General features: G+C 62.5%; 54 protein-coding genes and 2 pseudogenes (2 of these 56 only partly in view). 39 read left to right on the top strand and 17 right to left on the bottom strand.

The features are described from left to right. From AC5ZGW_RS13290 to AC5ZGW_RS13340, 11 genes are all read left to right on the top strand, one after another. On the top strand, window positions 1-689 hold the 3' portion of the coding sequence (locus AC5ZGW_RS13290) for an enoyl-CoA hydratase/isomerase family protein (RefSeq protein WP_130222435.1). It extends 103 nt beyond the left edge of the window; 689 of the gene's 792 nt are visible here — the last part of the coding sequence; its start codon lies off the left edge, out of view; its stop codon occupies window positions 687-689. Between the two features lie 10 nt (window positions 690-699). Then, complete coding sequence (locus AC5ZGW_RS13295) at window positions 700-1944, top strand: CaiB/BaiF CoA transferase family protein (RefSeq protein WP_130222437.1); 1245 nt, start codon at window positions 700-702, stop codon at window positions 1942-1944. A gap of 72 nt (window positions 1945-2016) precedes the next feature. Further along, window positions 2017-3009, top strand: coding sequence for a Bug family tripartite tricarboxylate transporter substrate binding protein (locus tag AC5ZGW_RS13300; RefSeq protein ID WP_130222439.1), 993 nt, complete (start codon window positions 2017-2019; stop codon window positions 3007-3009). Between the two features lie 58 nt (window positions 3010-3067). Then, entirely contained in the window at window positions 3068-3550 is a 483-nt protein-coding gene (locus tag AC5ZGW_RS13305; protein ID WP_130222441.1) for a tripartite tricarboxylate transporter TctB family protein, read from the top strand. 12 nt (window positions 3551-3562) lie between these two features. Next, entirely contained in the window at window positions 3563-5137 is a 1575-nt protein-coding gene (locus tag AC5ZGW_RS13310) for a tripartite tricarboxylate transporter permease (RefSeq protein ID WP_130222443.1), read from the top strand. Window positions 5138-5142: 5 nt separating this feature from the next. Further along, window positions 5143-5424: a hypothetical protein gene (locus tag AC5ZGW_RS13315; protein WP_130222445.1), complete on the top strand. Its 282-nt coding sequence runs from the start codon at window positions 5143-5145 to the stop codon at window positions 5422-5424. 174 nt (window positions 5425-5598) lie between these two features. Continuing rightward, window positions 5599-5790 (top strand): hypothetical protein, encoded by a 192-nt coding sequence (locus AC5ZGW_RS13320; protein ID WP_130222447.1) that lies wholly within the window; start codon window positions 5599-5601, stop codon window positions 5788-5790. Between the two features lie 78 nt (window positions 5791-5868). Next, window positions 5869-7125, top strand: coding sequence for an aromatic ring-hydroxylating oxygenase subunit alpha (locus AC5ZGW_RS13325; RefSeq protein WP_130222449.1), 1257 nt, complete (start codon window positions 5869-5871; stop codon window positions 7123-7125). 7 nt (window positions 7126-7132) lie between these two features. After that, window positions 7133-7651 carry an aromatic-ring-hydroxylating dioxygenase subunit beta gene (locus AC5ZGW_RS13330; RefSeq protein ID WP_245474473.1) on the top strand — a complete coding sequence of 173 codons (519 nt, stop codon included), beginning with the start codon at window positions 7133-7135 and terminating at the stop codon, window positions 7649-7651. Window positions 7652-7678: 27 nt separating this feature from the next. Then, entirely contained in the window at window positions 7679-8512 is an 834-nt protein-coding gene (locus AC5ZGW_RS13335; protein WP_035689795.1) for an enoyl-CoA hydratase/isomerase family protein, read from the top strand. A 21-nt stretch (window positions 8513-8533) separates the two neighbouring features. After that, window positions 8534-9256: an SDR family NAD(P)-dependent oxidoreductase gene (locus AC5ZGW_RS13340; protein WP_245474474.1), complete on the top strand. Its 723-nt coding sequence runs from the start codon at window positions 8534-8536 to the stop codon at window positions 9254-9256. 23 nt (window positions 9257-9279) lie between these two features. Here AC5ZGW_RS13340 and AC5ZGW_RS13345 read toward each other — a convergent pair whose 3' ends face one another. Next, window positions 9280-10176, bottom strand: a complete 897-nt coding sequence (locus tag AC5ZGW_RS13345; protein ID WP_130222453.1) for an alpha/beta hydrolase — start codon at window positions 10174-10176, stop codon at window positions 9280-9282. 123 nt (window positions 10177-10299) lie between these two features. Between AC5ZGW_RS13345 and AC5ZGW_RS13350 the strand changes: the two are divergent. Further along, window positions 10300-11142, top strand: a pseudogene (locus AC5ZGW_RS13350) (NAD(P)/FAD-dependent oxidoreductase); the annotation flags it as partial. Between the two features lie 30 nt (window positions 11143-11172). Further along, entirely contained in the window at window positions 11173-11463 is a 291-nt protein-coding gene (locus AC5ZGW_RS13355; RefSeq protein ID WP_283813223.1) for an oxidoreductase C-terminal domain-containing protein, read from the top strand. Window positions 11464-11484: 21 nt separating this feature from the next. Here AC5ZGW_RS13355 and AC5ZGW_RS13360 read toward each other — a convergent pair whose 3' ends face one another. The 3 genes from AC5ZGW_RS13360 to AC5ZGW_RS13370 are packed head-to-tail and all read right to left on the bottom strand — an operon-like array spanning window position 11485 to window position 13783. Next, window positions 11485-12087, bottom strand: a complete 603-nt coding sequence (locus tag AC5ZGW_RS13360) for a TetR/AcrR family transcriptional regulator (RefSeq protein WP_130222457.1) — start codon at window positions 12085-12087, stop codon at window positions 11485-11487. Next, window positions 12084-12428 (bottom strand): alpha-hydroxy-acid oxidizing protein, encoded by a 345-nt coding sequence (locus AC5ZGW_RS13365; protein WP_283813224.1) that lies wholly within the window; start codon window positions 12426-12428, stop codon window positions 12084-12086. The genes AC5ZGW_RS13360 and AC5ZGW_RS13365 overlap by 4 nt, the downstream gene beginning before the upstream one ends. A 32-nt stretch (window positions 12429-12460) precedes the next feature. Then, the gene (locus AC5ZGW_RS13370) at window positions 12461-13783 is read right to left on the bottom strand and encodes a phenylacetate--CoA ligase family protein (protein WP_130222461.1); all 1323 of its coding nucleotides are present in this window, start codon (window positions 13781-13783) and stop codon (window positions 12461-12463) included. Between the two features lie 189 nt (window positions 13784-13972). Here AC5ZGW_RS13370 and AC5ZGW_RS13375 point away from each other — a divergent pair, with 189 nt between their 5' ends. The 8 genes and pseudogenes from AC5ZGW_RS13375 to AC5ZGW_RS13410 form a co-directional block, all read left to right on the top strand. Beyond that, window positions 13973-15115 carry an ABC transporter substrate-binding protein gene (locus AC5ZGW_RS13375; RefSeq protein ID WP_130222463.1) on the top strand — a complete coding sequence of 381 codons (1143 nt, stop codon included), beginning with the start codon at window positions 13973-13975 and terminating at the stop codon, window positions 15113-15115. Between the two features lie 61 nt (window positions 15116-15176). After that, the gene (locus tag AC5ZGW_RS13380; RefSeq protein WP_496113919.1) at window positions 15177-16208 is read left to right on the top strand and encodes a branched-chain amino acid ABC transporter permease; all 1032 of its coding nucleotides are present in this window, start codon (window positions 15177-15179) and stop codon (window positions 16206-16208) included. Further along, window positions 16205-17977: a branched-chain amino acid ABC transporter ATP-binding protein/permease gene (locus AC5ZGW_RS13385; protein WP_130222465.1), complete on the top strand. Its 1773-nt coding sequence runs from the start codon at window positions 16205-16207 to the stop codon at window positions 17975-17977. The genes AC5ZGW_RS13380 and AC5ZGW_RS13385 overlap by 4 nt, the downstream gene beginning before the upstream one ends. Beyond that, entirely contained in the window at window positions 17943-18740 is a 798-nt protein-coding gene (locus AC5ZGW_RS13390; protein ID WP_349645040.1) for an ABC transporter ATP-binding protein, read from the top strand. The genes AC5ZGW_RS13385 and AC5ZGW_RS13390 overlap by 35 nt, the downstream gene beginning before the upstream one ends. Further along, window positions 18737-20134: an FAD-binding oxidoreductase gene (locus AC5ZGW_RS13395; protein ID WP_130222467.1), complete on the top strand. Its 1398-nt coding sequence runs from the start codon at window positions 18737-18739 to the stop codon at window positions 20132-20134. Before AC5ZGW_RS13390 ends, AC5ZGW_RS13395 begins: the two co-directional genes overlap by 4 nt. Window positions 20135-20189: 55 nt before the next feature. Continuing rightward, complete coding sequence (locus AC5ZGW_RS13400; protein WP_130222469.1) at window positions 20190-23684, top strand: indolepyruvate ferredoxin oxidoreductase family protein; 3495 nt, start codon at window positions 20190-20192, stop codon at window positions 23682-23684. Window positions 23685-23691: 7 nt separating this feature from the next. After that, window positions 23692-24039 (top strand): YciI family protein, encoded by a 348-nt coding sequence (locus AC5ZGW_RS13405; RefSeq protein ID WP_165435014.1) that lies wholly within the window; start codon window positions 23692-23694, stop codon window positions 24037-24039. A 130-nt stretch (window positions 24040-24169) separates the two neighbouring features. Next, window positions 24170-24513: pseudogene (locus AC5ZGW_RS13410) on the top strand (tripartite tricarboxylate transporter permease); the annotation flags it as partial. Between the two features lie 255 nt (window positions 24514-24768). Here the strand turns inward: AC5ZGW_RS13410 and AC5ZGW_RS13415 are convergent. Then, on the bottom strand, window positions 24769-24900 hold the full coding sequence (locus AC5ZGW_RS13415) for a hypothetical protein (RefSeq protein WP_496113920.1): 132 nt from the start codon (window positions 24898-24900) through the stop codon (window positions 24769-24771). A 155-nt stretch (window positions 24901-25055) separates the two neighbouring features. Beyond that, on the bottom strand, window positions 25056-25424 hold the full coding sequence (locus AC5ZGW_RS13420; RefSeq protein ID WP_028163167.1) for a transposase: 369 nt from the start codon (window positions 25422-25424) through the stop codon (window positions 25056-25058). Window positions 25425-25733: 309 nt separating this feature from the next. Between AC5ZGW_RS13420 and AC5ZGW_RS13425 the strand changes: the two genes are divergently transcribed. The 6 genes from AC5ZGW_RS13425 to AC5ZGW_RS13450 are packed head-to-tail and all read left to right on the top strand — an operon-like array spanning window position 25734 to window position 32122. After that, window positions 25734-26990 carry a transporter substrate-binding protein gene (locus tag AC5ZGW_RS13425; protein ID WP_130222473.1) on the top strand — a complete coding sequence of 419 codons (1257 nt, stop codon included), beginning with the start codon at window positions 25734-25736 and terminating at the stop codon, window positions 26988-26990. A gap of 51 nt (window positions 26991-27041) precedes the next feature. Further along, a complete protein-coding gene (urtB, locus tag AC5ZGW_RS13430) occupies window positions 27042-28649 on the top strand; it encodes an urea ABC transporter permease subunit UrtB (RefSeq protein WP_130222475.1) in 1608 nt (535 codons plus the stop codon). Continuing rightward, window positions 28646-29740: an urea ABC transporter permease subunit UrtC gene (gene urtC, locus AC5ZGW_RS13435; protein WP_130222477.1), complete on the top strand. Its 1095-nt coding sequence runs from the start codon at window positions 28646-28648 to the stop codon at window positions 29738-29740. Before urtB ends, urtC begins: the two co-directional genes overlap by 4 nt. After that, window positions 29737-30465 (top strand): ABC transporter ATP-binding protein, encoded by a 729-nt coding sequence (locus tag AC5ZGW_RS13440; RefSeq protein WP_028163170.1) that lies wholly within the window; start codon window positions 29737-29739, stop codon window positions 30463-30465. Before urtC ends, AC5ZGW_RS13440 begins: the two co-directional genes overlap by 4 nt. Before the next feature lie 2 nt (window positions 30466-30467). Further along, the gene (gene urtE, locus AC5ZGW_RS13445; RefSeq protein ID WP_130222479.1) at window positions 30468-31160 is read left to right on the top strand and encodes an urea ABC transporter ATP-binding subunit UrtE; all 693 of its coding nucleotides are present in this window, start codon (window positions 30468-30470) and stop codon (window positions 31158-31160) included. Between the two features lie 23 nt (window positions 31161-31183). After that, entirely contained in the window at window positions 31184-32122 is a 939-nt protein-coding gene (locus AC5ZGW_RS13450) for an acetamidase/formamidase family protein (protein ID WP_130222481.1), read from the top strand. A gap of 270 nt (window positions 32123-32392) precedes the next feature. On the opposite strand, the gene AC5ZGW_RS13455 is transcribed toward AC5ZGW_RS13450, so the two are convergent. The 8 genes from AC5ZGW_RS13455 to AC5ZGW_RS13490 all read right to left on the bottom strand — a co-directional run bounded on the left by AC5ZGW_RS13455 (window position 32393) and on the right by AC5ZGW_RS13490 (window position 41810). Next, complete coding sequence (locus tag AC5ZGW_RS13455; protein WP_130222483.1) at window positions 32393-33544, bottom strand: xanthine dehydrogenase family Fe-S subunit; 1152 nt, start codon at window positions 33542-33544, stop codon at window positions 32393-32395. Between the two features lies 1 nt (window position 33545). Then, window positions 33546-34385, bottom strand: coding sequence for an FAD binding domain-containing protein (locus tag AC5ZGW_RS13460; protein ID WP_130222485.1), 840 nt, complete (start codon window positions 34383-34385; stop codon window positions 33546-33548). Then, entirely contained in the window at window positions 34382-36742 is a 2361-nt protein-coding gene (locus AC5ZGW_RS13465) for a xanthine dehydrogenase family protein molybdopterin-binding subunit (RefSeq protein WP_165435015.1), read from the bottom strand. Before AC5ZGW_RS13465 ends, AC5ZGW_RS13460 begins: the two co-directional genes overlap by 4 nt. Window positions 36743-36783: 41 nt before the next feature. Beyond that, window positions 36784-38163: an amidase gene (locus AC5ZGW_RS13470; RefSeq protein ID WP_130222489.1), complete on the bottom strand. Its 1380-nt coding sequence runs from the start codon at window positions 38161-38163 to the stop codon at window positions 36784-36786. Window positions 38164-38258: 95 nt separating this feature from the next. Further along, the gene (locus AC5ZGW_RS13475) at window positions 38259-39674 is read right to left on the bottom strand and encodes a TRAP transporter large permease (protein WP_130222491.1); all 1416 of its coding nucleotides are present in this window, start codon (window positions 39672-39674) and stop codon (window positions 38259-38261) included. Window positions 39675-39717: 43 nt separating this feature from the next. Continuing rightward, a complete protein-coding gene (locus tag AC5ZGW_RS13480; RefSeq protein ID WP_130222493.1) occupies window positions 39718-40266 on the bottom strand; it encodes a TRAP transporter small permease subunit in 549 nt (182 codons plus the stop codon). 95 nt (window positions 40267-40361) lie between these two features. After that, complete coding sequence (locus AC5ZGW_RS13485) at window positions 40362-41459, bottom strand: TRAP transporter substrate-binding protein (RefSeq protein ID WP_130222496.1); 1098 nt, start codon at window positions 41457-41459, stop codon at window positions 40362-40364. A gap of 153 nt (window positions 41460-41612) precedes the next feature. Next, window positions 41613-41810, bottom strand: a complete 198-nt coding sequence (locus tag AC5ZGW_RS13490; RefSeq protein ID WP_130222498.1) for a hypothetical protein — start codon at window positions 41808-41810, stop codon at window positions 41613-41615. Between the two features lie 269 nt (window positions 41811-42079). Here AC5ZGW_RS13490 and AC5ZGW_RS13495 point away from each other — a divergent pair, with 269 nt between their 5' ends. Beyond that, entirely contained in the window at window positions 42080-42529 is a 450-nt protein-coding gene (locus AC5ZGW_RS13495; protein WP_035689809.1) for a MarR family winged helix-turn-helix transcriptional regulator, read from the top strand. A gap of 57 nt (window positions 42530-42586) precedes the next feature. On the opposite strand, the gene AC5ZGW_RS13500 is transcribed toward AC5ZGW_RS13495, so the two are convergent. Together AC5ZGW_RS13500 and AC5ZGW_RS13505 are read right to left on the bottom strand one after the other, a co-directional pair. After that, on the bottom strand, window positions 42587-43120 hold the full coding sequence (locus AC5ZGW_RS13500; RefSeq protein WP_130222500.1) for an aromatic-ring-hydroxylating dioxygenase subunit beta: 534 nt from the start codon (window positions 43118-43120) through the stop codon (window positions 42587-42589). Window positions 43121-43123: 3 nt separating this feature from the next. After that, complete coding sequence (locus AC5ZGW_RS13505; protein WP_130222502.1) at window positions 43124-45991, bottom strand: FAD-dependent oxidoreductase; 2868 nt, start codon at window positions 45989-45991, stop codon at window positions 43124-43126. Window positions 45992-46181: 190 nt separating this feature from the next. Here AC5ZGW_RS13505 and AC5ZGW_RS13510 point away from each other — a divergent pair, with 190 nt between their 5' ends. The 5 genes from AC5ZGW_RS13510 to AC5ZGW_RS13530 all read left to right on the top strand — a co-directional run bounded on the left by AC5ZGW_RS13510 (window position 46182) and on the right by AC5ZGW_RS13530 (window position 49932). Further along, the gene (locus AC5ZGW_RS13510; protein ID WP_130222504.1) at window positions 46182-46553 is read left to right on the top strand and encodes an NIPSNAP family protein; all 372 of its coding nucleotides are present in this window, start codon (window positions 46182-46184) and stop codon (window positions 46551-46553) included. Window positions 46554-46559: 6 nt separating this feature from the next. Further along, window positions 46560-47204 carry a maleylacetoacetate isomerase gene (gene maiA / locus AC5ZGW_RS13515; RefSeq protein ID WP_130222506.1) on the top strand — a complete coding sequence of 215 codons (645 nt, stop codon included), beginning with the start codon at window positions 46560-46562 and terminating at the stop codon, window positions 47202-47204. A 149-nt stretch (window positions 47205-47353) separates the two neighbouring features. Beyond that, complete coding sequence (locus tag AC5ZGW_RS13520; protein ID WP_207230900.1) at window positions 47354-48373, top strand: ABC transporter substrate-binding protein; 1020 nt, start codon at window positions 47354-47356, stop codon at window positions 48371-48373. Between the two features lie 22 nt (window positions 48374-48395). Next, complete coding sequence (locus tag AC5ZGW_RS13525) at window positions 48396-49157, top strand: ABC transporter ATP-binding protein (RefSeq protein WP_130222508.1); 762 nt, start codon at window positions 48396-48398, stop codon at window positions 49155-49157. A 7-nt stretch (window positions 49158-49164) separates the two neighbouring features. Next, the gene (locus AC5ZGW_RS13530) at window positions 49165-49932 is read left to right on the top strand and encodes an ABC transporter permease (RefSeq protein WP_207230902.1); all 768 of its coding nucleotides are present in this window, start codon (window positions 49165-49167) and stop codon (window positions 49930-49932) included. A 284-nt stretch (window positions 49933-50216) separates the two neighbouring features. Here the strand turns inward: AC5ZGW_RS13530 and AC5ZGW_RS13535 are convergent, their stop codons facing one another. Next, window positions 50217-50594, bottom strand: coding sequence for an FCD domain-containing protein (locus AC5ZGW_RS13535; RefSeq protein WP_130222512.1), 378 nt, complete (start codon window positions 50592-50594; stop codon window positions 50217-50219). A gap of 450 nt (window positions 50595-51044) precedes the next feature. On the opposite strand from AC5ZGW_RS13535, the gene AC5ZGW_RS13540 reads away from it, so the two are divergent. The 6 genes from AC5ZGW_RS13540 to AC5ZGW_RS13565 all read left to right on the top strand — a co-directional run. Continuing rightward, window positions 51045-52403: an ABC transporter substrate-binding protein gene (locus tag AC5ZGW_RS13540; protein WP_130222514.1), complete on the top strand. Its 1359-nt coding sequence runs from the start codon at window positions 51045-51047 to the stop codon at window positions 52401-52403. A 71-nt stretch (window positions 52404-52474) separates the two neighbouring features. Further along, a complete protein-coding gene (locus AC5ZGW_RS13545; RefSeq protein WP_130222546.1) occupies window positions 52475-53449 on the top strand; it encodes a carbohydrate ABC transporter permease in 975 nt (324 codons plus the stop codon). Then, window positions 53446-54408: a carbohydrate ABC transporter permease gene (locus AC5ZGW_RS13550; protein WP_130222516.1), complete on the top strand. Its 963-nt coding sequence runs from the start codon at window positions 53446-53448 to the stop codon at window positions 54406-54408. The genes AC5ZGW_RS13545 and AC5ZGW_RS13550 overlap by 4 nt, the downstream gene beginning before the upstream one ends. Beyond that, window positions 54405-54614 carry a hypothetical protein gene (locus tag AC5ZGW_RS13555; protein ID WP_028163192.1) on the top strand — a complete coding sequence of 70 codons (210 nt, stop codon included), beginning with the start codon at window positions 54405-54407 and terminating at the stop codon, window positions 54612-54614. Before AC5ZGW_RS13550 ends, AC5ZGW_RS13555 begins: the two co-directional genes overlap by 4 nt. A 4-nt stretch (window positions 54615-54618) precedes the next feature. Further along, a complete protein-coding gene (locus AC5ZGW_RS13560) occupies window positions 54619-55716 on the top strand; it encodes an ABC transporter ATP-binding protein (RefSeq protein WP_130222518.1) in 1098 nt (365 codons plus the stop codon). After that, window positions 55709-56645 carry the 5' portion of an ABC transporter ATP-binding protein gene (locus AC5ZGW_RS13565; protein ID WP_130222520.1) on the top strand. 89 nt of this gene lie beyond the right edge of the window, so the window shows 937 of its 1026 coding nt (coding positions 1-937); it begins with the start codon at window positions 55709-55711; its stop codon lies beyond the right edge, outside the window. Before AC5ZGW_RS13560 ends, AC5ZGW_RS13565 begins: the two co-directional genes overlap by 8 nt.

Here is a 56645-nt window from a genome sequence, read left to right on the forward strand (position 1 = left end):
TGTACGAGCGGCTCGCCGAAATCTGCGAGCAGGCGAACAGCAATCAGGCAATCAAGGTGCTGGTGCTTCGCGGCGCTGGCGACAAGGCCTTCGCGTCGGGAACGGACATCAACCAGTTCCGTGCCTTCACGACACCGCAGGATGCAGTCGATTACGAGAACCGCATCGACCGCGTGCTCACCACGCTCGAGCAGTGCCGCGTGCCGACGATCGCCGCGATCAACGGCTTCTGCACCGGCGGCGGTGCCGGCATCGCCGCGGCCTGCGATCTGCGCATCGGCACCAGAAGCGCACGGATCGGCTTTCCCATTGCCCGAACGCTCGGCAACTGCTTGTCGATGTCGAATGTCAGCCGGCTCGCCGCTCTCGTTGGACCGGCGCGCGTCAAGGATCTGATCTTCACGGCGCGGCTGGTCGAAGCCGCCGAGGCCGCGGCGATCGGCCTGCTCACGGAGGTGGTCGATGATCTCGCGGCGCTCGACGGGCGCGCCGACGAGGTCGCCCGGCTCCTTGCCGGCCACGCACCGCTGACGCTCAACGCGACAAAGCAGGCGGTTGCACGCTTGCAGAAGCGGCTGACGCGCGAGGAGGGCGAGGACCTCATCGTCATGTGTTACGTGAGCGAGGATTTTCGCGAGGGGCTGGACGCGTTTCTCAACAAGCGTGCACCGCAATGGCGCGGGCGATAGGGATATGACGATGCAAGGCAACCAATCGCAGCCCGCTGCCCGTCCGCAAGGACCGCTCGCCGGCCTCAAGGTCGTCGACCTCACCCATGTCATGGCGGGACCGACCTGCACGCTGATGCTCGCCGACATGGGCGCCGATGTCATCAAGATCGAGAAGTGGCCGAATGGCGATGACACCCGCTATTCGGTGCCGCCGAAGATTGGCGACGAGGCGGCCTCTTTCCTGATGATGAACCGCAACAAGCGCGGCGTGGTGCTGGACCTGAAAACCGCCGGCGGGAAGGAGGTGCTGCGGCGGCTGATCGCACGTGCCGACGTGCTGGTCGAGAATTTCGCGCCGGGTGCCATGGAGCGGCTGGGCTTCGGCTATCAGGCGTTGCACGAGGAATTCCCGGCGCTGATCTATTGCTCGCTCTCGGGCTTCGGCCGCACCGGACCCTACAAGCATCGCCGCGGCTTCGATCTGGTCGCCCAGGCCATGAGCGGGATCATGAGCTTCACCGGCGAGCGGCCAGACGGCCCGCCTGTGAAGTGTGGTCCACCCCTATCGGACATTACCGCCGGCCTCTTGGCCTGCATGGGAATTCTGGCTGCGTACGCGCATCGGCTGAAGACCGGTGCAGGGCAGTGGGTCGAGACCTCGCTGTATGAGGCGGCGCTGGTGCAGACCTACTGGCAATCGACCATCGCGCTCGCCACCAACACGGCACCGCGCGCGATGGGCTCGGCGCATCCGCTCAACGCGCCATACCAGGCATTCGAGGCTTCGGACGGCTGGCTTGTTGTCGGGGGCGCCAATAACAAGAATTGGCTGTTGATGCTGGAGGCGCTGGGCGCAGCCGAGCTTGCATCCGATCCGCGCTTCGTGACCGGTGCCGATCGCATGGCGCATCTGAAGGAGCTCGAAGCGGTCTTGAGCGAGCGCTTCCGCACGGGGACACGGGCGCACTGGCTCACGCTCTTGGAAGAGAAGGGCGTGCCATGCGGTCCTGTACACGACATGCTGGAAGCGCTGAACGATCCGCAGACGCTTGCACGCGAGATGGTCGTCGAGGTCGAGCATTCGACACTCGGACCGGTGAAGACGATTGGGCTCCCGGTCAAGTTCTCCGTGACACCGGGAAAAGTGCGTTCGGGCGCGCCGGTCTATGGTGAGCATACGCGCGAGGTGCTGTCCGAGTATGGGTTCGATGACAGTCAGATCAAAGCGCTCGAGAAAGAAGGCGCAATCGTCTCGGCAGCAGGTGGTCGATAAAAGCCGGTCGCGCAACGTCGCGACAGGCCGATACGACAAACAAAACAGGCAAAAAATCAGCCGGAGGAAACCATGGACGTCACGTCGAGATTTCTGCTGCCTGCCGCCGCAATCCTGCTCGCCGGCACGATTCCGGCGGGCGCCGCCTGGCAGCCGCAGAAGCCGATCGAGTTCGTCGCGACCGCAGGGCCGGGCGGCGGCACCGACAATCTGGCGCGTGCGGTCCAGAACATCATCACCAAGTACAAGCTGACCGACCAGCCGATCGTGGTCGTCAACAAGGGCGGCGGCAGCGGTGCGGAAGGTTATGTGTACGGCAAGGCTTCGGCCGGAGATCCCCACAAGGTGATCTTCGGCACGTCGAACGCGTGGCAGCAGCCGCTCGTGTCCAAGGTCGCCTTCAACTACACCGATCTCACTCCGATCGCCGGGATGGCGCAGGATGAGTTCCTGCTCTGGGTCAAGCAGGACGCGCCGTACAAGACGGTCAGCGACTATCTGAAGGCGGGGGCCGCGAATGAATTCAAGATGGGCGGAGCGCAGTCGAAGGATACCGACGAGGTGCTGACCCGCATGATCGAAAAAGTCGGGCACATCAAGTTGACCTACATTCCGTTCAAGAGCGGCGCCGAGGCCGCTGTGCAGCTCGCGGGTGGTCATATCGACTCTCACGTCAACAACCCCTCTGAAAGCCTGGGGCAGTGGCGCGGCGGAACGCAGCGCCCGCTCTGTGTCTTCAGTCCAAAGCGATTGCCGCAGGGGCCCAAGGTCACCGCGACCGAAGGCTGGAGCGACGTGCCGAGCTGCGTCGAACAGGGACTCGACATCCCGCAATATGAGCAGCCCCGTACCGTCTGGCTGCCCGGCAAAGTCACGCCGGAGCAGGCTGCCTTCTATGTCGAACTCATGAAGAAGGTGCGGGCGACACCGGAATGGAAGGACTACATCGAGAAAACCTCGCAGGTCGATGCCTTCCTGACCGGAGCCGAGTTCGACAGCTACATCAAGCAGGACCTCGAGCATATCAAGCAGGTCGCGGCCGAGCAGGGGTGGCTCGTCAAGTGAGCCGGTCGGCCACGTCGAGCGAAACTATCCGGGGCTTAGCGCCGGGCTGGAGCAGTCGATGATCTCACGCCGTGCTCTCGAAATTGCAACCGCCATTCTCACCGGCAGCTTCGGTGTCGCCGTGGTCGTGTCCAGCTTCGACAATGGCATCGGCTGGTCGGCCGCCGGGGTCGATGCCGGCACCTTTCCGTTGCTGACCGGTGTGATCATCGTTGCTGGCAGCCTCTACAATCTCGCCCGCGGTGTCCTGCCGGGCGGCACGCTGGCAAGCGTTCCCGTGGCCATCACAGCAATCGAGCTGCGCCGCCTCGCAGGGCTGTTCGTGCCTGCCGCTCTCTTTGTGGCGCTGATCCCGATCGTCGGCATGTATGTGGGCTCAGCCGGCTACGTCTTCGCTGTGCTGGCGCTGCCGAGGCATCAATCGCTGCTTCGCTCGCTGGCAATGGCATTGGCCACGCCGCTCGCGCTGTATGTGGTGTTCGAGCGAATGTTCCAGGTGACGCTGCCGCACGGCGCGCTCGCCGCTGCGTTCGGGCTCTGAGGAGGAGAGCGAATGGAAAATCTCCAGGAGCTCCTGCACGGCTTCACGATCGCAGTCACCGTGCCGCATCTGGTGCTGATGGTGATCGGCGTCCTGCTCGGCATTCTCGTCGGCGTGTTGCCGGGCCTGGGCGCGCCGAACGGCGTGTCGTTGCTGTTGCCGCTGACCTTCGGGATGCAGCCGGTCTCGGCCATCATCCTGCTTTCGAGCATGTATTGGGGCGCGCTCTTCGGCGGCTCCGTCACCTCGATCCTGTTCAACATTCCCGGAGAGCCGTCGTCGGTCGCCACCACTTTCGACGGCTATCCGATGGCGCGCGACGGCAGGCCGACGACGGCGCTTGCCACCGCGTTCGGTTCTGCCGCGTTCGGCGCCCTGGTCGGGGTCATTCTGATCACCTTCCTCGCATCGTGGGTGGCGCAGGTTGCGCTCGCCTTCGGGCCGCCGGAGTACTTCGCCGTCTATTTCCTCGCCTTTGCCAGTTTCGTTGGCATGGGCGGCGCGGCGCCGATCAAGACGGTGGTCGCTCTCGCGATTGGTTTTGCGATTGCTGCGATCGGCATCGATACCGTCTCCGGCAGCGTACGCCTGACAATGGGGATCGACGAGCTCGTGAAAGGCGTGAGCTTCGTCGTGGCGGTGATGGGATTATTCGGCATCGGCGAGCTGCTGGTTGCCGTCGAAGAGGAGTTTCACGCACGCGGGGTCTCCTCAAGGATCGACTGGAAAGAAGTCTTCCGCGCGGTCGTCCGCCTGCCGCGGCATGGCATCGCTCTGCTGCGCAGCGCGGCTATCGGATGCTGGATGGGGATCACGCCGGGCGGCCCGACCGCGGCGTCCTTCATGAGCTACGGCATCGCCCGACGCTTCTCGCGGCGCGGCCGCCATTTCGGCACGGGCGAAGTTGAGGGGATCATCTCCCCGGAGACCGCCGATCACGCGGCCGGCACCAGCGCGCTTCTGCCCATGCTGTCGCTCGGCATTCCCGGCTCGGCGACCGCCGCGGTGATGATGGGCGGCTTGATGATCTGGGGCCTCAATCCCGGGCCGATGCTGTTCGTCGACCAGAAGGATTTCGTCTGGGGCCTGATCGCCTCGATGTATGTGGGCAACATTGTCGCCGTCGCGCTCGTGCTGCTCACCGTTCCGATATTTGCGGCCTTGATGCGGATTCCGTTCGTCATCATTGCGCCCCTGATCGTGATCATCTGTGTCGTCGGCGCCTATTCGGTGTCGAACTCCTATCTCGATGTCGTCATGATGCTCGGCTTCGGCGTCGTCGGCTATCTCTTCAAGAAGCTGTTCTATCCGCTCGCTCCGCTCGTGCTCGCGATCGTTATCGGCGACAAGGCCGAGGATGCCTTCCGGCAGTCGATGCTGATGTCCAAGGGATCGCTCGGGGTGTTCTTTGCCAACCCTCTCGTGACGAGCCTTGTCTTGGCCGGGCTGGCGCTGGTGCTGCTTCCGCTCGCGCTGCAGATCGCGCACGTCCGGCGCAAACCGGGTGAGCGCAAGTCCATTGCGCCAGGTCCCGAAGATAGCAGGTCTCGACCAACAGCAACCTCGGCGGCGCAAACACCGCGATAATGCCGATGCCTCCGTCGCTGTTCGCAATCGCGGACAGGGGCAGCATCTATCTCAATGGCCGCGCCGATCTCGCACCTGCTTCGCGCGGGATGCTGGAGTTGCTTGCATTCGGCTCGATCTACGGTGCCGGTGCTGTGGTCACCATGAGCGCAGCCGATCCATCAGCATCGTTTGATCCCTTGAACCCGTCATTCATTACCAAGCCAAGTACGTCGTTCGATCTTGGTCAATCCATTCCATTCCGTTGCATGCAGACGATCCGGTGCCGGTTCGTCTCTACGCGCTGAATGGCGACATTCTCAATCTGACGGCGGGGGACATCGTTACAAACTTTGATGGCACAGTCTCGTCCTACCGAGCAAAACCCATTTCGATAAAGGCGGGGAGGGATATCGTCAACGTGTCGGGCTTCATGCTGAACAACAATCTCACCGACGTTTCGCTGGTGTCGGCGGGGCGCGATGTCATCTCATGGCAATTTCGAGGTCGCCGGCCCCGGACTGCTGCTGGTCTCCGCCGGACGCAACATCACCGAGGACCAGGGTTCGATCACCAGCATCGGTCCGCTTGTGGTCGACGACGCCAGGCCCGGCGCTAGCATTTTGCTATGCCGGCGACATCACGATGTTCGGCGGCTTGGTGGAGCTGCTTGACACGGCGCTCTTGCAGGTGCCATTAATAGTCCGAACGATCGATCTAAGAAAGCGCGCGGGAGATTAAAGGGAGGAGTCATGTCTGGTCAGTCGCCAAACCCGGATTATCGCACGCTGATTGAACCGACGCGGGTTCGCAGTGTGGTGTATCACGACCCGCAGATCTTTGAGCAGGAACTGGAGCGCATCTGGCATCGGACGTGGGTCTATGTCGGCCACATCAGCGAGGTCCCGAATAAAAACGACTATGTGACGAAATCCATCGGGTCGACTCCGGTGCTGATGGTTCACGATCGCGATGGCAAGATCAGTCTACTTCTGAACAAGTGTCCGCATCGCGGCAATCAGCTCTGCGCCTACCGGCAAGGCAACCGCGGCACGTTCACGTGCCCTTATCATTCCTGGACATTCGCCAATACGGGAGATCTGATCGGCTATGCCTATGCCGACGGCTACGGCGATGCAGACAAGTCGGGGTTCTCGCTCGGCAGGGTGCCGCGCGTCGGCATCTACCGGGGGTTCGTCTTCGGATCTTTCGCGAACGAGGGGCCGTCCCTGGAGGAACACCTCGGCGGTGCGACGGCCTCGATCGACCAGCTGTTGGAAAACTCGCCCGAAGGCGAACTCGAGCTGACCGCAGGCTTCCTGCAGCACCGTACCAAAGCGAACTGGAAGTTCATGCTCGAGAACGAGACGGACGGCTACCATCCGGCGTTCGTCCACGGGTCGGTGTTCCAGGTTACCGACAGTGGCATCGGCAAGCTCTACGGTCCGCAGTCCACCGCGCTCACGCGTGATTTCGGCAATGGCCACACCGAATTCGACTTGCGGCCGGAGTGGCGCCGGATCGGCAAGCCGCTCGAGTGGTTCGGCACCAGCGAGACGCGCTTTCCGCAATACGTGAAGGCGATGGAGCAGGCTTATGGCGCCGAGCGGGCGCGCAGGATCATGATCGACGGGACGCCGCACATCATGATCTTTCCCAATCTGTTCATCGCCGAAATCCAGTTGTTCGTGCTGCAGCCGATCGCCGTCGACGAGACAATCCAGCATGTCACCGCGCTACAGTTCAAGGGAGCGCCCGAGCTCAATCGGCGCTTGCGCCAGCAGACCATGGGCTCGGTCGGCCCGGCCGGGCTGCTGCTTGCCGACGATACCGAGATGTATGAGCGCAATCATCGCGGTGCAGTGATCAATGACCCTGAATGGGTCACGCTAACACGCGGCCTGCATCGCGAGCGCCGGGACGAAAACGGCTACCTCGTCGGTCATTCGACCGACGAGGTGCCGCAACGCGCCATCTGGCGTCACTATACCGAACTGATGACGGCGTGAGGTTGGTATGCCGCAGTCTACAGCCACCGCAATGTTGCATCTCGAAGCGGAACAAACGGATCTTCTGCGACGCGTCGAGCAGTTTCTGTTTCTCGAAGCCCGCCTTCAGGACACCCATGCCTATGACGAGTGGGAGGCGTTATGGGCGGACGATGCGACATACTGGGTGCCGGCCAATGGATCGGATACCGATCCGGAGCGGCAGATGTCGATCATCTACGATAACCGCTCGCGTATTGGCGTGCGTATTGATCAGCTCAAGACCGGGCGCCGCCATACCCAGACGCCGAGGTCGGAGCTGGCGCGGATCATCTCGAATGTCGAACTCGTCACTCAGGTCGGTGACGAGATCGAGGTGAGGGCGAATGCGTTCATCTTCGAGGATAACCTGCGCGGCGAAACCCTCTGGGCGTCACGCAATGAATATCGCCTGCGGATCACAGATGGTGGTTTCAAGCTTGTGCGGAAAAAGGTCGGTCTTGTGAACAACCACAAGCCGATCTTCACCCTGTCCTTTCTCATTTGAGTGTCGCGGCGAACGACGGAGGCGAACATGACATCAGAGCTCAAGACGGCCTTGGGGTACGAGTGCTGGGTCGCAGAAGGACCGGTTCTTCTAGATTATGCTGACCATGTCGCGACATTGACCCTCAACCGGCCAGAGTCTTCGAACGGGATGAATATCGCCATGATGCAGGCGATCCACGAGGCGGTGATGCGCTGCCATGGCGACCCGCGCGTGCGCGTCGTACATGTACGAGGTGCCGGAGCGAATTTCTGTGCCGGCGGAGATGTGCGTGAGTTCGCATCCAAGGGAGAGGCGCTGGGTGACTTCCTGCGCACAGTGACGGCTTATCTGCAGATGGCTGTGGGTGGACTGATCCGCCTGAACGCCACAGTGGTGAGTGAAGTGCAGGGCTATGCGGCAGGCGGGGGCGGGCTTGGTCTTGTCTGCGCGTCCGACCTCGTCGTGGCGGCGAAGTCCGCCAGGTTCATGGCGGGCGCCACCCGGGTCGGAATGGCGCCCGATGGTGGTGCCTCGGTTATCCTGCCGCGTTTGGTGGGTTTCCGGCGGGCCGCGGAGATTGTTTTGACCAACCGCGTGCTCGGAGCCGAGGAAGCCCAGGCTATTGGTTTGATCAACAGTATCGTTCCTGACGATGGGCTCGCGGGAGAGACGCGCAAGCTCGTCGGGAGGCTGGCCGCCAACGCTCCCAGGGCGAGTGCGGCCGCCAAGCGGCTGCTCTGGAGCGGGATCGGCCTTAGCGTCGAGTCCTGCCTTCCCGAGGAGGCGCGGACGGTGGCAGAGCTGTCGTCCACCGCTGATGCGCGAGAAGGTTTGGCAGCCGTGCTTGAAAAGCGCACGCCGAATTTTACCGGAGCTTGATCGAAGATGCCGGGAGGGCGCTTGCAGCGGGCTCTCGTGACCGGTGGCGCGAGGGGTATCGGGGCGGCCATCTGTCGTCGCTTCGCCGCCGACGGCTTCGCAGTCACGCTCTGTGACCTTGACGCGGAAAGCGCTGGGGTGGTCGCCGGCGGGATCGGCGCCGATTTCGAGGCGATCGACGCGACGGACAATGCCGCCGTTGCGCGCTTCGTTGCCAAGAGAGGTCCGTTCGAGGTGTTGGTCAACAATGTCGGTGTCGATCAGCACGCCTTCTTCACCGAAACCGGCCCGCAAGATTGGCGCCGCCTGATCGCGGTGAACTTGGAAGCCACATTCGCCTTCACCGTCGGTGTCCTGCCGGCGATGCAACGGGCGGGTTATGGCCGTGTCATCAACATCGCGTCGGAAGCCGGGCGGCTCGGTTCGAAGGGCGGGGCGGTCTATGCAGCCGCCAAGGCCGGGGTGATCGGATTCACCCGGTCGATTGCGAGGGAGAACGCCCGGTACGGCATCACAGTGAACGCCGTTCTGCCGGGACCAATCCGTACTCCGATGGTCGAGGAGGCGATCGCGCAGTTTGGTGACAAGCTGCGACGCGACATGGCAAGCCTGACGCTCCTGAGGCGTCTCGGCGAACCGGATGAGGTCGCGGCGGCCGTATCCTTCTTTGCTTCGCCGTCCGCATCGTTCGTGACCGGTGAGGTGTTGGGCGTGTCCGGCGGCATGGGGTGTGGTGTCTGCTGAGCCGGAGGGCCGCGCGGAACGGATCAGCGGCCGCTCGTTCGCTCTGCAACGAAGCGACCGAGTTCGGTCAGCGATTCGTGGCTCTGCAGTAACTCACCAAACATCTGAAAATGATGGAACATGTGGTCCCATACGCGCACCTTCACGTCCACGCCGCTCTGCTGCGCCCGCGCCGCCAGTAGAAAGGCATCGTCGAGCGTGATGTCGTGGTCGCCGGCGTGGATCAGGATCGGTGGCAGGCCGGCAAGGTCGGCATCGACCGGTGAGGCTGATGGTGCTGATACGTTGCCGTTACGGCCGAGATAGGCGCGGGCCATTGCAGCGAGTTGCGCTGGTTTTGAAAAGACATCGAGGGCGGCCCGGCTCGCATAGCTGGCACCACGCATGGTCAGATCGAGCCAGGGCGAGATCAGCGCCAGGCCGGACGGAAGCGGCAGGCTCATATCACGTGCGCGGAGCGCGATGTTCATGGCGAGCGCAGCGCCGGCGGAATCGCCACCGACGACAATGCGCGACGACGGCAGGCCCTGGCCGAGCAGCCAGAGATAGGCTGAGATCGCGTCCTCGGCCGCTGCGGGATATTTGTGTTCGGGGGCAAGCCGGTAATTGAAGCCGAGCACGCGTGCGTTGCTGGCGCGCGCAAGGCGCACCATCAAGCTGCTGTGGGAGCGGAGCGAGCCGACCTGGAAACCGCCGCCATGGCAGAACAGCACGACGCGGTCTGTGCAGCTTCCTGGTGGCGTGATCCACGCGGCCGCCATGGGTCCGATATGGATCGCTTCACCCAAGGTTTCGGAACCGTCGGCAAAGAGGGCATCAAAGCTCTCCCGAATGGAGGTCAGCGAGGCGGCCACACGCCATGAAGCGACCGCCGCCACGATACGGCTCTTGACGGCTTCGAGATCATCCCTGTCGTTCATGCAACCACCAATCGTCTGCTTGCAATCCAAGAAAGCACAATACATAGTTCGAACGTTCGATCTATAAATAAACGATAGGTCTCGGGCCACGGAGGAACATGTTGCGGTGGTGGGGGCGGGCAGGCCGCTGCCGCCCTGGCAATCCGGCTGCGCACCAAGGGGTTTCGAGGCAGGATCACGATTTATGGTGATGAGCCCTGGGCCCCGTATCAGCGTCCGCCGTTGTCGAAGAAGTATCTCAGCGGAGAGTGGGAAAGGGAGCGGTTGCTGCTTCGTTCGCCATCCTGTTGGAGCGACAATGACATCGACATCCGTGCTGGACGCGCGGTGACGTCACTCGACCCGGTGCGCCGACGCTCGGGCGCGGCGACGATTCGGTCGGCTTGGACGAAGCTCGCATTGACCACTGGCGCTTCGCCGCGGCCGTTACCATCCTGGCTCACCAATTTGGAAAACGTTTGCGAGCTCCGCTCGCTGCACGATGCCGAGCGCATGCAGCGCCACTTCAGGAAAGGCCGCAGGCTGTTGGTGATCGGAGGTGGCTTCGTCGGACTGGAGACGGCCGCCGTCGCCGCAGAAGCAGGCCTTCGTGTCACCGTTGTCGAAAGTGCTGCCCGCATCCTGGAACGCGCCGTCTGCCCGGCAACATCAGAATACTTCCGCCGGCTTCATTACGCCAAGGGCGTTCGTATCGTCGAGGGATGTGCGGTGAGACGGGTGGTCGGCGGCCCCGTGCGCGAAGCGGAGTTGACCTCCGGTGAGCGCCTTGAAACCGATCTGGTGCCTGTCGGCATCGGCGTTCTGCCCAATGCGGAGCTCGCCGCGCGTGCAGGTATCGACACAGCGGACGGCATCCTGGTGGATGAGCACGGCCGTACCTCGGCTGCGGATGTGTGGGCGGCGGGGGATTGCGCGCGGTTTCCGCTATGCGGCGAACTGATCCGCCTCGAGAGCGTTCAGAACGCTATCGAACAGGCTGAAGCGGTCGCTGATGACATGCTGGGCGAGGCCGCGCCTTACGCACCGGTGCCCTGGTTCTGGTCCGACCAGTATGATGCCAAGCTGCAGATTGCCGGCTGGAATCGCGGCTATACCGAGGTCGTTGCATGCGACACGGATCGTGGCCTGTCCAACTGGTATTACCGGGAAGGGCGCCTAGTCGCGGTGGATTCGATCAACGACGCCCGTACCTTCATGGTGGCGAAAAAGCTGCTGTCGCAAGGGATCAACGTCGATCCGTCGAAGCTTACCGATCAAGCGTTTGATCCCCGCAGTCTGCTCCCGTGAAGGCGCGAGGCCCGGGTGAAATCAGAATACTCTCGAATTCCTGTAGCCATCGAGGAAGAGGCTGACGCAGCGGTCGGCAAGATCAGTAGGCATCATGCGGCCGTCCGGCTTGAACCAGGTATATGTCCAGTTGATCATGCCAAAGAACAGCATCGCATCGACATGGGCGCTCGCCTCGTCCTTCGCTCGCTCCGGGCGGATTTTCGCCAGCATGTCGGTGACGATCGAGATCAGCTGGCGCTGTTTCTTAATGACGTCCTTTCTCACGTTGTTGGGCAGGAACTCCATGCAGGTCAGCATCACCACGTGCTTGTCACGGGAGACGGAATAGATCTGGAGGAAAAACCTGATCAGTTTCTGGAAACAGGCGATCTCATCCTCGCGTCCCGAAAGGATGTCGTCGCAGCCGGCCAGCAGCTTGTCGACATGTTCCGTCAGCATGAAGACGAGGATAGCTTCTTTCGATTCGAAGTAGTGGTAGAGGCGGGATTTTGAGCAGTCGCACGCGGCGGCGATATCGCCGATCGATGTCGCCGCATAGCCGCGGTTTGCAAACAGCCCAGCTGCCTGCTTGATGATCGAAGCCTGGATGGAGTCGTAGTCAGGGGAGCGAGGTCGTGTCACAGGTGTCCTGAAATAATCGTCCGAACGATCGGACTATACCGCCCGGTGGCTGACTTGGCAATTTTGCGACCGGTTTGACGCCGCCTCGTCACCGTCCAGGCGTGGCAGCGATCAGTGGCAGATGGGGTGGTGCCGAGATAGCGGACATGCTCGGCTGAGATATCGCTCAGGCGCGCGGTGCCGAGCAGTGTGGCGCGCTCCAGCTCGGTCCCGAGGATCGAGATGACATGGGCGATGCCGGGTTCGCCGGCGGCGGCGGCACCGTACAGCGTGTTGCGTCCCATCAGGACCGCGTTCGCGCTGAGCGCGCGCGGTTGATGATGTCCGTCCCGCGCCGGAATCCGCTACATGTCTGAAGGCCGCCGCCCTCCTGTCAGGCGCGCTCGGCACGATGCAGCACCCGTGTCGCCTTGGCTTCGTAGCGCGGCAAGGTCCCTTCCCGGAGACACTCGACGTCAACGCCCATGCCGAGATGGGCGCGCACCTCGCGCTTGATATCCGCAACGATCAGTTCGGCGGGGCGGCCGGCCGTATGTTGCGCCTCGACAGCGATGCACATCGTTCCGATCGTGATGCGCTCCTTGTCGACATAGATCTGCCAGGCCTCTTTCACTGTTCCCGGCGTCGCGGCGATGATGTCTTCGATCTGCGAAGGGAAGACGATGACCCCCTTGACTTTAATCATGTCGTCGCTGCGGCCAATGATGCGCCCGATCTTGCGCATGCCCCTTCGCCCGGAGCGACAGTCGAAGGGTGAGGTCGACAGCCGCACCAGGTCGCGCGTGCGCCAGCGCACGACCGGCGAGGCTTCGCGACACAGCGTCGTGATGACAATCTCGCCGACCTCGCCAGGGGCAACGGGGCGAAGCGTCACCGGATCAAGGATCTCGGTGATGATCGTATCTTCGTTGATGAGCTGCAGCTCGTCCTCGTCATGGGTGAAGGGGGTGGAAATCGCCAGCACCGGGCCGCCGGCTTCGGTTGTGCCGTAGATGTTCTGGCTCACGAAGCCTTCCGGCATTTCCGCTTCCAGCTGGTTGCGGAATTCGGCAGATACTGATTGTCCGCCAAGAATGGCGAGCTTCATCGTCCACTCCGCCTTGGGATCGATGCCCATCTGCTTGGCGGTGGTGACTAGCGACATCAGCCAAAGTGGTGACATCGAGGCGACGTCGTAGCTGTGGTCGCGCAGCCATTTCACCACGAGTTCGCCGCGACCGGGCCCGATCGGAAACGTGGTGCAGTCGAGCGCCGCGAAACCTACATCGAGTGCCGGTCCTCCGATCCAGAGACCGTAACCATAGCCCTGATAGGCGCGCTGGCCGCGCTGCACGCCAGCGGCCGTCAGGATCCGTGCCATCTGATAGGGCAGGAGCTGACCATAGTCGTGCTCCGTCATGCCGAATAGGACCGGCAGCCCGGTCGTCCCTGAGGTTGCCGTGAATCTCCGCACCGAGTCCATCGGCGTGGCCAGGAACGGGAATGGATAGCGGCTGTGCAGGGCGGATTTGTCGAGCAGCGGCGCATGCTCGAGCCCGTCCGCGGCGGCGAGGTCCGAGGGCTTCATGCCGGCGGCCGCGAAATGCGCGAGCCAGTCCGGCCGCTCGCCGAGGCGTCGGCCAAGCTTGCTCAGTCGCTCCTGCTGAAGGCGGCAGATGGCCGGATAGTCTAGGCATTCGATATCGGGGTGAAGCATCCCGGGTTCCTCCTGCGAATTCATCCCTGGCGACCGTGTGTTGGGAAACCACGGCAATTTTTCTCTTTCTTAGACCGAACGTTTGGTCTAAGTAAAGGACCAACGAGATATGCGAGCCACCGAAAGGATGGCCGTCAAGGGAACCAGCCGGTCGAACCGGCGGAGGAAACAACGTTCAAGGAGGTCGAATTGAACAAGCTGATCGTTGCACTTGTTGCGGCTGTATCGTGGGCCGCACCTGCGCTGGCCGAGGTCAGGATTGGAATCATTGTGTCCGCCACGGGGCCGGCGGCATCCGTCGGAGTGACGCAACAGCGGACGGTAAGTGTTCTGCCGCCGAAACTCGGCGGCCAGGATGTCCGCTACATTCTGATGGACGATGCGTCGGACACCTCGACGTCGATCACGGTCGCCCGCAAACTGATTACGGAGGACCGCGTTGACGTCATCGTCGGTCCGAGCCTGACCCCGAATTCGCTCGCGCTGCTGGATATCGTCGCCGAGACCGGGACGCCGATGATCAGCCTGGCCGGATCGGCCTTGATCGTCGAGCCGCCGGTTGACCGGCGGCGCTGGGTTTTCAAGACCCCGCAGAGCGATGCCCAGATGGCGTCCATTGTGCTCGATCATATGAAGCGTCGGAGCATCAAGTCGCTAGCGCTGATCGGGTTCAACGATGCGTATGGTGAAGGCTGGATCAAGGTGATGACGGCGCTGGCCGAGGCGGCCGGCATCAAGGTGGTGGGCTCTGAGCGTTACCAGCGAACCGACAGCAGCGTGCTCGGGCAGATTCTGAAGATCACGTCGCAAAGTCCCGATGCGATCTTTATTGCGGCGTCCGGCACCCCGGCAGCGTTGCCACAGATGACGCTCGCGGATCGGGGTTACAAGGGTGTCGTTTACCAGACACATGGTGTCGCCAATAACGACTTCCTGCGTATTGGTGGCAAGGCCCTCGAGGGGACGTTCGTGCCGGCGGGACCGGTGCTGGTCGCCGAGCAGCTGCCGGATAGCCATCCGGCCAAGGCCGCGGCGCTCGATTTCGTCCGCCGTTATGAGGCTATCCCCGGAGGCGGAGCCCGCTCGACCTTTGCGGCCTATCTCTGGGATGCGCAACTTATCCTCGATAGGGCGATCGCGGCAGCCGCGGTCAAGGCGCAGCCCGGGACAGACGCGTTTCGAATTGCGTTGCGGGATGCGATTGAAGCGACCAGTGACGTCGCCGGTCCGAACGGCGTCTACAACATGTCGTTCACCGATCACCTCGGTCTCGACGAGCGCTCGCGCGTCATGACACAGATCGTCAACGGCGGCTGGCGGCTGGTCCCATGATATCCCGACGTCTTCATTCGATGGCTGTGCCGAGGCGTGAGCCGGACGGCGGAGCCCTGCCATGACTGCGGATATTGCGGCGATTCTGCTGCAGGATGGCATCGCCAATGGCGCGATCTACATCCTGCTTGCGACAGTGCTCGTCCTCGTGTTCACGGTGACACGCGTGATCTTCGTTCCGCAAGGGGATCTGGTCGCCTTTACAGCCCTGACCCTGGCGGCCTTTGATGCCGGGACGATACCAGGCACGGTGTGGATCTTATTGTTCGGGGCCGCCATCGCGCTGTCACTTGAAATGCTGGAGGCAGGCGCACGGCGCGATCGCGCGCGATCGATCGTTCAGTTCGGCGTCGTGCCGCTCGCTGTTGCGCTGCTGGCTGTTCTGCTGGTCCCGAAGGATGCACCACTCCTGTGGAAGATGGCGGTCACATGCGCACTGGTCACCTGCATCAATCCGGTGATCTATCGGATCGTGTTCCAGCCGATCGCGTCTGCTTCGCCCTTGGTGCTCCTGATTGCGGCGATCGCAACTCATCTGGGAATGAACAGTATCGGCTTGCAGGTGTTCGGGGCCGAGGGAGTGCGGACGCAAGGTTTCTCCGGTCCGCCGCTTTCGTTCGCCGGACAGTTGATCTCGCAGCAGGTGGCCGGAGTGGTCGCCAGCAGCATCGTGCTCGTGTTCGTGCTCTACTTATTCTTTCATCGCTCGTTGCGTGGCCGCGCACTCTTGGCGGCTGCATACAACCGCCGTGGCGCGGAGATCGTGGGCATCAGCGCGGCCGCGGCCGGCCGCACGGCCTTCATCGTCGCCGGCTTCGTGGGCGCGGTATCGGGTCTGCTGGTGGGCCCGATGACAACGCTCTACTATGATTCTGGCTTCATTCTTGGCTTGAAGGGCTTTGTCGGCGCCATCGTGGGCGGGCTCGCGATCTATCCGCTCGCGGCAGCCGGTGCCGTGTTGGTTGGAGCGGTGGAGTCCTTTGCCTCGTTCTGGGCGAGCGCCTATCGCGATATCATCGTCTTCATGCTGATCATCCCGATCCTGTTCTGGCGCTCGGTGGTCAATCCCCACGCGGAGGATGGAATCGAATGATCGGTCGGCTTCTTGCTCTCGCGCCGTTCATCGCCGTTGCAGTTGCGGCCCTCGCGTCGCTCGTGTTGCCGGCCTATCAGGTGTCGGTGGCCACCTACGTGATGATCGCGTCGATCGTATGCACCGGATTGGTGCTGATGACCGGGATCGCGGGCATGGTTTCCTTCGGACAGGCCGCCTTCGTCGGCCTCGGCGCGTATACCTCGGCCTGTATGTCGACGCAGTTCGGGCTGTCGCCTTGGCTGGGTCTTGCCGGGGCGACGATCGGCGCGGCGGCGACCGCTGCCCTGATCGGCGTGGTTACGGTGCGAATGAGCGGCCATTATCTCGCGCTGGCGACACTTTGCTTTGGCATCAGCTTCTATTTTGGAATCGGAAACGCCGATGCGTTCGGCCGTTTCAACGGAATGACGGGAATCCCACCGGTCACGGTCGGTGGTTTTGAGTTGCGATCCGAGCGGCAGGCCTTCGGCCTTGTCCTGGTCGCGCTCGTGCTATCCGTTGCCTGGTGCCGGCGGCTGCTGGCATCTCGTTGCGGGCGCGTGTTGCGCTCGCTCCGTACGGGAAGCACGATCGCGGAGACCTTCGGAGCGAATGCGCAACGGCATCGCTTGCTGGCATTCGTCGCTGCGGCAGTGGTCGCCGCGCTGGCAGGCTGGCTCTACGCGCACGTGCAACGCTTCATCAATCCGACGCCTTTCGGTCTCAACGCCAGTATCGACTATCTGTTCATGACAGTGATCGGCGGCAGTGGGCAGGTCTGGGGGGCGTTGGTCGGTGCCGGGCTGGTGACAGTCATCAAGCATGAGCTGCAGGACCTGCTCCGGCCTCTGTTCGGGGCGACGGCACGATTTGAACTGCTGGTCTTCGCCGCGCTGATGATCATCGTGCTGCACAAGGCGCGCAAGGGCCTGTGGCCCTTCCTGCAGCAGGTGGTCGCATCCCATATGCCGCCTCGAGCTCCGGTTGCACCCGTCACGTTGACGAGCAGGAGGGGCAGGCCCGATCAGGGGCTGCCGGTCCTGACTGCGATCGGCCTGCGGCGGATGTTCGGCGGCCTCGTCGCAGTGGACGACGTCAGCTTCGATGTTCGAAGTGGCGAAATTCTCGGCGTTCTGGGTCCCAACGGGGCAGGGAAGAGCACCCTGTTCAACCTGATCAGCGGTGGCTTGCAGCGGAGCGGAGGTGAGCTGAGCTTCCTCGGGGCGCCGCTGGCACGCGTGAGCGCGCGCGACATGTGCGTGCGTGGGCTGTCGCGGACATTTCAGCACGCCGCGCTGGTTCCGGAGATGAGCCTGATCGAGAATGTCGCGATTGGCGCCACTCATCTCGGCCGATGCGGAATTGTGGCTGCGTCGTTGGGACTCGATGCTCGCGAGGAGCGGCAGCTATTGGGTTGGGCCCAGCACCTTCTCGACCGTGTCGGGCTCGGCGACAGAGCGTGGGAGCTTGCCGGGACACTGTCCCTCGGTCATCAGCGGATCTTGGAGATCGCACGCGCGCTGGCGGCCGATCCGGTGCTGCTGCTGCTCGACGAGCCCGCCGCCGGCTTGCGCGCGAACGAAAAGGCATTGCTTGCGGAGCTGCTGGTCCGGTTGCGAGCCGAGGGCCTCGCCATCGTTCTCGTTGAACACGATATGGAATTCGTCTTCCGCCTGGCCGATCGGCTGATGGTGATGAATTTCGGGCGCCGAATCGCATTCGGTGATCCCGAGGAGGTTCGCGCCGATACCGGTGTCCAGGAAGCGTATCTGGGAGTCGCTGCATGACGGTCCTACTGCAGCTCGAGCGTTTTGTGGTCCGCTATGGCCGTCTGACCGCGATCATGACGTTTCGCTGGAAGCGCGGGCGGGGGAGGTCACTGCGGTTATCGGACCGAACGGCGCTGGCAAGACCTCTCTGGTCAATGCGGTGATGGGACTCGTGCCGTCTGGCGGTCGGTTGGTGTTCCCGCAATGGCCGGAGGCTTCTCGGTCGATCGAGGCGCGGGTCCGCGCCCGGATCTCGCTGGTACCGGAAACGCGCGACCTGTTCGGACCGATGACGGTGCTCGACAATCTCAAACTCGGCGCGTTCTCGGCGCGGATGGAACCATGCTTCGATATGCGCGCGCGACTCGCCGGCATATTTCGTCTCTTTCCTCGCCTCGACGAACGGCAAAACCAGCAGGCCAGCACACTGAGCGGGGGGGAGCGCCAGATGTTGGCTCTGGGACGGGCTCTGATGTTGAAGCCGCGCTTTCTGATGCTCGATGAGCCAAGCCTCGGGCTCGCGCCGCTGATCGTCGCGGAAATGTTTCGGATCATCGCACGGCTGAAAAACGAAGGCGTGTCGATTCTCCTGATCGAGCAGAACGCGCGCGCCGCGCTGCGTCTTGCCGATCGTGCCTACGTGCTCGAAGGCGGAGCGATTCAATTGGCTGGGAAAGCTGCGGATGTTGCTGCGGACAGCCGCGTCATCGACGCCTACCTTGGAATGTCGGCAGCGACTCCATCAAATCCGGATGAGCGACAGATGGGCAAGGTGGGATGAAGCGCGCCATACCAGATGCGATCGCGAGGCTGAGCGAGCGGTTCGGGGACAAGTTGTCGACGTCCGCCGCGATCCGCAGCCATCACGCGAGCAGCGTCACCTCGCACGTGACGGTCGCGCCCGATGCGGTCCTGTTTCCGGCCTCGACGCAGGACGTGGTGGATGCGGTCACTATCTGCCATCGCTATCGGTGTCCGGTGGTGGCATTCGGCACCGGTACGTCGACGGAAGGGCAGATCAGCGCTGAGCATGGCGGGCTCACGATCGACCTGTCGCGAATGAACCGCGTCGTCCGGGTGTCGCCTGCCGATCTCGATTGCACCGTGGAGGCAGGGGTGACCCGCAAGGCGCTCAACGCCGCCCTGCGGGACACGGGGCTGTTCTTTCCGATCGATCCGGGAGCGGATGCCTCGATCGGCGGGATGGCATCGACCCGTGCATCCGGTACCAACGCGGTGCGCTACGGAACCATGCGCGAACTGGTGATGTCGCTACGCGTCGTGCTGGCCGACGGCCAACTGATCGACACCGGCTCTCGCGCGCGGAAATCGTCCGCCGGTTATGATCTGACCCGTCTGTTTGTCGGTGCCGAAGGTACGCTCGGTATCATTACCGAGGTTACGTTGCGGCTTGCACCGATCCCGGAACGGATCGGGGCGGCGGTCTGCACCTTTCCAACCGTGGAGGCGGCAGTGTCGGCCGTCGTCGCTGCAACGCAGAGCGCCATCCCGCTGGCACGCGCGGAATTGCTCGACGCGCTGCAGATCGAGGCGTGCAACCGTTATTCGAAGCTCGATCTTGCCGTTCAGCCGACGCTGTTTCTGGAATTTCATGGGACGCAGCTGGCGGTCGATGAACAGGTCGGCCTGATGACCGCGATTGCGACGGAGTTCGGCGGTGGCACATTCCGATGGGCGACTGCGACCGAAGACCGGACAAAGCTCTGGCAAGCCCGCCATGACGTCTGGTGGGCAGCGCTGGCGCTCCGTCCCGGATCGCGGGGAGTACCAACCGATATCTGCGTGCCGATATCCGAGCTGCCTGGCGTGATCGCCCAGACCCGCCAGGACGTTGCCGAGCTCGATCTGATTGCGCCGCTGTGCGGTCATGTCGGCGACGGCAACTTTCATCTCTGCGTTCTGGTCAATCCCGAGGACGAGGACGAGAAGCGCCGGATCGTGGAGCTGAACACCCGCATGATCGCGCGAGCCCATGCCGTTGGTGGAACGTGTACCGGCGAACATGGCATCGGTACCGGCAAGATGGATTACCTTGTTGCCGAGCGAGGGACGGCGATGATGGCGCTCGCTTCGCTCAAGCGTGCGCTTGATCCGCGCAACATCATGAATCCCGGAAAGGTCCTGCGTGTCGCTGACTATCAACCCTATCAATGACGTCGATCGCGCGGTGCCTCATGAGTACTGAACAGTCGAAAAAGAGCAATCCATCATGACCCTTCGCGAAACTGCAACCCGCGTCGATCTCGACTATCGCCTCCATGATGCGATCACCAAAACCGAAGGGCGTGTTTTTGCGTCGGGCACGCAGGCGCTCGTCCGCATGCTGGTGATGCAGCGGCTTGCGGACCGGCGCGATGGCATCCATTCCGCAGGCTTCGTCAGCGGCTATCGCGGCTCGCCGCTCGCCGGCGTGGACACGGAGCTGTGGCGGGCGAAATCCGCATTAGCGGATCACGACATCAGATTTCTGCCGGGTATCAACGAAGATTTGGCCGCGACGGCCGTCTCCGGCACACAACGGGTCGCAGACGATCCAAACCGGACCGTTGAAGGGGTATTCGCCCTCTGGTACGGCAAGGGCCCCGGCGTTGATCGCGCTGGTGACGCTATCCGGCACGGCCATGCCGCTGGTGCTTCAGTCAAGGGGGGTGTTGTCCTCGTGGTTGGCGACGATCATGCCGCCACCTCCTCCTCGATCCCGAACGCCAGTGACATGTCCTTGATGGGGTGGGGAATTCCGATCGTTCATCCGGCAAGCGTCGACGAATATGTGGAATTTGGGCTGTGGAGCTGGGCGGCTTCGCGCTTTTCCGGTGCCTGGGTTGCTTTCAAGGCGATCTCCGAAACGGTGGAGAGCAGCCGCGGCTTCGCCGTTCCCGTGCTGCCGCGCTTTGCGGTACCGTCACGAGGCGGCTTTCCGGAAGGCGGTCTCGGATATGCCACCCGCGATTTTCTGACCCCTGCCATTGAACTGCGAATTGCTCATCGCCTGGAAGCGATCGCTGCGTTCGCGCGGGCAAATCCGTTGGACAGAATGCTGGTTGACGCACCAGGCGCTGACATCGGCATTGTTGCCATTGGCAAGAACACGAAGGACGTTCTGGAAGTGTTTGAGCGCGCAGGCTTGCCGCAGCAGGCTCTGGCGGAGAAGGGCGTCAGAATCTGGCGGCCAGGTCTGACATTTCCGCTCGATCGCGACCGCTTGGGGCAGTTCGCGCATGGACTGAAACACATCCTGGTCGTGGAGGAGAAAGCAAACCTCGTTGAAGGGCAGATCAAGGATGCGATCTTCAACTGGCCTGCGGATCGCAGGCCGAGCGTTTGGGGGCGCGGTAGCCTTGACGGATCGCCCCTTATCACGGCGCTTGGCCAGCATCGTCCTTCTTCGCTTGCACCGCCGCTGTCGGCCTGGCTCTCCAACGTGCGGCCAGACCTCGCCTTTAGCGACAGGCTTGGCCTGTTTGAACGGTCGGTTTCGTTGAGCAATGCGGCGGACGGCATGCGGCGGCTGCCATACTTCTGCTCAGGCTGCCCGCACAACTCGTCCACCAGGATTCCCGCGGGGAGCATCGCCCTTGCCGGAGTGGGTTGTCACTATATGGCGAGCTGGATGGATCGGCAGACGTCCGGACTGACCCAGATGGGCGCCGAAGGAGTCGATTGGGTGGGGCAGGCGGCCTTCACCACCACGCCCCACGTTTTTCAGAACATGGGCGAGGGCACCTACTTCCATTCCGGTCATCTCGCCATCCGGCAATCGATCGCCGCGGGGCACAACATTACGTACAAGATCCTGTTCAACGATGCCGTGGCGATGACGGGGGGCCAGCCGGTCGACGGCCAACTTACGGTTCCTCAGATCGCGCGGCAGGTGGCGAGTGAAGGGGCGAAGAGGGTGGTGATCGTTACCGACGACACCGCTCGTTATGCGGGGACGGTGCTGGACGGGGTTACCATCCATGATCGACTCGATCTCGATCCGGTCCAGCGCGAATTGCGCGCGATCAAGGGCGTCACGGTGCTAATCTATGATCAGACCTGTGCCGCGGAGAAACGTCGGCGGAGGAAGAAGGGCGCATACCCCGATCCGGCCCGACGGATGTTCATCAACAGCGCCGTATGTGAAGGATGTGGCGACTGCGGAAAGGCGTCCAACTGCCTTTCGATTGTGCCGCTTGAGACCGATCTCGGCCGCAAGCGCGCGATCGATCAGACGTCGTGCAACAAGGACTTTTCCTGCGTTGAGGGCTTCTGCCCGAGCTTCGTCTCTGTTCTGGGCGGAGGGCTGCGCAAACAGCCGGCGTCAGGCCGGGATTGGATTGCTCACGCCAACTCCCTTCCGCGGCCATCGTTGGAGTTGCCTGACGGGCGGCCGCACAATCTTCTCGTGGCCGGCGTCGGCGGCAGCGGCATCATCACGGTTGGTGCCATCATCGCAATGGCTGCCCATCTCGACGGTTTGGAGGTGGCCGAGCTCGATTTCACGGCGCTTGCGCAGAAGGGCGGCTCCGTGATGTGCCACCTTCGGATCGCAGCAAGCGGGAGCGCGATCAACCAGCCCCGCATCGACTGGGGCGAGGCCGACGGGGTGGTAATGGGCGACCTCATCGTCGGTTGCCTGCCCGACAGTCTCGGGACGGTTCGGAAGGATAGGACCCGCATCCTGGTCAATACCCATCTGGGGTCGACTGCGGAATTCACCCGCGATCCAGATGCAGATCCACGGCGCGACGACCTCTTGGCCAAAGTTCGTCATGCAGCCGGCGCGGACAGTGTGTCGAGTTTCGATGCTCAGCAATTGGCTCAAGAGCAGTTCGGCGAGACGACAGGCGCCAATATGGTCCTGGTCGGACACGCCTGGCAGCAGGGACTGATCCCGGTGAGCGAGGCCGCGATGATCCAGGCGATTACCCTCAACGGAGTGGCGGTGGATGCGAACAAGCGTGCATTTGCTTGCGGTCGTGTTGTCGCCGCACAGGGGATCCCTACATGCGCCACCCAGTCCGTCACCTTGATGCAGCCGGAGCGCTGGGAGGCTCTGGTCGACCGGCGAGCCGACGAACTCACCCGGTACCAGAACGCAAGCTACGCGACATCGTATCAGACTTTCGTCGCTCACTGCGCCGCGATGGAGCAGCACAAGCTGAAGGACGCCAATAGGTTCGTTTTGACGAAGATCATTGCGAGCGCGTTGTTCAAGCTCATGGCCTACAAAGACGAGTACGAGGTCGCCCGACTTTATTCGAGGCCTGAATTCATCGCTGCGCTACGGCAGCAGTTCGAGGGAGACTTCGAGCTCCGTTTCCATCTTGCGCCCCCATTTCTGGCACGGCCACGCGCCGGAAGCGCGGTGCCGCAGAAAATCGCATTTGGTCCCTGGATGTTGCGTGCTTTCGCGGTGCTCGCACGTTTGCGTGTCCTGCGCGGAACGGTGTTCGATCCGTTCGGCTATACCGAGGAACGGCGATTTGAGCGACGTCTGATCGATGACTACAAGGCGCTAGTCGACCGCCTTCTGGCCGGCCTGTCGCCGGCTACACTCGACATCGCGGCGAAGCTCGCAATACTGCCGGAAAAAATAAGAGGATTCGGTCACGTCAAGCGGGCGAATGCGGAGATGGCGAAACGGGAAGAGCAGCGGCTGCTGCAGCAGTTCGAGGCAATTCGGAATCCGGCCCCAGGTCGCATCACGGATGTCGCATGAGGCCGCCATGCTGACAATCATCCGCGGCCTCTACCGAAACGGCGGTGCAGAGGAGCGTCTCGCGATCCGCGATGTGCATATCGCTTACATGATCGAAAACCGCCGCTGGCTCGAGCAGGGCGGCGCCCTGTTGTCAGCCGATGGCGCTGTCGTCGAGGGCATGTTTCTGATGCTGCGTCACGAGACGCGCGAAGCGGTCGAAGTCTTTCTTGCCAACGAGCCGTACATGCGGGCGGGACTGTTCAAAAGTGTCACGATCGACGCGTTCGATCGGTTTGTGCCGCACACAGATCCCCATTTTCTCGAGAGGCTTCTCGCATCGGCGCAGGGCCAAACCTCGTCTGAGCTTCGCTGATCCTCCCATAGTGGGGCGTGCCTCAAGAAGAAGGGACGTATTATCGGAATTCAAGCCGCGCTGAAGGCGATCCTGTCGGAGTATCGTATTTCAGATGCAACCAGAGCTGCCTGACCTGATACTCGGCTGCAACGTGGTCGCCGTCGCGCTGGTGCTGCTCACCGTTCCGATATTCGCCGCCTTGATGCGGATTCCGTTTGTCATCATCGCGCCCCTGATCGTGATCATCTATGTAGTGACGGCTACTCGGTGCCGAACTCCTATCTCGACGTCGTCATGAAGCTCGGCTTCGGCGTCGTCGGCTATCTCTTCAAGAAGCTGTTCTATCTGTTAGCGGCGCTGGTGCTCGCGATCGTCATCGGCGACAAGGCCGAAGATGCTTTCCGGCGGTCGATGCTGATGTCCAAGGGATCGCTCGGGGTGCTCTTTGCCTATTGGCTCGTGACGAGCCTTGTCGTGGCCGGGTTAGCGCTATAACTGCTGCCGCTTGCACTCCAGATCGCGCAAATCCCGCGCAGGCCGGCGCGTCGCTGCCGCCATGCCCATTCCTATGAGCCATCGTCCGTCCCGGATCTGACCGGGCCTGGCGCTACGGTTGCGCCATTCGAACAGCCGAGCGCCCTCCCGCAGTCGGTCGGCCATCTTGCGATAGGTTTCGGGGATCGAGCCGGGATCGTAGGCGACGACTTCGATCTCGCGACCGAGGATGGCGCCAGCTTCGTTGATCTCCTACATGGCGAGCGCCGTGTCGAAGAAATGCTCGGATTCCGAGACCGCCATCAAACCGGTACGCGAAAAAAGTACGCCGACGCGCCAGACGTCCCGATCGGATTGTTTCGCGGGTCGCTTCGCCGTCATCATGAAATACTCTCCAGCGCTGGCAGGGGAACGAACGGATCTGCTCAGCTTTCGATTGCGACAAAGCTGCTCACCAGCGGCTTGGCAACCGTCCAGCCATACCGGGCGGGCCAAAATTGTTGTTCGAAATCAGCGAAATGCCGCCTCGTTTGAAGGCGTCAGCGCATGTAGCGGATCGAGGCAAAACGACCCAGGCAGGCGCCGCGCGACTGCTCTGCAGCTTCCACCGACGCCTGGCTCGAGCCGAAATCCTGACGCGGGATTTTGTCCAGCGTTGCTCTCGCGCGGCCGTCGTGGCGGTTCTCCGACAGCTTGTCGAGCATGGTGCGCAGGCGCTGGTTCTCGATCTCAAGCTCCCGCAGATGACGAAGGGCGGGCGAGGTGAGACCGCCATAACGTTTGCGCCAACGATAGAAGGTCCGCAGCGAGACACGGGCCGTGCTACAAATTTCGGCAATCGAAATGCCGGCATCTGCCTCTTCGAGCAGGAATAAAATTTCGTGTTCAGTGTGCTGTGAGCGGCGCATCGGCGTGGACCCTCATACGTGACCGATTACGGGCATATCGCATAGATTTCAACCATTTGATAGAGACGCGATGCTTGCGCTGCCGGCATGACGCAACGCCGTTTGATGCATCGCGGGTGTTGCGCACATTGCGTCATTGCGGTCGCCCCGCGAGGCAAAGGTAACATCCTAAATGGCAAAAGTGACATCACGCTTCGAGAAGCAAAGTCCTTGCCGAGCGCTTGAGCACACCTGAATACTATTTGGCGTTGCCTGACCAAATGCCATGATTTGAAATCGGACAGCACTCGGAGAGCAGAGGTCCGATCCATGGCAGGGTTTTCACGGCGTTCGTTTCTTCGCGGAACTGGACTTGGCGCGGCGGCGGCGCTAACGACATCGGTCGCTATGCCGGCAATCGTACGTTCCGCAAATGCAGCCGGCGGCACGGTCAAGCTCGGCTGCCTGTTTTCGTCGTCGGGGACGATGGCCAACATCGAGGGCCGCTTGAATCACGTCGTGAAGATGGCGGCGTCGGAAATCAACGCGAAGGGGGGAGTCAACGGCCGCACCATCGAGGTCATGGTCTCCGATCCCGCCTCCGACTGGCCGCTCTACGCGCAGATTGGCAAGCAGATGCTCGACCAGGACAAGGTTGCCGCACTGTTCGGCTGCTGGACCTCGGTCTCGCGCAAAACCGTGCTTCCCGTGGTTGAGCAGGCCAACGGGCTGCTGTTCTACCCGCTGCATTTCGAGGGTGACGAGAACTCCAAGAACGTCGTCTATGTCAATTCGCCACCCGCGAGCTCGGTGCTGCCGGCGGTCGATTATCTGATGAGCGAAGACGGTGTCAGCGCCAAGCGCTTCTTCATGCTCGGCTCGGATTACGTCTGGCCGCGTACAATCAACAAGCAGCTCAAGGGTTACTGGAAGTCCAAGGGCATCGCCGAGAGCGCGTGGAAGGAAGAGTACGTCCCGCTGGGCTTCTCCAACTTCCAGACGCTGGTCAACCAGATCCGCGCCTTCGCGGACGCGGGCGGAGGCAAGCCGATCGTGGTGCTGACGGTGGTTGGTTCGTCGATCCCGGACTTCCTGCGCGAATTCGCCAATCAGGGGATCAAGGCCACCGACGTGCCGGTGCTCGGGCTCGACATGGTCGAAGCCGATCTCGAAGGTCTCAACACGGAGCCGCTGGTCGGCCATCTCAATTGCTGGGCTTATCTGCAGAACGCGAAGGCGCCGGCGAATACGGCTTTCCTCAAGCAGTGGGCCGATTACGTGAAGGCCAACAACGTGCCGTTCAAGGCGGATGTCGCCATCGATCCGATGGTTTCGGCCTATGATGCGGTTCACCTCTGGGCCATGGCGTCCGCCAAGGCCAATTCGTTCGATGTGCCGGAGGTGACGAAGGCTTTCGCGGGTCTCTCCTTCGATTGTCCGTCCGGATACAAGCTCTCGATGACGGCCGACAACAACTATGTCTCGCGTGGCGTCTTCATCGGTTCGGTCAACGAGAAGCAGGGCTTTGACATTCTTTGGCAGTCCAAGGACACGCCAAAACCTGTTCCGTTTAGCCCTTACAGTTGATCCGTGATCGCAGGCTCGCCTGGCCCGTCGGCTTCGCTCGGATGGTCGCGCATGATTCGTAGCCTTGCGCTTGTGTTGTGGGTGCTCGTTGTCGCGTGGTGCTCGACCGCTTATGCCATGGAGCGGGCCGATCTGATCGGCAAAGTGTGCGGCGACGCGGCGGCGATGGGGGAGGCAGGTCGCGCAATGATCGACATCGCGGCGGAGGGCTCCCCCGACGATCGCGCCTGGGCCGCGCCGATTGCACGCAGCGTGATGGATCGGAAACTGTCCTGCGATGCCACGGGCGCCGTCGTCGCCTCGGCTGACGGGTCGGTTGACGCGCTGACGCGCGCGGCACGGAGCGCCGCCGACGGCAGCCGCTTGCCATTGCTTAGCCTGAAGAACAGAGCGGTGTTTGAGACAGCCGACGCGGCGCTCGCTTTGCGCAGCTCGCCGGATCCCGCACGCCGCGCTGCAGCCCTGCGCACGCTGGAACGGCAGGCCTCGAATCTGCCCGAGCAACTGTTCGAGACTGCCGGCCGCGACGAGAGCAATCCTGGCCTGAAAGCGCAGATCTCGGCAGTTGCGCAGGGCGCCGCTTTGAACTCACCCGACATGGACAAGCGCATCGCCGCGATCGGCCGCATCGCGTCCAGGCCGGACCGGCACGCGCTGGCGCTGGTAGGACCGCTGACAAACGATCCCGCCTACGGCGTCAATACGGACTTCAGGCGCGCCGTCGATGCGGCGAGCGCAGCGATCCGTCGGGGCATCACGATCGGCGACACGCTCGCCACTCTTTACAATGGCCTGAGTTTCGCGAGCATCCTGTTCATGGCCGCGATCGGGCTGGCGGTCATCTTCGGCCTGATGGGCGTAATCAATCTCGCGCAAGGCGAGTTCATCATGCTCGGCGGCTATATCACCTGGCTGGTGCAGGAAGCCTTGCGGCTGATCGCGCCCGGCCTGCTGCAGTGGTATCTCATCATTGCGATTCCCGTTGTCTTCCTGGTGACCGCTGCGATCGGCATCGTGCTGGAAGCGATCCTTCTGCGCCATCTCTATCGCCGTCCGCTGATGAGCCTGCTTGCGACCTGGGCGGTCAGCCTGTTCCTGATCAATCTGGTGCGCGTGACCTTCGGCACACAGAACCTCCAATTCGTCACTCCGTTCTACGTCACCGGCGGGGTGCCCGTGATCGGTGATTTCATCTTTACCTGGAACCGCATGTTTGCGATCGCGTTTGCGGTGGTCACGCTTGGCCTGACCTGGGGCTTGATGCGCCTGACCCCGCTGGGGCTGAACATCCGGGCCGTGACCCAGAATCGGACCATGGCCGGCTGTATTGGCATCGCCGTGCGCCGCGTCGACATGCTGGCGTTCGGACTTGGTTCGGGACTTGCAGGATTGGCAGGGTTGGCGCTTGCGCCAATCTACAGCGTCAATCCGCAGATGGGACAGAACTTTGTCATCGACAGCTTCATGGTGGTGGTGCTCGGCGGCGTCGGCACGATCGCCGGCACCATCGTCGCAGCCCTTGGCATCGGACAGATCAATGTGCTGATCGAGCCGCTGTGGGGCGCGGTTGCGGCCAAGGTCATCGTGCTCTTGATGATCATCGGTTTCCTGCAATGGCGGCCGGAAGGCCTGTTCGCCATCAAGGGACGCCGGAAATGAGCTCAATCTGGTCGGACCGGCCGTTCCTGGCTGTGTTGGCTGCAGTGCTTGCGGTAGCGCTGTCGCTGGTCACGTCCATTGCGGTTCCGTTCGGCTTGTCCGCTTATCTCGCCAATGCCATCGGGCAACTCGCGGCCTTCGCGGTGCTGGCGCTGTCGCTCGACCTGATCTGGGGCTATCTCGGCATCCTCTCGCTCGGGCACGGGCTGTTCTTCGGCATCGGCGGTTATGTCGTCGCGATGTATCTCCTCAAGCATTCATTCGAGGTCACCGGCAAGGTGCCGGACTTCATGCAGTTCATGGGCTGGACGGCGTTCCCGTTCTATTGGGCGGGCTTTGGCTACTTTGTCTATGCTGCGCTTGTCGCTGTTGCCGTGACTCTCCTGATCTCCGGCGTGTTCGGCTACGTCTCGTTCCGCTCCCGCGTCGGCGGTGTCTATTTCGCGATCATCACCCAGGCGCTGGTCTATGTCGCGATGCTGCTGATGTTCCGCAACGATACCGGCTTCGGCGGCAACAATGGCATGACCGGGTTCGCCGTCATCTTCGATTGGCCGATCGGCTCGCGCGGCGTCGTCATCTCGATCGCGGCGATCTCGGTCGTTGTCCTTGCCTTGACGATGCTTGGCTGCCGCCTGCTGCTGCAGAGCCGCTTCGGCATGCTCATGATCGCGGCGCGGGACGACGAGGTGAGGCTGCGCACGCTCGGCTATGACACCTTGTTGTTGAAGCTCGCCGTCTGGTGCCTGTCGGCGCTGATCGCGGCACTCGCCGGCATGCTCTATGTGCCGCAGGTCGGCATCATCAATCCCCGGCTGCTCGCGCCCGATCTGTCGCTCGAAATCGCGGTCTGGGTCGCGATCGGCGGACGAGGGCACCTGATCGGCGCCGTCATCGGCGCGGTGCTGGTCAATGCGATCAAGTTCTGGCTGTCGGCTGCGGCGCCCGAGCTCTGGCCGTTCATCCTTTCGGGGCTCATCGTGCTGGTCGTGTTCGTATTCCCGAACGGGCTCGTCGATCTCGCCAGGTTCAGGCTTCATCGCCCGCTGATCTCACGGCTGTCTTCCGAACCGGCGGAGCTGAACCGGTGAGCGGGACCGCGCTGGTGATCGACGCGGTGACGGTCGAGTTCGGCAGTTTTCGTGCCATCGACACGCTGTCGCTGGCGATCGATTTCGGCGAGGTCCGGGCGGTGATCGGGCCGAACGGCGCGGGCAAAACGACGTTGCTGGACGTGATCTCCGGCATCACGCAACCCAAGAAGGGCCGGGTGATCTTTGGCGACGCCACCGATGTGCTGCGCGCCGGTGAATCCCAGATCGCCCGTGCGGGCATCCGGCGGAAATTCCAGAAGCCGAGCATCTTCGAGGGCCTGAACGTACGCCAGCACATCGAGATCGGTGCGCAGGGCGGGCTGAAATGGTCTCTCTCGAGAGCCGAACTCGATCAACGCGTCGCAGAGGTTCTGGATGCTGTCGGCCTGTTGGCCCTGGCCAATCGCTCCGCATCCGAACTCGCACATGGACAGAAGCAGTGGCTGGAGATCGGCATGGTCCTGGCGTCAAACCCGTCCGTGCTGATGCTGGACGAGCCGGTCGCCGGCTTGACAGACGAAGAGACCGAACGCACGGCCGCTCTCGTGCGAAGTCTCAAGCGCGCCGATCGTGCCATCGTCGTGGTCGAGCACGACATGGATTTCGTCGAGCAGATCGCCGATCGCGTCACGGTCCTGCACGAAGGAAAGACGTTGTTCGAGGGCTCGATGGCGAATGCAAGGGCGGACGCGCGCGTCATCGACGTCTATCTGGGACGATAGGCATGCGCTTCCGCGTCGAGAGCCTCGATCAGCATTACGGCAGCGCGCAGGTTCTGCGCAAGGTGGGCTTCGAGATCATGCCCGGCGAGTGTCTTGCCGTGCTCGGTCGCAACGGCGCGGGGAAGACCACACTGCTGAAATGCCTGATGGGCATTCTGCCGGCGTCACGAGGCCGCGTGCTGGTCGACGATACTGAGATATCGGACTGGTCGTCGCATCGGCGCTCGGCGGCCGGACTGGCCTACGTGCCGCAGGGCCGCGAGATCTTCTCCGAGCTCACGGTCGGCGAGAACATCGAGGCTGCTGCCCGTGCGCACGGCACGTTCGGAACGGACGTCGTGGACGAAACTATCGCGCTGTTTCCCGTGCTCAGTCAGATGTGGCGACGCGCCGGCGGCGCGCTCTCCGGTGGACAGCAGCAGCAGCTTGCGATCGCCCGCGCGCTCGTCACGAGGCCGAGCCTCTTGATCCTCGACGAGCCGACCGAAGGGATCCAGCCCAATCTCGTGGCCGCGATCAAGGATGTGCTGGCCTCGTTCAAGGGCAGGATCTCGCTGCTTCTGGTCGAGCAATATCTCGACTTCGCCGTCAGCCTTGCTGACGCCTTCGTCGTGCTGTCGCGCGGTTCGGTAGTCGAAGCGGGCCGCATGGATCAGTCGAGCCGCGAGTTGTTAAGTCGCCACATCGCCATCTGACATCACAACAAGAAAGCAAGCCCATGTCGCGCCGTCATGAAATTTCCTCCGCACCCGAGAACATGGTCTGGGGCTATCTCGACAGTACCACGCCGCCGGTTCTGGAGGTCGCGTCCGGCGACACTGTCACGCTGCATTCCTTCCCCGCCGGTGGAAAGGAATGCCTGCCGGAGGATCGCAGCATCGTGCCGGCCGACTATCTGCTGGCGCTGGACACGCTGGCTCAGGGACCCGGCCCGCATTTCATCACAGGCCCGGTCTACGTGAAGGGTGCGAGGCCCGGCGATGTCCTCCAGGTCGACATTCTCAGCGTGAAGGTGCGGCAGGACTGGGGCTTCGTGTCGATCTTGCCGCTGCTGGGTACCTTGCCGGACGAGTTCACGGAATACGAAACGATTCATCCGAAGGTCGATCATGAACGCAATGTCTGCGTGATGCCCTGGGGCCTCGAGATCCCGCTCGACCCGTTCTTCGGCATCATTGCCACCGCGCCGCCGGCGGCCTGGGGCCGTTGCGGCTCGCCGGTACCGCGCAGCTTCGGTGGCAACATGGACAACAAGGAGCTTCGTCCCGGCACGACGCTCTATCTGCCGGTCTACAATGAAGGCGCGCTGTTCTTCGCCGGCGACGGACATGGCGTGCAGGGCGACGGCGAGGTCTGCATTACCGCGCTCGAAACCGGCGTGACCGGCACGTTCCGCCTGACGGTGCGTAAGGACATGGAGCTGTCATGGCCGTTTGCCGAGAGTTCGACGCATCTGATGTCGATCGGCCTCGATGAGGATCTCGACGATGCCGCGAAGCAGGCGGTGCGCGAGATGGTCAAGCACATCTGCGCGCGCACCAACCTGTCTCGCAACCAAGCCTATATGCTCTGCTCGCTTGCCGGAAATCTGCGGGTCACCCAGCTCGTCGACGGCAACAAGGGCATCCATATGCTGTTGCCGAAATCCTATCTGTGAGCGCCAGCGCCGCCTCGTGCCGAATGACGGAGATGCAACGGAGCCGAACCATGTGCCGCTTCTCGATTGAGGTCGTGGCAATCAATGGCTCGCCGTACGGCCGCGCAGGTGAAACGTTCCTGGCGGACAATCCCATTGTGGGGGCGGTTGAATTCCTGCTTTCGAGTCGTCGCCCGCTACACAGACAACGATTTCCTACGTCAACCGACGATTTCCTGCAGGTTGGTACTGCAGATGGTGAAGGTAAGGTCGATCTCCCGATCGCGATGATCAGCGCCGTCCGGTCAGGCGGCCCTTCAGGATGGCCCATGCCAGGGACCAGAAGCTGATTGGCTTGAATAGGTCCGACGAAGCCGTTTCGCCCTTCAGTGAACGTTCGAGATTAGCCGTGAAGTCAGACGTCAGGCGCTGCACAACGTCCTGCACCAGACCGGCGCGATTGAACTGCGCCAGCCGGCCGCTCAAACGCCAAGACAAAGTGATGGCCAGGGTGCTCGCGGCAGCCGGATCGGCGTCGCCAGGCAACACGTGCCATTCGACTTCGCCCTCGGCGCTCGATCCAGATCCAGTGTCGCGTCCGCGGCCGGTCATGCGGCCCTGACGGGCCGTCGCATCCAGGGTAACATTGCCGTCGCCCTTGAACGCAACTTTCATCGGCCCCAGCGCCATGTGCATGCGGCCTTCGATGTGGTCGCCGTCAATGGTCGTGATTTCCGCGCCGGGCAGGCAGGTCGCGACCTGTTTCAGATCAGTGAGCTTCGTCCATACGTCGGCCGGTGACGAGGCGATCTGAAGCCGCTGTTGGATCGAGGTCCATCCTTGCCGTGACGGCGTGGCCGCGACACTTGCCGAAGCAGGTCTCTTGGCTGGTGAAACAGCCTGCTTCACGAATTCGGACGCTGGCGGGGCGGTTCGGACCGCGGTGGCTACGGCGGCAGCGACAGTTGCGGCCGGCTGCTTGCCTGCGCTGACCTCTAGGATCGCCTCGACGATGCCGACATAGCCGGTACAGCGGCACAGATTGCCCGATAGTTCCTCGCGGATGCGCGCCGGCGTAACCTCGCCAAGGCGAACCACGATATCACGTGCCGTGATCAGCATGCCGGGCGTGCAGAAGCCGCATTGCAGGCCGTGATGCCTGGTGAACGCGGCGCGCAGCTCACCCATGAGCGGATCGTTGTCGAATCCCTCGATCGTCGTCACCGAGCCGCCATCGGCGTCTCCGGCATAGCTGATGCAAGAGCGCTGCGGCTTGCCGTCGACAACCACTGTGCAGGCACCGCAGACGCCCTGTTCGCAACCGGCATGCGCGCCGGTCAGGTTGAGATCTTCGCGCAGCAATTCTAGCAATTGCGTGCGCGGCTCCGCGCTGGTGCGCACCGATCGGCCATTCACCGAAAGCGAGATATCGATCGCTAGCATGTCAGGATCTCCAGGGATCGTTGAGCTGCGCCAGGCTACGCTCCACAGCCACGGCGAGTTGCTGCCGATGTGCGACGTCGAGCGTAGCGAGCATGTCCTCGATCTCGTCGCGGACAAGGGCGGTGGCCTTGTCCGTGCCGTCCTGCTGTAATGCTGCGGCCGTGCGCGTCAACAGCAGCGGGCGGCCATTCAGGGCACCAGCGACGACGCGGCAGATATCCAGCCTCGGGTCGACGACGCATGCGCCGATCGCCTTGGCAAACTCGCCGGTCTTGCGGCAGACCTTGTAGTAGCCCCAACGCATATCGGGGGAGAATCGCGGGATCTGCACGGCGCACAGGATGTCCTCCGCCGCAAGTTGCGGCGTGAATGCGCCGCGCAGGAAGTCGTGCGCTACGACGGATCGCGCTGGGGCTATGGCGCTGCGGATTTCGATGATGGCTCCGATCGCGGCCATCGTGGACACCCAGTCCGCTGCTGGATCGGCGTGCGAAAGGCTGCCGCCCACTGTGCCGCGATTGCGCACCGCGCGATAGGCGATGCCGCGGGCGACGAAAGGCAGAAGCCCGCGCGTCGGGTCTTCGAGCATGCCGTCTTCGATCTCGGCATGCGTCCAGGTCGCGCCGAGCGAGAACATGCGGCTGTCCGCCTCGATCGCGCGCAATTGCGGGATGTGTCTGATATCGATGAGTTTGGCCGGGCGCGCGAGGCGCAGATTGAGCATGGGCCCAAGCGACTGGCCGCCGGCGAACACCTTGACCTGTCCATCGCCGGCGGCGAGCCACTCGAGCGCGTCGTCGAGCGTCCGCGCCCGCGCGTAATCCAGAACTGCCGGTTTCATGCCGCATCCCTGGTGTTGGCGCGTCCGCCTTTCGCGATGGCGGCAAGTATGCGCTCCGGCGTCGCCGGGATGTCGCGCAGCACGGCATTCAGCGGCGAAAGCGCATCGTTAATGGCGTTGACGATCGCTGCTGACGGCGCGATCGCGCCGCCTTCGCCGACGCCCTTGATGCCATGTGCGGAATAGGGCGACAGTGTTTCCATATGATGGATGCGGAAACGCGGCAGTTCAGTCGGCCCCGGCAACAGGTAATCGATCAAGGTCGAGGCCAGCGGCTGGCCATTGTCGTCATAGGGGCTCTCTTCAAACAGCGCTGTGCCCACACCCTGCGCTGCCCCGCCGAAGGTTTGCCCTTCGACGATCATCGGGTTCACCATGCGCCCGCAATCCTCGACAATGGCGTAGTCAAGGATTTCCACGAGACCGGTCCTGGCGTCCACGGCGACATAGGCGGCGTGGCTCGCATAGGAGAAGACGCCGCTGTCGACCTCGGGCTTGTAGGCGGCCGTCGCTTCCAGGCCGGCGCGGTCGACATCGTCAGGCAATTCGTCGGGGCGGATGTACCAGGCGCGGCCAACGTCCGCATAGGAGACATTCGCGGCGCCGCCGAAAATCCGGCCGTCGCGGAAAGTGATATCGTCCGGCTTGACCTGCAGCAGATGCGCCGCGATGGCTTTGATGCGGCCGGCAACGATGTCCGCCGCGCGTGACACCGCGCCGCCAGTCATCACGATACCGCGCGAGGCATAGGCGCCCGTGGAGAAGGGCGTGGTCGCGGTGTCGCCCAGCGTCACCCGGATATCCTTCAGCGGAACGCGCGTCATTTCATGCGCGACCTGCGCCAGCGTGGTCTCGAGCCCTTGTCCGATCGTGTGGATACCGGCTTTGACTTCGAGCGCTCCGTCGGGCGTGAGCTTGACATGGGCCTGATCGAAGCCCGGCACCAGCGGGAGCCCCCAGGCGGCAAACACCTTGGTGCCGTGCGCAGATTGTTCTGTATAGGTCGCAAAGCCGATCCCGAGATAACGGCCTTTGTCGTCGCGTGCAGGCAGCTTGCGCCGCGCGTCGAAATCGATCATGCGCTTTACTTCCAGAAGCGAAGCCGGGTAGTCGCCGCTGTCGTAATGCTTGTTGGTGATGTTGGTGTAGGGCATCGCCGCGGCCGCGACGAGATTTTCCATGCGCACTTCCCACGCCTCGCGTCCAACCGCCTTCGCGATGGCATCGATGGTCAGTTCGATCGCGAAACAGACGCCCGGTCGCGCCACGCCTCGGTATGGAGCGAAGGGCGGCTTGTTGGTTGCGACCGAATAGGTCTTGCAGCGATAGGATTTGAGGTCGTAGGGGCCCGGAAGGTTTCCGCCGGCCTGCGCGGCTTCGAGACAGGCCGAGAACGGCCAGACCGAGTAGGCGCCGCAATCGACCGATACTTCGGCGTCGAGACCAAGCAGGCGTCCGCGTGCGTCGGCATAGGCTTTCAACTTGTATTCGTGCTGGCGCGCATTGGCGCCGGCGGTCAGATGCTCGCGGCGGTCCTCGATCCAGCGGAACGGCTGCTTCTGCGTCAGCGCCAGCCAGGCCACCGCGATCTCCTCCGGCATCAGCATGCATTTGTAGCCGAAGCCGCCGCCGACATCGGGCGGCGCCACGCGCACGATCGCCTGCGGAATGCCGAGACATTCGGCCAGGCCGATGCGGATCAGATGCGGCACCTGCGTGGAGGTGTGCACGACAAGCTGCCCAGCGCGATGGTCCCACCACGCAACAAGGCCCTTGCCTTCCATCGGATGCATGACTTGCCGGGCGGTCGACAGTTCCAGCTCGACGCTAATTGGCGCCGTTTGGGCGATCCCATCCATGCCGCGATCGAAGCTGGTTTCGAGGAAGAGATTATCGCCCCATTCGCGATGCAGCAGCGTCGCCTCGCGTTGGCGGCCGGCGGTGCTCGATGCAATCACAGGGATTGCATCGTAATCGACATCGACGAGCTCGCAGAGATCTTCCGCCGCCGCCCGGTTGTCGGCGACGCACATCGCCACGATCTCGCCGACAAAGCGCACGCGTCCGTTTGCCAGCGCGGGATAGTCGGAGACCTTGTAGCCGGGAATGGAGGAGCGGGTGGTGATCGGCGCGACACCGGCGAGATCGCTGTGAAAGAAGACGCAATCCTCGGAGCCTTGCGGCTTGCTCTGTCGCATGATGAGCGCGTGCGCCACGGGGCTGCGCAGGAACGCGACTTCGCGCATCCCCGGGATGCGAATGTCGGCGGTGAATTGGCCGCGGCCGTGTAGATGCCGGGCGTCTTCTTTCCGGGGCGCCCGGGCGCCGATGCCTTCGCCGTCGTTGTCGTGTGCCATCTGCGTCATGCTCCCTGCGCTCGGTCCGACACCTTACCTCATCACTGCGCGTCGAGAAGTTGCCAGGGGTGGTGCTGCTCATGGAATGCGACGGCTCCGAGCAGTCTGGCCTCCTCATACCAAGGGGCGACGAGCTGGAACGCCAGCGGAACACCGCCGTCCGAGAGGCCGGCGGGCACGCTGATCGCGGGATGCCCGGTCAGATCGAACAGACTGAGATACGGCGTCCATTCGCGCCGCATGTCGCCGACCACCTCCCCATCGATGCTGATCGGATCGAGCGGCTTGTGCAGCGCATCCAGCGGCTCCCGGCTCATTGCCGGCGTCAGCAAGAAGTCAAACCCGTCAAACAGCTTCTGCACATGCCGAAACAGCGCGGTACGCTTGTTGAGCGCACCCTGAAGGTCCTGTCCGGAATAGGAAAGACCGACGCGGACGCCCTCGGCCAGGCTCGTCTCGATCTTGTTCTCGACCTCGTCGATAATCTTGCCGAGCCGCGCCGCCCAGTTCGACTGCTGAAGGATGCGCCAGGTCGGTTCCGGATTGTCCATCGCCCATTCGATATCCGTAACGGAGGCGCCGTACCCCTCCAACGTCTTCGCAACACGCCGAATCGTCTCGGTCATCCCACGGCTAACGCGCGCGTTACCGACCTGCATGATGAGGCCGATGCGCTTGCCGGTGAGGTTTGCTGCCCGCGTGCTGATCTGTGATGCGTCGAACCGCGGCAGGCCGAGCGAATGCGGATCGCTCGGCGCCGGGCCGGCCATGGTTTCGAGCGCGAGCGCCATATCCGCGACACTGCGCGTGATCATGCCGAGATGGATAAAGTTGGCAAACCCTTCCGGCACGAGATCGTGCGGGATACGGCCGAGCGTGGGTTTCAGTCCGAGCACGCCTGTGCAGGCGGCCGGCAGCCGCGTCGATGCGCCCGCGTCCGTGGTGAGCGCAAGGCGTACCAGGCCCGCGGCGACGGACACCCCGCCGCCGCAGCTCGATCCGCCGCACGTCGCCGCCGGATTCCAGGGATTGATGGTGAGTCCCGTCAGGGGCGAGGAGCCCATCATGGTATGGGCGAATTCGGTGGTCGTGCTCTTGCCGATGATGATTGCTCCGGCCTTGCGCAGCCGCGCGACCGCGATCGTATCCGCCGCGGCGGGAGCGGCGTCCTGCATCAGCCGCGAACCCCAGTTCGTCGGCAGGCCGCAGACATTCAGGATGTCCTTGACGCTGACCGGAACACCGGCGAGCGGTCCAGCGGCTGCCCCGCTCGCATCGACGGTGCGCGCTGCGGCAAGCGCGCCGTCGCGGTCGATCCGGACAAAGGCGTTGAGTGTCGGCTGGCTCTGCTGGCAGCGCTTGATCGTGTCGGAGATCGCGTCCTCGATGCTGTGCTTTCCGGTGCGGAGATCGATCTGCATGTGCCGTTAAAGTCAGTGGTCCTAAATGAGAGGTATACTGACGATATAACCCATGCTGTCAAGCGACCGCCATGCGGGAGAAGAGCGCAGCCACCCTATTTGAAGTTTACTGTCGACATGTCGCCGTCACCGCTGTCGGTTTTCGGCAGCTCGATGCGGATCGCAGCCGGATCGATGTTCGATCGCTTGTCGATCCAATAGGTGACGCTCGCAGGCCAGAAGATCACGATCGCCACCAGTACGAGTTGCAATCCGACCCACGGCAGCGCTCCGAGGTAAATGTCACGGGACAGCACCTCCTTCGGAGCGATGCCGCGCAGGTAGAACAGTGCAAACCCGAAGGGAGGGTGCATGAAGCTCGTCTGCATGTTGACGCAGAGCAGTACCCCGAACCAGACGAGGTCGATGCCGAGCTTGTCGGCGACGGGCACCAGCAGCGGAATGATGATGAAAGCGATTTCGAAAAAGTCGAGGAAGAAGGCGAGGAAGAATACGAAGATGTTGACGAAAATCAGAAAGCCGACTTGTCCGCCCGGCACATGGCTCAGCAGGTGTTCAATCCAGCGGGAGCCGTCGACGCCCTGGAAGACCAAGCTGAACACCGTGGATCCAATCAGAATGAAGATCACCATGGATGTGATGCGCATGGTGTTCTGCATCGCCTGATTGACCAGCGGCCAGCTTAGTCGACGGTTCAAGGCGGCGAGAATGACCGCGCCGACCGCGCCCATGGCGCCGGCTTCTGTCGGCGTCGCGAGGCCCATGAAAATAGTGCCAAGCACCACGAAAATCAGGACGATCGACGGCACCATGCCCCAAAGGACGCGTCGCACCAGCACCCATCCACGCTGCGCGCGCGCCTCTTTGGGCAAGGGCGGGACGCGCTGCGGCGAAATGATCGAAATAGCGGCGATGAAGGCCAGGAACAGCAGCACCTGAAGGATCGAAGGCCCGATCGCGCCGGCATACATGTCGCCAACGGATCGGCCGAGCTGGTCAGCGAGTACGATGAGCACGAGCGACGGCGGTATGACTTGCGTGATCGTTCCGGAGGCTGCGATCACGCCGGTCGCGATGCGCATGTCGTAGCCGTAGCGGATCATGATCGGCAGCGAAATCATACCCATGGCGATCACCGAGGCGGCGACGGTTCCGGTGATTGCACCGAGGATGGCGCCGACGATGATGACCGCATAAGCGAGCCCCCCAGGCACGCCGCCGAACAACTGGCCGGTGCCCTCCAGAAGGTCTTCGGCAAGGCCGCTGCGTTCGAGGATCGCGCCCATGAGCGTGAAGAAGGGAATAGCCAGCAGCAGATCGTTGGACAGGATGCCGAAGATGCGCAGTGGCAGGTTTCCGAGATAGGCCTCGGAAAAAAAGCCCATTCCGACTGACAGGAAGCCAAAAAACAAGCCAACGGCCGCAAGCGAGAAGGCGACCGGAAAGCCGATCAGCAGGAATAGAACAAGGCCGCCGAACATTAGCGGCGGCATATGGGCCACCGTCAGCATCGGGACAGTTCTTTCGAGGATCGGATGTGTGCGGCGAAAGCGGTCATTGTTCCATACGGTGATATTCGGTCATGACCTCGGCCTCGGGCGCCACGCCGCGCAACAGCGCGATGCGTTTGACCAGCTCGGACATACCCTGAAGGGTGAGCAGTAGGAAGCCGACCGGAAGGATCAGCTTCACCGGCCAGCGCATCAGTCCGCCCGCGTTGGACGAGCCTTCCTCGGTCACCCAGCTCGTGACGAAGAACGGCCATGTCATCCATGTCAGCAGGATTGTCGCCGGAAGCAGGAAGAAGATGATGCCGAAAACGTCCACATATAGCCGGGTTCGCGGACCGAAATTGCCATAGAGCAGGTCGACGCGGACATGCTCGTTGCGAAACAGCGTGTGGCTCGCCCCGAGCATGACTATACCTGCGAGCATGTACCACTGCGCTTCCAGCCATGCATTGGAGCTGTAGCTGAAGCCGTAGCGAATGATGGCATTCGCGGCGCTGATGGCACATGACAGACCGACCATCCAGTCCGCGATGCGGCCGAATACCGCGCTGGCGGCGTCGATCTTCCGGCTAAAGGCGAGCAAGGCATGCATCGATCTCTCCCACACTGGCGCCGTGAGCGCGCCGACTTCCCGCGAACCTCAAAGGTCGTCGCCCGGCAGCGTCAGTGGCCACCGGGCGTGCAGCATCATTGCGATGTCGTCGGGATGTCGTGCGTGAAGCGGTAGGCGTCGAGGCTCTGCTCTGCGACTCGGAACCACGGATTGGAGCTTTCGAGAAAGCGCTTCCAGGGGTCGTAGATTGTCTTGAAGTCTGCGTCCTTGGCGGCAATCTCTTCGAACGTCTCGAAGCTCGCCTTGTAGCACGCGTCCAGAACCGCGCGCGGGAACAGCCGCAGTTGCGTGCCTTCCCCGATCATCCGCCGCAACGCATCCGGATTGCGGGCGTCATACTTTGCGATCATGAACATCATCTGCTCATTGCACGCGGTCTCGAACGCGACCTTGAACGGCTCGGGGAGGGCTTCCCAGGCGGGCAGGCTGACCGGCGCGGTGATGCCCGCGCTGCCTTCCCACCATCCGGGGGCGTAGTAGAACTTGGCGACCTTGTTCAGGCCGAGCTTGGCGTCGTCGTATGGACCGATCCATTCCGACGCGTCGATGGTGCCGCGCTCCAGGGCCGAATAGATATCGGACGGCGGCAGCTGCTGCGGTACGGCGCCGAGCTTGCGCAGGATGGTGCCGCCAAGTCCGCCGATGCGGATCTTCAGGCCCTGCAAATCCTGCACGGTATTGATCTCTTTCCGGTAGAAGCCGCCCATCTGCGTGCCGACGTTGCCGACGGGGAAGGGGATGACGTTCGATTTCTTGTAGAAGGCGCGAACAAGCGGCAGGCCGCCGCCCTCGTACAGCCAGGCGGCCTGCTGCCGCGCATTCAGGCCGAACGGCAAACCGGCATCGAACGCGTAGGTCGGGCTCTTGCCGATGTAATTGGCGGACAGAATATGCCCGCATTCGATGGTGCCGTTCTGCACGGCGTCGAGCACCTGCAGCGCCGGAACGACTTCGCCGCCGGCGAAGCAGCGGATCTCGAAGCGGCCTTCGGTGAGCTGGCCGACTCGGCGGCAAAGGTCTTCGGCCGAGCCGTGAATCGTATCGAGGCTCTTCGGCCAGCCGGTGGCCATACGCCAGCGGACCGCCGGTTGAGTTTGGGCGATGGCCGGTGCAGCGAGTGCGGTGCCGGCGGTCCCGCCCGCCAGGCCCAAGAGCAGTTTGCGGCGATTCATAGTCCCCATCCTTTCTTCGCGTGAGAAATGCCGTCGCTTGCGAGTGCGGGGCGGCCGCGGATATCGCGCCGGTGGATTACATCCCGTTCGCCAAGAACCATGTCGGTTACGCCATCTATGGCCATGCGTGGAGCATATTAGTCAGCATATATCCTATTTTTGAAGATGCAAAAGCTGCACCAACTGAAGGACCGTGGTGGTTGAGGGTATGGAATGCCCGGTTTGCGTCATGACGGCCGGACGCATAATGCCGTCGAAATACTTGGTTTCGATAAGATCAGGGACGTTTCCCGAGCGCCGCATCTGCAAACTAAAGCCGAAGGGCGAAAGTATCATTCGATTGCGGATCACCGCGGCCTCCCTATATTAGACAGCGTACTGCTTATTTTCCTTGCGGCCGATGCTTAAGCCCCAGGCCGCGGTGAGGCGGCATGTCATGAATAACCGGGACGAAGGAGATGCGAGTGGACGCTGGGGGTGGTAGAGAACAGCCGGAAGCCGTCGCAGGGAGATTGTTGAAATTGGCAAAGCCCAAAAGAGTCGGGAAATCCAAGCCGGCCCGAAAACCGAAAAGCCAGCCCGCCGGAAAGAAGGCGGAGCACACCTCGCTTTATGCCAGCATGCCGTTGTGGGCGCGCCCCGGCTTTCTGATCCGGCGGCTGCACCAGATCAACTACGCCCTGTTCTTCGAGGAATGCGCAGGCTTCGACATCACGCCGGTGCAATATGCGCTGCTGACCACGCTCAGCCTCAATCCCGACACCGATCAGCATACGCTCGGGCGGGAGGTCGGCATCGACCGCACCAATGTCGCCGACGTGCTGCGTCGTCTGGAGCAGCGCGGCTTGCTGACCCGCCGCAAGGGTGAGAAGGATCGGCGCGCGGTGCTCGCGCGCCTGACGCCGGCCGGGGAGAAAGTGACCCGAGAGATGTTCAAGGCGATGCAGCGCGCCCAGGCGCGCCTGCTCGAGCCTTTGCCTCCCAAGGAGCGCGCGGCCCTGATGGCGGCGCTGCTGCGGCTGGTTGATGCGAACAACCATCTCGGCCGCACGGTCTTTCAACCAAGCTGAGATCGCTCGCCGGCCGCGCGCCTTATCTGCCGGTTCGTCGCGGCAGGTCATATGCGGTCACACCGGCAGACAAAGCGCATTCGGCACCAGCAGGTTGTCATAGACACAGCGCCTGCTGGCCAATTTGAGCACGCCGTTCTCGCGGCGGAATACGTCGAAATACACGCCAACCTGATGCAACGTAGCGTCTGGCCGATCGAACAGCACCTGCAGCACGACGTAGTTGGCGCGTGCCTTGATCGTGCCGTCGCGCTCTTCGCCCAGCACGTCGAGATTACCGATGATGTGCCGCAGATAGCGCGGCGCGAACATCGCGGTCTCGCTGAGAGCGAAGGCGCGGTCGCGGATCATGCCTTTGCCTTCGCAATAGATCAGCCCAACCGGCATGTTGCGGTCATGGTTCTCGCGCGACAGGACGACGTAGGTCGCGTCCTCCGCGAACATCTCGGTCCAGTCGGCGAGACGCTGCTCGTCGAGCGCGTTCGCATAGCGCACGTTGAAGGTCTCGATCTCGTGCCGCAGCAGGAGTGCCTCGAGGCGCGGATCCATGAGCGTGTCGGATGAGAGGTTGCGCTTAAGGGCCATATCCATGACTCACAGTCCCATCTCGGCGCGCCAGTGCTTGTACATGGCGCGGATTGCCGCTTCAGAGATCAGGTTGTCGGCGGTGCCGGCTTCGACTGCCGGATCGAGTTTCACCAGATGCTCGCCGTTCGGCACGCGCTGCATGCCGTCCTGCACGAACTTGATCGCCTCGTTGTCTTCAAGCCCGAGGAAGCCGGCCGGCCCCATCAGATTGCCTTGCCGGAGGCGATGCCGTGTCATCTCATCGCTGTCGCCCTCAAAACCGAACATAGTCCACTTCATGATGAATTCATGCGGTCCCGTCGGCACGATCTGGCGTACGCCCAGTGTGTTCATCTCGCGCTGCACGATCAGGTTTGGCCAGATCGTCGCCATTGTCACCGACCAGGGGCTGTCGAACTCGTCCACGAAATCCATGAAGCGCGGCTCGGCCAGCGTCATGCCCTCCTTGTAAGCGCGCATTTCCTTCTTCGCGTCGCTTGACACGGCCTTGCCGTCGGACTTTGCCGAAGCCATCACGCCATGACGCCCGCTCGGATCGGCGAGCATCAGCGACTTGTTGCCCGCGACCAGAAGGCCGAACGTGACCAGGAAAGTGTGCAGCAGGGTGGCGTGATAGGGGTCTTTCAAATTCTCATGATAGAGCTTCCAATTACCGGGCAGTGAGTGGCGGTAATAGCCGAGCACCTTGAGCTTGCGGCCATCGAAGGTCGCCTCGAATTCGCGCATGATCTCCGGCGTGAAATATTCGGCCAGCGGCTCCATGTCGTCGCAATAGGAGGCGAACACCACGCCGCGATGCGTCGTCACTTTCAGGCGGCGCAAGCCATGATCCGCATTCCTGAAATCTGGAGGCATGCCACCCTTGCCGCCGACGCCGCGACGAAAGGGAACGCCGGCCAGATTTCCTTTCAGATCGTACGACCATTGATGATAGGGACAGACGAATTCCTTTGCGTTGCCGGAAAGCTCTCGGCAGAACTCGGCGGCGCGATGCGCGCAGCGGTTCTCGAACACATGGATCGAGCCGTCTTCCGCGCGAGAGACGACGACCGGTGTCGGTCCGACATGCGAGCGGATGAAGTCGCCGGAATTGGGGATTTCGGATTCGAGCGCGACATAATTCCAGGTGCGGCCGTGGAAGATCTTCTCGACCTCGCGCTCGTAGATCGCCTGATCGGTATAGACCCAATCCGGAATGCGGGTGAGGCCATCGGCCGGCCAGATATAGCGTTTGGTGAGCGACAGTCCCGGGTTGGCGTTCATGAGGCTGGCCTCCATGGCATCGGCGCCTTCTTGTCCATCGGATGAGATGATGGCGCCATGAATATCGGGATCGAAAGGCGGGGCGGAATCGAGTTCGGCGCGCGCGGCGCGGATCGCCTGCGGGTGCGAGAACGCGACGACGCCGGTGAGCCGTCCGGTCGCTTTGTCGAACATGCGATAGACCGCGCCCGGGGCCGCTTCGTTCGCGGCTACGAGCGCGACATGATCGTCAGCGCCGACAATTCCGAGCATCTGCACATTGCAGCCGAACTGGTCGGTCCAGAACCAGGGGCGCTTTTGCGCCACTGGTGCGCTGTTTCCGGCGATCGAGCGGCCGGCCGCGCCGCCTTGCTCTTCGGCGTTCTGCCAACTTTCGAGCGAGGGGCGCCGCCCTGCGATCGGCTCATGGTACAACGCGCAATCGCCGGCCGCCCAGATGCCCGGCACGGAGGTGCGTCCTTGCGCGTCCACTTCGATGCCGGCGGGCGTGGTGGCGCAGCCGGCCTGCAGCGCAAGGCCGAGCACCGGTTGCATGCCGATACCGACCAGAGCCGCGTCGACTTCGATCGTGTCTTCGCTGGTCACGACGCCGAGGCGTTCGCCGCGCCTGGTGATTTCGATAACCCCGGCGTTGCGGCGAATATCGACGCCATGCCGCTCCGCCATGATCCGGAAGGCACGGCCGACGGCGGCCGGCATGATCCGCGCCATGATCTCGCGTTCGCGTTCGAGCAGGGTCACTGCAACGCCGCGCGAAATTGCGGTCGATGCAAGTTCTAGACCGATGAACCCACCGCCGACCACAGCGACATGCTGGGCGCGGTCAAGGGCTGCGCCGATGGCGGCGGAATCCTCGATCGTGCGCAGATAGTGAACGCCCGGGAAATCCGCACCGGGAATGCTCAGCCGTCGTGGCGTTCCGCCGGTGGCAAGCAGGAGCGAATCGTAAGCCAGAACCTCGCCGTTCGCGAGAGTGATCCGGCGCTGCGTGGCATCGATCGTCGTCGCGGCAACGCCAAGATGCAGGCGCACGCCGAGCTGAACCGCGTCTGCCTCGCTCAAACGAACGCTGGATGAAAATTCGGCCGTACCCAGCAGGAATTCCTTGGACAGCGGCGGTCGCTCATAGGGAAGATGAGGTTCTGCGCCTACCAGATCGATGCTGCCATCGAAGCCGCCGGTGCGCATGGCCCGGATTGCAGCCGCGGCCGCCTGACCTGCGCCGACGATCACGACACCCGTCGTATCTTTCGCGGGCGCAGCGGCAGCGAGCTTGCTCTCGAAGGCGGATTCGGTAGCCGGCTGGTCGGGATCGATGAGAATGTCATCGCCTTCGACGCGAACAGCATAGGTCCGCAAATCCTCGGTCACCGGCGCGCAAAGGGCCTTTCCGCTGCGGATGTCGAACTGCCCCTGGTGCAGCGGACATTCCACCTTGCCGTCTTCGATCCAGCCTTCGGCCAGCAGCGCGAGCGCGTGCGTGCAGATGCCATGCGTTGCGTAGATTTTGCCGTCGAGATTGTAGAGCGCGATATGAATGCCGCCGACTTCGACGCCGAGGGCCTTGCCCTCGGGCACGTCGTTCAGCGAAGCCGCTCTCGTCCATGCCATTTGTGGCGTCTCTCGCGCTGGAATTTATAATCAGTATAACATCATTTCTAAAGCTCGCAACTCCGTGAAGAGCGCTGCTGCGGACGAAAAGAAGAGCGCTGCTGCGCACAAAAGCGGCGCGATATCGCGCCTGTTGCGAAACCAAGATAGTCAGTGTACCATCATATATGTTCAGGAACGGGAGACTTTCATGGCGCAAGAGCCGCTCGCCACCAAGGGCAATTATCTGCATATCTACGACTTCCGCGTCATGGCGGGGCATGAGGAAGAGTTCATCAAGCTGTTCGAGGAATTTGACTATTCGGAAGGCAATCCGATGCACAAATCATCGGCGCAGGTGAAGGATGGCGTGCTGTGCCGCGATAGCGAGGACCCGCAGCGATTCTTCCTGATCGCCGAATGGAGCGATATCGAGGAGCATGCCAGGATCCGCAAGATCCTCGCCAATGAAATCAAACCGGCCTTCATCAAGTATATCGAGGGCGGCAAGTTCATCCCGAAATATGTCGAGGTCGTATCCTCCACGCCGGATGACATCCTGCAGAAGGCCGCCGCAGAGTGATCTGACGTGTCGCGGCAACTCTACACATTCTTTCGGTCTTCGACCTCGTTCCGTCTCCGGATCGCGCTGGCCCACAAGCGGCTCGACTACGAGCCGCGCTATATCAGTCTGCCGAAGATGGAGCATCGGACCCCGTCCTATTGCGATATCAATCCGCAAGGGCTGGTGCCGCTTCTGGTGGAAGGCGGCCGATGCCTCATCCAGTCGATGGCCGTGATCGAGTATCTGGATGAAGTCTATCCCGATCCTCCGCTGATGCCGAAGGATCCGCTCGGGCGGATCTACGTCAGGGCGGTGTCGCAGATCATCGGTTGCGAAATTCATCCGCTGAACAATGTGCGCGTGCTGAAGCATCTCAAGGCGCAGTTCAAGGCGGACGAGGCGGCCACCAATGCCTGGTATCGGCACTGGATCGCGGAAGGGCTGTCCGGACTCGAAGACTATCTGCGGCGCGAGCGCCTGTTTGGCCGGTTTTGCTACGGCGATTCCGTAACGATGGCCGACATATGTCTCGTCCCTCAGATCTTCAACGCGCGGCGCTTCAATTGTCCGGTTGACGCGTATCCGATCCTGCTGGCGATCACCGATCGCTGCATGGCACTTGACGCCTTCCGCACTGCCGAACCGAGCACGCAGGCTGACGCGTTCTGAACTGTCGTTGCCTGCGCCGCGCGCCCCGAGCCTCATTGTTGGGCAATCGGAAAATTAATCAGTACATAATCATATCTTGCGCGGGCAAGGCGCCGTGTTAGTCTTTTGAAGGAATGCGGTACCGCCGAGCAGATATGGGAGGTGTGCACATGATGGGATTTCGAGAGTTAACTGCGGTTACGGCGTTTATTGCATGTGTACTGATTAATTGTAGCGCATCGGCGGCCGACCGCCTGACGGTACGACTCGACTGGACGCCCTGGGGGTCGCAGGCACCGTTTCATCTGGCGGCGCAAAAGGGATTGTTCGCGAAGTACAACCTTGATGTCGTGCTGGATGACGGAACCGGGTCCGTCGCCACCGTGCAGATCGTCGGTAATGGTGAATACGATGTCGGCTACGCGTCGTTGGCTCCGATGGTGATCGCGCGCTCCAAGGGGTTGCCGGTGAAAGCGATTGCCGGCTTCATCAAGCAGAACGACATCGGTCTGTTGGTTCCGAAGGACAGCGGCATCGCCAGCCCCGCCGATTTGAAAGGCAAGAAGATCGCCTTCACCGCCGGTTCGCTCGAGGCGCCGTTCATCGACCAGTTTCTCGCCGCCGGAAAGCTGACTCGCAATGACGTCGACCTCGTCAGCGTCGACGCGGCAGGCAAAGCCGGCCTCTACATGGCTGGCCGGTCCGACGCGGCATTCTCGTCCGGACCATTCTTTCTGGCCGTCGTCGCAAGCCAGCGTCCCTCGAACGCCATCCGCTTCGCCGATCAGGGGCTGGAATTCCCGAGCTTCGGCTTGCTGGCGACCGAGAAGTCGATCGCCTCGAAGCGCGAGGCGCTGAAGCGTTTTGCGAGCGTGGTCGCGGGATGTTGGGCCTATATCTTTGCCGGCAATCAGGACGAAGCGGTGAGGGCGATCATTGCGGCGCGGCCGCAGGCCAAACTCAATCCGGCCGTCTTACGGCAGCAGATCGATACGCTGAAGGATTATGCGTACACCGATGCAACCCGGAACCTGCCGTTCGGCACGATGGCTGCGGCGGACTGGAAGCGGGCCGTTGCGGTGCTCGCCGATGGCGGGCTCATCGAGAAGGGCCTCGATGCGGATGCAGTCTTCACCAATGAACTGATCGACGAGCGCGTCGTTGCGGACGTGGCCAGCGGCAAGAACTGACCCTCGCGATCCCGTTGAATCCATGATCGCAGCGTCCGATGTCGTGAAAAGATACGGTGACGCCGACGGCGTCACCGCGTTGCAAGGCGTTTCGCTTGATATCGCAGAGGGCGAATTCATCAGCTTGGTGGGGCCGAGCGGCTGCGGCAAGAGCACGTTCTTGCGCTGTCTTGCCGGACTTGAGGCGCCGACCGGCGGACGCCTGCAACTGGATGGCGCGCCCATCGACGGTCCTCCGGAGCGTCTCGGCATGGCGTTCCAGCGGGATGCCTTGCTGGAATGGTTCGACGTTCTGGAGAACGTGCTGTTGCCGGCAGATTTCGGCGGTTACGGCAAGAAGAAATACGAGGAGCGCGCACGGCAATTGCTGCAGATGGTGGGGCTCGACGGATTCGCACGCGCCTATCCTCGGGCATTGTCCGGCGGCATGCGGCAGCGCGTCGCGATCTGCCGCTCGCTGCTGCTCGACCCGCGTTTGCTGCTGATGGACGAGCCGTTCGGGGCGCTCGATGCGCTGACGCGCGATCAGATCAATGTCGACCTGCATCGGCTCTGGACCAAGCATCGGATGACCGTTGTCTTTGTGACCCACAGCATCACTGAGGCGGTGTTCCTGTCGACCCGCGTGGTGGTCTTTACGCCACGGCCGGGGCGCGTGGTCGCGGACATCGGCATCGACCTGCCGGCCGAGCGGAAACTGGCGATGCGCGAGACGCCGGAATTCGGTGCCTATACAAGCCGTATCCGGGCTCTGTTCGAGCAAATGGGCCTGATCCATGACTAGGAGCTTGATGAAAGCCGCGCGTCGAGCCGCCGTGCCGCTACTGGGGGTTGCGATCTTCCTTTCGGTGTGGGAGATCGGCGTGCGCGCGCTTGGCGTGCGGTCCATTCTGCTGCCGGCGCCGTCGCTGATCATCGAGGAACTTGCAGCCTCTCCGGGCTGGTTCGCCGTGCAGACGGCCTATACCCTGGGCATCACGCTCGCCGGTTTTGCCGTCGCCGTCGTGTTCGGCGTCTCGTTTGCGGTTGCGATCGTGGAGTGGAAGATCCTGGATCGTCTGCTGTTCCCGCTCTTCGTCGCGCTCAATAGCGTGCCGAAGGTGGCGCTGGCGCCGCTCTTTCTGATCTGGTTCGGGACAGGCGCGGAGCCCAAGATCGCCATTGCCTTTCTGATCGCAGTCTTTGCCGTGGTGATCGACACCGCGCTTGGTCTGCAATCGGTGTCGCCGGATACGATCGACCTGGCGAAGACCTTGCGTGGGTCGCGTCTGAAGGTGCTGCTGCGCATCAAGCTCTATTGCGCGCTGCCGCATCTGTTTGCCGGACTGAAGGTGGCGATGTCGCTGGCTCTGGTTGGCGCCATTGTCGGCGAATTCGTCTCGTCCCAGCGCGGCCTCGGCTATGTCATTCTGACCGCGCAGGGTACGTTCGACACGCCGCGTGTCTTTGCTGCGATTGTCATTCTTGCGGTGCTCGGCGTCGCATTGATTGCGGTGATTGAAGCGATTGAGCGGGTTGCCTTGCCGTGGCATCACACGAATTCGCAACGCTTGAAGTAATCGAGCCGCAGTACATCAAGGACGCCTTTGAGCAAGTAGCAACAGCCCCTCAACGGACATCAGCGTCGGTCCAAGCGGGGCGGCCTGTCGGTGCGACAACGCTTAGCCCGAGGCAGGCACGGGGCAGAGTAACTCACATACACTTCCAGACATTTCTTCTCCGAATTGCTGACACTCGAGTTTGTGCTGCGAACCATGAACGCTGACTGAACGTCAATTGGCCGCGAGGCGCGAAGAAGGGATCAAGCGTGCTCCGCGATGCGTCAAAGTAGCTCGGTTAAACATCAGCGCGCGATGGGCCTGGCCCCAGCAGTCGAGACGGTCTCGCACAGGCGGCGGTTGCCGGCGAGTTCAACGATCTTCAGGTGAAAGCGTTCGTCTTCCAGCGCCCAGCCGGTGATGTCAGATACCTTCAGCGGAGCGTCCATCCCGTCAAAAATTGCATCGAGCTCGTTGAAACAAGGGTGAGCAGTTCCAGCCTTATGCGAACCTGCAATCAGACCGTTATGAGCCGCAGAACATCGGTCAGCTTCGTTGATTTTTCTGCGCCGGCGCTTGAGTTCGATCGCGTTCGTTGCGCTTTGGCGAGGTCGTTGCTGGCGCGAAACTGGTGCGGTCCGCGGCAATGGCAGATTTCGGCCGATGAGGCTGCTCGCTGTCAATCGCTTTGTCGAACGTTCAGTAAATTAGCTTACTAAACATGCCGGTTATGGCTAACCTTCCGGCTCTCCTGCTGTCGGGATGGGCCGTATTGTGTCCGCCGGACCAGATCGGTAATCGTGGGCCGCCAAACTAGCTACAGGAGTCGGACATTTTGCTGCGCCGCGAACATCCCCGCTCGTGCGTGCGAGCGTCGCAAATATTTCGCCAAGAGCGCGAGAACCGGCTTGACGGCCTCAAAAATTTAGTACTACGTTTAGTAATACAAAAAAGCTAAACATCGTGCATCGAGCCGATGTGTAGGAGGAGCCCAAGCCATTCCGGAGCCGTCTCCGGCAGCGGTCCGTCTCGTCCTTCACTCATCGCTCCTCAAACTCGGTTTCAAGGTCTCGGCGTCGCTCCGGCGGGGCGCGTTGAGCGGGTTGGATGCTTCAACGAGAGAGGAAACGGATATGCGGACATTCAATCGGCTGAAAAGCTCAGTGGCCACCACGGTTCTCGGGGCGGCGCTGCTGGGGATATTTGGCGGAGGCGAAGCTGCGGCTCAGGGCAAGCAGCTCACGCTGTGCTGGGCGGCATGGGATCCGGCCAACGCGCTGGTCGAGCTGGGCAAGGATTTCACCAAGCAATCCGGCATCGAGATGAAATACGAGTTCGTCCCCTGGACGAGCTATGCGGATCGCTTCCTCAACGAGCTCAATTCCCACGGCAAACTCTGCGACCTGATCATCGGCGATAGCCAGTGGATCGGCGGAGCCGCCGAGAACAAGTGGTACGTCAAGCTCAACGAGTTCTTCGACAAAGAGCACATCTCGATGGACGATTTCGTCCCGGCGACGGTCGTGGGTTATTCGCGGTGGCCGAAGAATTCGGCGAACTACTGGGCGCTGCCGGCGATGGCTGATGCCGTGGGCTGGACCTACCGCAAGGACTGGTTCTCGCGACCGGACATCCAGTCGGCGTTCAAGGCCAAGTACGGCCGCGATCTGGCGCCGCCGAAAACCTATGACGAGTTGAAGCAGATCGCGGAGTTCTTCCAGGGCCGCGAGATCGACGGCAAGAAGGTCTATGGCGCGTACATCTTCACCGAGCGCGGTTCCGAAGGCATCACGATGGGCGTGACCAACGTGCTCTACAACTACGGCTTCAGCTACGACAATCCGAAGAAGCCGTACCAGATGCAGGGCATCGTCAATTCGGCCGATGCCGCCAAGGGGCTCGAATTCTACAAGGAGCTCTACAAGTGCTGCACCGCGCCCGGCATGACGAACGCCTACATGCAGGAAGGGCTCGATGCCTTCAAGTCGGGCCAGGTGGCGATGCAGATGAACTGGTTCGCCTTCTTCCCCGGCCTCTACAAGGATCCGAATGTCGGCGGCGACAAGATCGGCTTCTTCGTCAATCCGGCTGGCCCGAAGGGGCACTTCACCCAACTCGGCGGACAGGGCATCTCGGTGGTTGCGACTTCCGACCGCAAGGACGACGCGCTCGCCTATATCAAGTGGTTCGCGCAGCCCGCCGTGCAGCAGAAATGGTGGCAGATCGGCGGCTACTCGGCGCTCAAGGCGGTGGTCGATGCGCCGGACTTCCCGAAGAGCGCGGCGTTCGCGCCGCAATTCCTGGAGTCGATGGGCATCGTCAAGGACTTCTGGGCCGAGCCGTCCTACGCCCAACTGCTGCTCGACATGCAGAAGCGGGTGCACGACTACGTCGTCGCCGACAAGGGCACGGCGCAGCAGGCGCTCGATCTCCTGGTCAAGGACTGGACCAAGGTGTTCAAGGAGCAGGGCAAGGAAGTCGCCTCGCGATAGCCTGAACTCCGCGATCCAACTGAACTGGCTTCCCCGAGGTCAGCCTCGTGGAAGCCGAACCAGCCCAGCCGATGGACAAGATGACGACGATCCTGCAACCCGATCATGCTACGATCGCGGGCGTGAGCGAGTCCGCCAAATCCCGCGCCGCGCGCCGCGCACACGGTCTGTCCGACCGGACCATTGCGTGGCTGTTCGTCGCGCCGACGATTGCGCTGCTGCTCGCGATCAACATCTTCCCGCTGGTCTGGATGATCCGGCTCTCCTTCACCAGCCTCAACCTCAGCATGTCCTATCTGCCGCTGCGGTTTGTTGGGCTCGACAATTTCAGCGACATCCTCAACGACGAGGACGTCTGGTTCCGGCTCCAGACCACGGCGCAATTCGTGATCTGCTCGGTTGCCCTGCAGGTGGTGGTCGGCTTTGGGCTCGCGCTCCTGATCAACCGCCAATTCCGCGGCCACAGCTTCTGGACCACGATCATCCTGCTGCCGATGATGCTGTCCCCGGCAGTTGTCGGCAATTTCTGGACGCTGCTGCTGCAGCCGCAGATCGGACCGTTCAACTATCTGATCAGCTTGTTCACTGGCGTGCCGCCGAGCTCGTTCAGCATGACAGGGCAGGTCGCGCTGGCGCCATGGACCATCGTGCTCGTCGACACCTGGATGTGGGCGCCCTATGTGATGTTGATCTGTCTCGCCGGGCTACGCTCGATCCCCGATTATATCTATGAGGCGGCTGAGGTCGATCGTGCCTCGGCCTGGCGGCAGTTCTGGTCGATCACGTTGCCGATGACGGTGCCGTTCCTGATGCTGGCGGTGCTGTTTCGCGCGATCGAGAACTTCAAGATGTTCGACATGGTCAATCTCCTGACGTCGGGAGGACCGGGGTCGACCACCGAGCTCGTGTCCATCACGCTGAAGCGCGCGGCGTTCGAGAAGTGGCGCACCGGCTATTCCTCGGCGCTTGCCATTATCCTGTTCGTGACCGTGTTCGGTGCCGCCAACATCTACGTCAAAGCGCTCAACAAGGTGAAGCAACGATGACCGCTGCCGTCGCCAGATCCACCGCACACTCGATCGTCGAGGCCTCGCCGCGCATCAAGGCATTCGCCGGTGCTCTCGTCATCCTCTATGCGTTGATCACGATCCTGCCGCTGCTCTGGATCGTCGCCACCGCCTTTAAGTCGCAAAGCGATGCCATCGCCTATCCGCCCAAGGTGATCTTCGAGCCGACGCTCGAAGGCTATGTCAACCTGTTCACGGTGCGCACCCGCCAGACACCGGATTTCATCGCCAAGTTGCCGCCGCCGGAGACCTGGTATGACAAGCTCGTCCGCAAGCATGACATGGTGATTGCCGGACCGTCCAAGGTCGTGCCGCGCTTCGTCAACTCGCTGATCATCGGCTTCGGTTCGACCTTCCTCGCCGTCTTCCTCGGCACGCTCGCGGCCTACGCTTTTTCGCGCTTCCGCATTCCGCTGGCCGACGATCTGCTGTTCTTCATCCTGTCGACGCGGATGATGCCGCCGGTCGCGGTTGCGATACCGATCTATTTGATGTACCGGCAGCTCAATCTGACCGACACCAGGCTCGGCATGATCCTGCTCTACACCGCGGTGAACGTCTCGCTTGCGGTCTGGCTGCTCAAGGGCTTCATCGACGAGATTCCGCGCGAGTATGAGGAGGCGGCCCTCGTCGACGGCTACACGCGACTGCAGGCGCTGCGCAAGGTGGTGTTGCCGCAGGCCGTCACCGGAATTGCGGCAACCGCGATCTTCTGCCTGATCTTCTCCTGGAACGAATACGCCTTCGCAGTCCTGCTGACCAGCGGCGAGGCGCAGACCATGCCGCCCTTCATTCCCTTCATCATCGGGGAGGGCGGGCAGGACTGGCCGGCGGTTGCCGCCGCGACCACGCTGTTCGTCGTCCCGATCGTCATGTTCACCGTGCTGTTGCGCAAGCATCTGTTGCGCGGCATCACCTTCGGAGCGATGCGCAAATGAGCGATTCTGCCGTTGCCAAGGGCGCCAAGGGGACATTGCATCGCTTCTTCGGCCGCGGGCGCTGGGAGGCCGTTGCGATGACCCTGATCGGGGGCGGCATCTTCATGCTGGTGCAACCCTTCTCGATAGATCTGTACAGCTATTCATTCGTGACGATCCTCGCCGGCACTGTCGGCTTCGTCATCGTCAGCCACTTTCCGGAATGAGGCCATGGCTCAGATCCGCATCGAATATCTTCGCAAGTCGTTCGATCAGTTCACGGCGGTGGAAGGCTCGACATTCACCATCGACGACGGCACCTTCTTCGCGTTGCTCGGTCCCTCCGGCTGCGGCAAGACCACCACGTTGCGCATGATTGCCGGCCTCGAGCTGCCGACCGAGGGCAAGATTCTGCTCGACGGGGAGGACGTCACGTTCCACCGTGCCGCCGCCCGCGACATCGCGTTCGTGTTCCAGCTGTTTGCGCTCTATCCGCACATGAATGTCGGGCAGAACATCGGCTTCCCGCTAAAGTGCCAGGGCATGGCGCGGCACGAGATTCGCGAGCGGGTGCAGGAGACCGCGCGGATGCTGCGGATCGAGCATCTGCTGTCGAGCAAGACGTCAAAGCTCTCGGGCGGCGACCGCCAGCGCGTCGCGCTCGGGCGAGCCATGGTGCGGCGCCCGAAGGCCTTCCTGATGGACGAGCCGCTGGGCGCGCTCGACGCCGAGTTTCGTCATCTGATGTGCGGCGAGCTGCGCGACCTGCACGATCGCATCAAGGCGACCACGGTCTATGTCACTCACGACCAGCTAGAGGCGATGTCGATGGCCGACCAGATCGCGATCATGAACAAGGGGCGCGTGGAACAGATCGGCACGCCGCAGGAGGTCTATGACCGACCCGCCTGCATGTTCGTCGCGGACTTCATCGGCTCGCCGTCGATGAACTTCCTGCACTTCGAGGGCGGGCTGCGATCCGGTGACCGGGCGATCAATTTTCACGACACCAGGCTCGCGGTGCCCGAGATCCGCGAGGACCGCGCAAGCGCGGCGCTGGCGCTCGGGGTTCGTCCGGAGCATATCCGCTTCGCCGACGCCGGATCCGTTCGTGGCGAGGTGTTCGGCGCGGAATATCTCGGCACGACGCAGATCGTCACGATCGACACGGCGTATGGGCGGGTCGCGGCGCGGCTACCTTCGAGCGCCTCGGTGCGGATCGGCGAGACCGTCGGCCTCGAATTCAACTCCGATCGGCTCTCGCTGTTCGATGCCGGCAGCGGCCTTGCAATCAGGACCGCCAGGGAGGAGGGCATGCGCCATGGTTGACGTCAGCTTGCGCAATATCAGCAAGCGCTTCGGCGCGGTGGACGCGGTGCGCGACCTCTCGCTGACGGTGAACGACGGCGAATTCCTCGTCCTGCTCGGGCCGAGCGGCGCCGGCAAGACCACGACGCTGCGGTTGATCACCGGCCTCGAGAGCCCCGACGCCGGTTCGGTCATGATCGACGGGCGCGACGTGACGCATGATCCGCCGGGTGCACGGGACATCGCATTCGTGTTCCAGCAATATTCGCTGTATCCGCATTTGTCGGTCTACGACAATTTGGCGTTCCCGCTGCGCTCTCCGGCGCGGCGCGTGCCGGAGCCGCTGATCCGCGAGCGTGTCGAGCAGACGGCGGAACTGCTGCATATCGCCAGCAAGCTGAACAATCGCGCCACCCGCCTGTCGGGAGGTGAGATGCAGCGGGTCGCCATCGGCCGCGCGCTTGTGCGCGATCCCTCGATCTATCTGATGGACGAGCCGCTGTCGTCGCTGGATGCAAAGCTTCGCGCCGAACTTCGGCTCGAGCTGAAGCGGATCCAGCTCGAGCTCGGCGCGACCATCCTGTATGTGACCCACGACCAGGTCGAAGCCATGACGATGGCATCAAGGATCGGCGTGATCAAGGACGGCCGGCTGCTTCAGCTCGGCACGCCGAGGGAGATCTATGAAAATCCATCCAGCAGCTACGTCGCTTCGCGGCTCGGGACGCCACAGATCAATTTCCTGCCCGCGCGGCTGCTGTCCGATGTGGCGATGCCGCCGGAAACGGAGACGGTCGGCATCCGTACCGAACACCTCCAGATCGCCACGCGCAACGACGGACGGATGATCGGCCGGGTGCATCGCGTCGAGCACCTCGGCGAGCAGAATCACGTTCACCTGGACTATAAGGGCGAAACGCTGGTGACGCTGGCGGATCCGCATCAACCGC

The organism is Bradyrhizobium sp. Crot121, assembly GCF_059512385.1.

What these genes read in the sequence shown, in the direction of transcription:
- AC5ZGW_RS13295 (WP_130222437.1), top strand. Translation starts at nt 700, where the DNA reads ATGCAAGGCAACCAATCGCAGCCCGCTGCCCGTCCGCAAGGACCGCTC.
- AC5ZGW_RS13300 (WP_130222439.1), top strand. Translation starts at nt 2,017, where the DNA reads ATGGACGTCACGTCGAGATTTCTGCTGCCTGCCGCCGCAATCCTGCTC.
- AC5ZGW_RS13305 (WP_130222441.1), top strand. Translation starts at nt 3,068, where the DNA reads ATGATCTCACGCCGTGCTCTCGAAATTGCAACCGCCATTCTCACCGGC.
- AC5ZGW_RS13310 (WP_130222443.1), top strand. Translation starts at nt 3,563, where the DNA reads ATGGAAAATCTCCAGGAGCTCCTGCACGGCTTCACGATCGCAGTCACC.
- AC5ZGW_RS13315 (WP_130222445.1), top strand. Translation starts at nt 5,143, where the DNA reads ATGCCTCCGTCGCTGTTCGCAATCGCGGACAGGGGCAGCATCTATCTC.
- AC5ZGW_RS13320 (WP_130222447.1), top strand. Translation starts at nt 5,599, where the DNA reads ATGTCATCTCATGGCAATTTCGAGGTCGCCGGCCCCGGACTGCTGCTG.
- AC5ZGW_RS13325 (WP_130222449.1), top strand. Translation starts at nt 5,869, where the DNA reads ATGTCTGGTCAGTCGCCAAACCCGGATTATCGCACGCTGATTGAACCG.
- AC5ZGW_RS13330 (WP_245474473.1), top strand. Translation starts at nt 7,133, where the DNA reads ATGCCGCAGTCTACAGCCACCGCAATGTTGCATCTCGAAGCGGAACAA.
- AC5ZGW_RS13335 (WP_035689795.1), top strand. Translation starts at nt 7,679, where the DNA reads ATGACATCAGAGCTCAAGACGGCCTTGGGGTACGAGTGCTGGGTCGCA.
- AC5ZGW_RS13345 (WP_130222453.1), bottom strand. Translation starts at nt 10,176, where the DNA reads ATGAACGACAGGGATGATCTCGAAGCCGTCAAGAGCCGTATCGTGGCG.
- AC5ZGW_RS13355 (WP_283813223.1), top strand. Translation starts at nt 11,173, where the DNA reads ATGCTGGGCGAGGCCGCGCCTTACGCACCGGTGCCCTGGTTCTGGTCC.
- AC5ZGW_RS13370 (WP_130222461.1), bottom strand. Translation starts at nt 13,783, where the DNA reads ATGCTTCACCCCGATATCGAATGCCTAGACTATCCGGCCATCTGCCGC.
- AC5ZGW_RS13380 (WP_496113919.1), top strand. Translation starts at nt 15,177, where the DNA reads ATGACTGCGGATATTGCGGCGATTCTGCTGCAGGATGGCATCGCCAAT.
- AC5ZGW_RS13385 (WP_130222465.1), top strand. Translation starts at nt 16,205, where the DNA reads ATGATCGGTCGGCTTCTTGCTCTCGCGCCGTTCATCGCCGTTGCAGTT.
- AC5ZGW_RS13395 (WP_130222467.1), top strand. Translation starts at nt 18,737, where the DNA reads ATGAAGCGCGCCATACCAGATGCGATCGCGAGGCTGAGCGAGCGGTTC.
- AC5ZGW_RS13400 (WP_130222469.1), top strand. Translation starts at nt 20,190, where the DNA reads ATGACCCTTCGCGAAACTGCAACCCGCGTCGATCTCGACTATCGCCTC.
- AC5ZGW_RS13405 (WP_165435014.1), top strand. Translation starts at nt 23,692, where the DNA reads ATGCTGACAATCATCCGCGGCCTCTACCGAAACGGCGGTGCAGAGGAG.
- AC5ZGW_RS13415 (WP_496113920.1), bottom strand. Translation starts at nt 24,900, where the DNA reads ATGATGACGGCGAAGCGACCCGCGAAACAATCCGATCGGGACGTCTGG.
- AC5ZGW_RS13420 (WP_028163167.1), bottom strand. Translation starts at nt 25,424, where the DNA reads ATGCGCCGCTCACAGCACACTGAACACGAAATTTTATTCCTGCTCGAA.
- AC5ZGW_RS13425 (WP_130222473.1), top strand. Translation starts at nt 25,734, where the DNA reads ATGGCAGGGTTTTCACGGCGTTCGTTTCTTCGCGGAACTGGACTTGGC.
- urtB (WP_130222475.1), top strand. Translation starts at nt 27,042, where the DNA reads ATGATTCGTAGCCTTGCGCTTGTGTTGTGGGTGCTCGTTGTCGCGTGG.
- urtC (WP_130222477.1), top strand. Translation starts at nt 28,646, where the DNA reads ATGAGCTCAATCTGGTCGGACCGGCCGTTCCTGGCTGTGTTGGCTGCA.
- urtE (WP_130222479.1), top strand. Translation starts at nt 30,468, where the DNA reads ATGCGCTTCCGCGTCGAGAGCCTCGATCAGCATTACGGCAGCGCGCAG.
- AC5ZGW_RS13450 (WP_130222481.1), top strand. Translation starts at nt 31,184, where the DNA reads ATGTCGCGCCGTCATGAAATTTCCTCCGCACCCGAGAACATGGTCTGG.
- AC5ZGW_RS13455 (WP_130222483.1), bottom strand. Translation starts at nt 33,544, where the DNA reads ATGCTAGCGATCGATATCTCGCTTTCGGTGAATGGCCGATCGGTGCGC.
- AC5ZGW_RS13460 (WP_130222485.1), bottom strand. Translation starts at nt 34,385, where the DNA reads ATGAAACCGGCAGTTCTGGATTACGCGCGGGCGCGGACGCTCGACGAC.
- AC5ZGW_RS13465 (WP_165435015.1), bottom strand. Translation starts at nt 36,742, where the DNA reads ATGGCACACGACAACGACGGCGAAGGCATCGGCGCCCGGGCGCCCCGG.
- AC5ZGW_RS13470 (WP_130222489.1), bottom strand. Translation starts at nt 38,163, where the DNA reads ATGCAGATCGATCTCCGCACCGGAAAGCACAGCATCGAGGACGCGATC.
- AC5ZGW_RS13475 (WP_130222491.1), bottom strand. Translation starts at nt 39,674, where the DNA reads ATGCTGACGGTGGCCCATATGCCGCCGCTAATGTTCGGCGGCCTTGTT.
- AC5ZGW_RS13480 (WP_130222493.1), bottom strand. Translation starts at nt 40,266, where the DNA reads ATGCATGCCTTGCTCGCCTTTAGCCGGAAGATCGACGCCGCCAGCGCG.
- AC5ZGW_RS13485 (WP_130222496.1), bottom strand. Translation starts at nt 41,459, where the DNA reads ATGAATCGCCGCAAACTGCTCTTGGGCCTGGCGGGCGGGACCGCCGGC.
- AC5ZGW_RS13495 (WP_035689809.1), top strand. Translation starts at nt 42,080, where the DNA reads ATGCCGTTGTGGGCGCGCCCCGGCTTTCTGATCCGGCGGCTGCACCAG.
- AC5ZGW_RS13500 (WP_130222500.1), bottom strand. Translation starts at nt 43,120, where the DNA reads ATGGATATGGCCCTTAAGCGCAACCTCTCATCCGACACGCTCATGGAT.
- AC5ZGW_RS13505 (WP_130222502.1), bottom strand. Translation starts at nt 45,991, where the DNA reads ATGGCATGGACGAGAGCGGCTTCGCTGAACGACGTGCCCGAGGGCAAG.
- AC5ZGW_RS13510 (WP_130222504.1), top strand. Translation starts at nt 46,182, where the DNA reads ATGGCGCAAGAGCCGCTCGCCACCAAGGGCAATTATCTGCATATCTAC.
- AC5ZGW_RS13520 (WP_207230900.1), top strand. Translation starts at nt 47,354, where the DNA reads ATGATGGGATTTCGAGAGTTAACTGCGGTTACGGCGTTTATTGCATGT.
- AC5ZGW_RS13525 (WP_130222508.1), top strand. Translation starts at nt 48,396, where the DNA reads ATGATCGCAGCGTCCGATGTCGTGAAAAGATACGGTGACGCCGACGGC.
- AC5ZGW_RS13530 (WP_207230902.1), top strand. Translation starts at nt 49,165, where the DNA reads ATGAAAGCCGCGCGTCGAGCCGCCGTGCCGCTACTGGGGGTTGCGATC.
- AC5ZGW_RS13540 (WP_130222514.1), top strand. Translation starts at nt 51,045, where the DNA reads ATGCGGACATTCAATCGGCTGAAAAGCTCAGTGGCCACCACGGTTCTC.
- AC5ZGW_RS13545 (WP_130222546.1), top strand. Translation starts at nt 52,475, where the DNA reads ATGGACAAGATGACGACGATCCTGCAACCCGATCATGCTACGATCGCG.
- AC5ZGW_RS13550 (WP_130222516.1), top strand. Translation starts at nt 53,446, where the DNA reads ATGACCGCTGCCGTCGCCAGATCCACCGCACACTCGATCGTCGAGGCC.
- AC5ZGW_RS13555 (WP_028163192.1), top strand. Translation starts at nt 54,405, where the DNA reads ATGAGCGATTCTGCCGTTGCCAAGGGCGCCAAGGGGACATTGCATCGC.
- AC5ZGW_RS13560 (WP_130222518.1), top strand. Translation starts at nt 54,619, where the DNA reads ATGGCTCAGATCCGCATCGAATATCTTCGCAAGTCGTTCGATCAGTTC.